This is a genomic window from Mycobacterium sp. ABE4_509, from assembly GCF_056160785.1.
This window is the reverse complement of the sequence record NZ_JBSWXU010000006.1, coordinates 1-57,671: the sequence shown is the minus strand read 5'-3', so window position 1 is coordinate 57,671 and position 57,671 is coordinate 1. Positions and strand designations below refer to the sequence as shown.

The 57,671-nt window shown below is 66.1% G+C and carries 50 protein-coding genes (1 of these 50 running past the window's edge); 35 read left to right on the top strand and 15 right to left on the bottom strand.

The genetic code is table 11. The annotated features are described in order from the left end of the window. Together ACXAID_RS02575 and ACXAID_RS02570 are read left to right on the top strand one after the other, a co-directional pair. Positions 1 to 27: the final stretch of a cupin domain-containing protein gene (locus tag ACXAID_RS02575; RefSeq protein WP_475020610.1), read on the top strand. Its footprint begins 414 nt before the window's first position; the window shows 27 of its 441 coding nt (coding positions 415-441); the start codon falls outside the window, past its left edge; its stop codon occupies positions 25 to 27. Positions 28 to 98: 71 nt separating this feature from the next. Continuing rightward, a complete protein-coding gene (locus tag ACXAID_RS02570; RefSeq protein ID WP_475020609.1) occupies positions 99 to 884 on the top strand; it encodes an enoyl-CoA hydratase/isomerase family protein in 786 nt (261 codons plus the stop codon). On the opposite strand, the gene ACXAID_RS02565 is transcribed toward ACXAID_RS02570, so the two are convergent. Both ACXAID_RS02565 and ACXAID_RS02560 read right to left on the bottom strand, forming a co-directional pair. Beyond that, on the bottom strand, positions 881 to 1,327 hold the full coding sequence (locus ACXAID_RS02565) for a cobalamin B12-binding domain-containing protein (RefSeq protein WP_475020608.1): 447 nt from the start codon (positions 1,325 to 1,327) through the stop codon (positions 881 to 883). The two genes, ACXAID_RS02570 and ACXAID_RS02565, sit on opposite strands and share 4 nt — an antisense overlap. Continuing rightward, positions 1,327 to 2,925: an acyl-CoA mutase large subunit family protein gene (locus tag ACXAID_RS02560; RefSeq protein ID WP_475020607.1), complete on the bottom strand. Its 1,599-nt coding sequence runs from the start codon at positions 2,923 to 2,925 to the stop codon at positions 1,327 to 1,329. The genes ACXAID_RS02565 and ACXAID_RS02560 overlap by 1 nt, the downstream gene beginning before the upstream one ends. A gap of 193 nt (positions 2,926 to 3,118) precedes the next feature. On the opposite strand from ACXAID_RS02560, the gene ACXAID_RS02555 reads away from it, so the two are divergent. Further along, positions 3,119 to 4,921, top strand: coding sequence for a flavin-containing monooxygenase (locus tag ACXAID_RS02555; protein WP_475020606.1), 1,803 nt, complete (start codon positions 3,119 to 3,121; stop codon positions 4,919 to 4,921). Between the two features lie 112 nt (positions 4,922 to 5,033). Here ACXAID_RS02555 and ACXAID_RS02550 read toward each other — a convergent pair whose 3' ends face one another. Continuing rightward, positions 5,034 to 6,629, bottom strand: a complete 1,596-nt coding sequence (locus tag ACXAID_RS02550; RefSeq protein WP_475020605.1) for a GMC family oxidoreductase — start codon at positions 6,627 to 6,629, stop codon at positions 5,034 to 5,036. 397 nt (positions 6,630 to 7,026) lie between these two features. On the opposite strand from ACXAID_RS02550, the gene ACXAID_RS02545 reads away from it, so the two are divergent. From ACXAID_RS02545 to ACXAID_RS02505, 9 genes are all read left to right on the top strand, one after another. Further along, positions 7,027 to 7,797, top strand: a complete 771-nt coding sequence (locus tag ACXAID_RS02545) for a maleate cis-trans isomerase family protein (protein ID WP_475020631.1) — start codon at positions 7,027 to 7,029, stop codon at positions 7,795 to 7,797. Beyond that, positions 7,794 to 8,498 (top strand): SDR family NAD(P)-dependent oxidoreductase, encoded by a 705-nt coding sequence (locus ACXAID_RS02540; RefSeq protein WP_475020604.1) that lies wholly within the window; start codon positions 7,794 to 7,796, stop codon positions 8,496 to 8,498. The genes ACXAID_RS02545 and ACXAID_RS02540 overlap by 4 nt, the downstream gene beginning before the upstream one ends. Positions 8,499 to 8,659: 161 nt before the next feature. Further along, entirely contained in the window at positions 8,660 to 10,129 is a 1,470-nt protein-coding gene (locus ACXAID_RS02535; RefSeq protein ID WP_475020603.1) for an aldehyde dehydrogenase family protein, read from the top strand. A 116-nt stretch (positions 10,130 to 10,245) separates the two neighbouring features. Next, positions 10,246 to 10,989 (top strand): SDR family NAD(P)-dependent oxidoreductase, encoded by a 744-nt coding sequence (locus ACXAID_RS02530; protein WP_475020602.1) that lies wholly within the window; start codon positions 10,246 to 10,248, stop codon positions 10,987 to 10,989. 111 nt (positions 10,990 to 11,100) lie between these two features. Beyond that, complete coding sequence (locus ACXAID_RS02525; RefSeq protein ID WP_475020601.1) at positions 11,101 to 11,436, top strand: 2Fe-2S iron-sulfur cluster-binding protein; 336 nt, start codon at positions 11,101 to 11,103, stop codon at positions 11,434 to 11,436. A gap of 105 nt (positions 11,437 to 11,541) precedes the next feature. Continuing rightward, positions 11,542 to 12,882 carry an aromatic ring-hydroxylating oxygenase subunit alpha gene (locus tag ACXAID_RS02520; RefSeq protein WP_475020600.1) on the top strand — a complete coding sequence of 447 codons (1,341 nt, stop codon included), beginning with the start codon at positions 11,542 to 11,544 and terminating at the stop codon, positions 12,880 to 12,882. Next, positions 12,879 to 13,220: a hypothetical protein gene (locus ACXAID_RS02515; protein ID WP_475020599.1), complete on the top strand. Its 342-nt coding sequence runs from the start codon at positions 12,879 to 12,881 to the stop codon at positions 13,218 to 13,220. The genes ACXAID_RS02520 and ACXAID_RS02515 overlap by 4 nt, the downstream gene beginning before the upstream one ends. Positions 13,221 to 13,266: 46 nt before the next feature. Next, positions 13,267 to 14,544 carry a cytochrome P450 gene (locus tag ACXAID_RS02510; RefSeq protein WP_475020630.1) on the top strand — a complete coding sequence of 426 codons (1,278 nt, stop codon included), beginning with the start codon at positions 13,267 to 13,269 and terminating at the stop codon, positions 14,542 to 14,544. A gap of 33 nt (positions 14,545 to 14,577) precedes the next feature. Continuing rightward, the gene (locus ACXAID_RS02505) at positions 14,578 to 15,441 is read left to right on the top strand and encodes an enoyl-CoA hydratase/isomerase family protein (RefSeq protein WP_475020598.1); all 864 of its coding nucleotides are present in this window, start codon (positions 14,578 to 14,580) and stop codon (positions 15,439 to 15,441) included. Positions 15,442 to 15,569: 128 nt separating this feature from the next. On the opposite strand, the gene ACXAID_RS02500 is transcribed toward ACXAID_RS02505, so the two are convergent. From ACXAID_RS02500 to ACXAID_RS02490, 3 genes are read right to left on the bottom strand one after another with little or no spacing between them, the layout of a single operon-like run. Further along, entirely contained in the window at positions 15,570 to 16,430 is an 861-nt protein-coding gene (locus tag ACXAID_RS02500; RefSeq protein ID WP_475020597.1) for an NAD(P)H-binding protein, read from the bottom strand. Next, positions 16,427 to 16,765 carry a hypothetical protein gene (locus ACXAID_RS02495; RefSeq protein ID WP_475020596.1) on the bottom strand — a complete coding sequence of 113 codons (339 nt, stop codon included), beginning with the start codon at positions 16,763 to 16,765 and terminating at the stop codon, positions 16,427 to 16,429. Before ACXAID_RS02495 ends, ACXAID_RS02500 begins: the two co-directional genes overlap by 4 nt. Further along, on the bottom strand, positions 16,765 to 18,099 hold the full coding sequence (locus tag ACXAID_RS02490) for an aromatic ring-hydroxylating oxygenase subunit alpha (RefSeq protein WP_475020595.1): 1,335 nt from the start codon (positions 18,097 to 18,099) through the stop codon (positions 16,765 to 16,767). The genes ACXAID_RS02495 and ACXAID_RS02490 overlap by 1 nt, the downstream gene beginning before the upstream one ends. A 168-nt stretch (positions 18,100 to 18,267) precedes the next feature. Here ACXAID_RS02490 and ACXAID_RS02485 point away from each other — a divergent pair, with 168 nt between their 5' ends. The 13 genes from ACXAID_RS02485 (at position 18,268) to ACXAID_RS02425 (ending at position 32,956) form a co-directional block, all read left to right on the top strand. Then, complete coding sequence (locus tag ACXAID_RS02485) at positions 18,268 to 18,681, top strand: hypothetical protein (protein WP_475020594.1); 414 nt, start codon at positions 18,268 to 18,270, stop codon at positions 18,679 to 18,681. A gap of 283 nt (positions 18,682 to 18,964) precedes the next feature. Next, positions 18,965 to 20,212, top strand: a complete 1,248-nt coding sequence (locus ACXAID_RS02480; protein WP_475020593.1) for a cytochrome P450 — start codon at positions 18,965 to 18,967, stop codon at positions 20,210 to 20,212. A gap of 176 nt (positions 20,213 to 20,388) precedes the next feature. Then, positions 20,389 to 21,360, top strand: a complete 972-nt coding sequence (locus tag ACXAID_RS02475; protein WP_475020592.1) for a PDR/VanB family oxidoreductase — start codon at positions 20,389 to 20,391, stop codon at positions 21,358 to 21,360. Between the two features lie 313 nt (positions 21,361 to 21,673). Next, positions 21,674 to 22,507 (top strand): iron-containing redox enzyme family protein, encoded by an 834-nt coding sequence (locus ACXAID_RS02470; protein WP_475020591.1) that lies wholly within the window; start codon positions 21,674 to 21,676, stop codon positions 22,505 to 22,507. A gap of 197 nt (positions 22,508 to 22,704) precedes the next feature. Next, positions 22,705 to 23,475, top strand: a complete 771-nt coding sequence (locus ACXAID_RS02465) for an MlaE family ABC transporter permease (protein WP_475020590.1) — start codon at positions 22,705 to 22,707, stop codon at positions 23,473 to 23,475. After that, positions 23,472 to 24,326: an ABC transporter permease gene (locus ACXAID_RS02460; RefSeq protein ID WP_475020589.1), complete on the top strand. Its 855-nt coding sequence runs from the start codon at positions 23,472 to 23,474 to the stop codon at positions 24,324 to 24,326. Before ACXAID_RS02465 ends, ACXAID_RS02460 begins: the two co-directional genes overlap by 4 nt. Positions 24,327 to 24,330: 4 nt before the next feature. Further along, positions 24,331 to 25,734 carry an MCE family protein gene (locus tag ACXAID_RS02455; RefSeq protein WP_475020588.1) on the top strand — a complete coding sequence of 468 codons (1,404 nt, stop codon included), beginning with the start codon at positions 24,331 to 24,333 and terminating at the stop codon, positions 25,732 to 25,734. Then, entirely contained in the window at positions 25,731 to 26,762 is a 1,032-nt protein-coding gene (locus tag ACXAID_RS02450; RefSeq protein ID WP_475020587.1) for an MCE family protein, read from the top strand. The genes ACXAID_RS02455 and ACXAID_RS02450 overlap by 4 nt, the downstream gene beginning before the upstream one ends. Continuing rightward, positions 26,759 to 28,087, top strand: a complete 1,329-nt coding sequence (locus ACXAID_RS02445) for an MCE family protein (RefSeq protein ID WP_475020586.1) — start codon at positions 26,759 to 26,761, stop codon at positions 28,085 to 28,087. The genes ACXAID_RS02450 and ACXAID_RS02445 overlap by 4 nt, the downstream gene beginning before the upstream one ends. 47 nt (positions 28,088 to 28,134) lie before the next feature. After that, on the top strand, positions 28,135 to 29,427 hold the full coding sequence (locus ACXAID_RS02440; RefSeq protein WP_475020585.1) for an MCE family protein: 1,293 nt from the start codon (positions 28,135 to 28,137) through the stop codon (positions 29,425 to 29,427). After that, positions 29,424 to 30,557, top strand: coding sequence for an MCE family protein (locus ACXAID_RS02435; RefSeq protein WP_475020584.1), 1,134 nt, complete (start codon positions 29,424 to 29,426; stop codon positions 30,555 to 30,557). Before ACXAID_RS02440 ends, ACXAID_RS02435 begins: the two co-directional genes overlap by 4 nt. 1 nt (position 30,558) lies before the next feature. Further along, positions 30,559 to 32,025, top strand: a complete 1,467-nt coding sequence (locus tag ACXAID_RS02430; protein ID WP_475020583.1) for an MCE family protein — start codon at positions 30,559 to 30,561, stop codon at positions 32,023 to 32,025. Positions 32,026 to 32,110: 85 nt separating this feature from the next. Next, positions 32,111 to 32,956 carry an SMP-30/gluconolactonase/LRE family protein gene (locus tag ACXAID_RS02425; protein WP_475020582.1) on the top strand — a complete coding sequence of 282 codons (846 nt, stop codon included), beginning with the start codon at positions 32,111 to 32,113 and terminating at the stop codon, positions 32,954 to 32,956. A 49-nt stretch (positions 32,957 to 33,005) separates the two neighbouring features. On the opposite strand, the gene ACXAID_RS02420 is transcribed toward ACXAID_RS02425, so the two are convergent. The 3 genes from ACXAID_RS02420 to ACXAID_RS02410 all read right to left on the bottom strand — a co-directional run bounded on the left by ACXAID_RS02420 (position 33,006) and on the right by ACXAID_RS02410 (position 36,714). Further along, the gene (locus ACXAID_RS02420) at positions 33,006 to 33,509 is read right to left on the bottom strand and encodes a methylated-DNA--[protein]-cysteine S-methyltransferase (RefSeq protein WP_475020581.1); all 504 of its coding nucleotides are present in this window, start codon (positions 33,507 to 33,509) and stop codon (positions 33,006 to 33,008) included. After that, positions 33,506 to 34,996, bottom strand: a complete 1,491-nt coding sequence (locus ACXAID_RS02415; RefSeq protein ID WP_475020580.1) for an AlkA N-terminal domain-containing protein — start codon at positions 34,994 to 34,996, stop codon at positions 33,506 to 33,508. Before ACXAID_RS02415 ends, ACXAID_RS02420 begins: the two co-directional genes overlap by 4 nt. A gap of 92 nt (positions 34,997 to 35,088) precedes the next feature. Next, complete coding sequence (locus ACXAID_RS02410; RefSeq protein ID WP_475020629.1) at positions 35,089 to 36,714, bottom strand: metallophosphoesterase; 1,626 nt, start codon at positions 36,712 to 36,714, stop codon at positions 35,089 to 35,091. 205 nt (positions 36,715 to 36,919) lie between these two features. Between ACXAID_RS02410 and glsA the strand changes: the two genes are divergently transcribed. The 4 genes from glsA to ACXAID_RS02390 all read left to right on the top strand — a co-directional run bounded on the left by glsA (position 36,920) and on the right by ACXAID_RS02390 (position 40,812). After that, positions 36,920 to 38,224, top strand: coding sequence for a glutaminase A (glsA, locus tag ACXAID_RS02405; RefSeq protein WP_475020579.1), 1,305 nt, complete (start codon positions 36,920 to 36,922; stop codon positions 38,222 to 38,224). Positions 38,225 to 38,313: 89 nt separating this feature from the next. After that, complete coding sequence (locus tag ACXAID_RS02400; protein WP_475020578.1) at positions 38,314 to 39,186, top strand: TIGR03619 family F420-dependent LLM class oxidoreductase; 873 nt, start codon at positions 38,314 to 38,316, stop codon at positions 39,184 to 39,186. Continuing rightward, on the top strand, positions 39,179 to 39,799 hold the full coding sequence (locus ACXAID_RS02395) for a TetR/AcrR family transcriptional regulator (protein ID WP_475020577.1): 621 nt from the start codon (positions 39,179 to 39,181) through the stop codon (positions 39,797 to 39,799). The genes ACXAID_RS02400 and ACXAID_RS02395 overlap by 8 nt, the downstream gene beginning before the upstream one ends. Then, positions 39,796 to 40,812 (top strand): carboxymuconolactone decarboxylase family protein, encoded by a 1,017-nt coding sequence (locus tag ACXAID_RS02390; RefSeq protein ID WP_475020576.1) that lies wholly within the window; start codon positions 39,796 to 39,798, stop codon positions 40,810 to 40,812. Before ACXAID_RS02395 ends, ACXAID_RS02390 begins: the two co-directional genes overlap by 4 nt. Here the strand turns inward: ACXAID_RS02390 and ACXAID_RS02385 are convergent. After that, on the bottom strand, positions 40,775 to 42,475 hold the full coding sequence (locus ACXAID_RS02385; RefSeq protein ID WP_475020575.1) for an adenylate/guanylate cyclase domain-containing protein: 1,701 nt from the start codon (positions 42,473 to 42,475) through the stop codon (positions 40,775 to 40,777). The two genes, ACXAID_RS02390 and ACXAID_RS02385, sit on opposite strands and share 38 nt — an antisense overlap. Positions 42,476 to 42,520: 45 nt before the next feature. On the opposite strand from ACXAID_RS02385, the gene nucS reads away from it, so the two are divergent. Both nucS and ACXAID_RS02375 read left to right on the top strand, forming a co-directional pair. Beyond that, on the top strand, positions 42,521 to 43,192 hold the full coding sequence (gene nucS, locus ACXAID_RS02380; protein ID WP_475020574.1) for an endonuclease NucS: 672 nt from the start codon (positions 42,521 to 42,523) through the stop codon (positions 43,190 to 43,192). Continuing rightward, a complete protein-coding gene (locus ACXAID_RS02375; protein ID WP_475020573.1) occupies positions 43,192 to 43,497 on the top strand; it encodes a hypothetical protein in 306 nt (101 codons plus the stop codon). Before nucS ends, ACXAID_RS02375 begins: the two co-directional genes overlap by 1 nt. A gap of 25 nt (positions 43,498 to 43,522) precedes the next feature. Here the strand turns inward: ACXAID_RS02375 and mce are convergent, their stop codons facing one another. Next, positions 43,523 to 43,996: a methylmalonyl-CoA epimerase gene (gene mce, locus ACXAID_RS02370; RefSeq protein ID WP_475020572.1), complete on the bottom strand. Its 474-nt coding sequence runs from the start codon at positions 43,994 to 43,996 to the stop codon at positions 43,523 to 43,525. A gap of 93 nt (positions 43,997 to 44,089) precedes the next feature. Here mce and ACXAID_RS02365 point away from each other — a divergent pair, with 93 nt between their 5' ends. The 3 genes from ACXAID_RS02365 to ACXAID_RS02355 all read left to right on the top strand — a co-directional run bounded on the left by ACXAID_RS02365 (position 44,090) and on the right by ACXAID_RS02355 (position 46,646). Further along, positions 44,090 to 45,283, top strand: coding sequence for an acetyl-CoA C-acetyltransferase (locus tag ACXAID_RS02365; RefSeq protein ID WP_475020571.1), 1,194 nt, complete (start codon positions 44,090 to 44,092; stop codon positions 45,281 to 45,283). A 63-nt stretch (positions 45,284 to 45,346) separates the two neighbouring features. Continuing rightward, positions 45,347 to 45,730 (top strand): DUF3817 domain-containing protein, encoded by a 384-nt coding sequence (locus ACXAID_RS02360; RefSeq protein WP_475020570.1) that lies wholly within the window; start codon positions 45,347 to 45,349, stop codon positions 45,728 to 45,730. A gap of 13 nt (positions 45,731 to 45,743) precedes the next feature. Then, positions 45,744 to 46,646, top strand: coding sequence for a tetratricopeptide repeat protein (locus ACXAID_RS02355; RefSeq protein WP_475020569.1), 903 nt, complete (start codon positions 45,744 to 45,746; stop codon positions 46,644 to 46,646). Positions 46,647 to 46,720: 74 nt separating this feature from the next. Here ACXAID_RS02355 and glgB read toward each other — a convergent pair whose 3' ends face one another. Both glgB and ACXAID_RS02345 read right to left on the bottom strand, forming a co-directional pair. Further along, positions 46,721 to 48,934, bottom strand: a complete 2,214-nt coding sequence (gene glgB, locus ACXAID_RS02350; protein ID WP_475020568.1) for a 1,4-alpha-glucan branching protein GlgB — start codon at positions 48,932 to 48,934, stop codon at positions 46,721 to 46,723. Positions 48,935 to 48,938: 4 nt separating this feature from the next. Next, positions 48,939 to 51,056, bottom strand: a complete 2,118-nt coding sequence (locus tag ACXAID_RS02345) for an alpha-1,4-glucan--maltose-1-phosphate maltosyltransferase (RefSeq protein ID WP_475020567.1) — start codon at positions 51,054 to 51,056, stop codon at positions 48,939 to 48,941. A 220-nt stretch (positions 51,057 to 51,276) separates the two neighbouring features. Here ACXAID_RS02345 and glgP point away from each other — a divergent pair, with 220 nt between their 5' ends. Next, entirely contained in the window at positions 51,277 to 53,928 is a 2,652-nt protein-coding gene (glgP, locus tag ACXAID_RS02340) for an alpha-glucan family phosphorylase (RefSeq protein ID WP_475020566.1), read from the top strand. A 6-nt stretch (positions 53,929 to 53,934) separates the two neighbouring features. On the opposite strand, the gene ACXAID_RS02335 is transcribed toward glgP, so the two are convergent. Continuing rightward, positions 53,935 to 55,389: a neutral zinc metallopeptidase gene (locus ACXAID_RS02335; protein WP_475020565.1), complete on the bottom strand. Its 1,455-nt coding sequence runs from the start codon at positions 55,387 to 55,389 to the stop codon at positions 53,935 to 53,937. Positions 55,390 to 55,501: 112 nt separating this feature from the next. After that, positions 55,502 to 57,493, bottom strand: a complete 1,992-nt coding sequence (locus ACXAID_RS02330) for an ATP-dependent DNA helicase (RefSeq protein ID WP_475020564.1) — start codon at positions 57,491 to 57,493, stop codon at positions 55,502 to 55,504. Positions 57,494 to 57,671 lie beyond the last annotated feature (178 nt).

The window sequence follows — 57,671 nt, the reverse complement described above, 5'->3', positions numbered from 1 at the left end:
ATCCGTGTCGATCGACCTGGCGGGTGAGTCTCGGCAGTAACGCACGGCAGTAAGTAGTCCCGAACCATTCAGGCGATCTGAAGAAGGAAGACTTTGACGTGACCGGCGTCGAGCCTCGAGGAGGCGTGCGACTGGAACTCGAGGGTCGTGTCGCTGTAGTGACGATCGACCGACCTGCGGCGCGGAATGCGATCGGGCAGGAGACGATGCGCGGCTTGGCGGACGCTGTTCGCCAGGTGGGTGAATCAGATGCCCACGTGCTGGTGCTCACCGGTGCGGGCGACCGAGCCTTTGTGTCGGGTGGTGATCTCAAGGAACTGTCGACGATCCGATCATCTGACGACGCCGTGGCGATGGCCATGACCATGCGTTCGGTGCTCGACGACTTGGCGTCGTTGCCGATACCGGTCGTGGCGGCGGTGAACGGCTCGGCCTTCGGTGGTGGCGCCGAGGTGGCGGTGGCCTGCGACATCCGCATTGCTGCCGACGACGTGAAGTGTGCCTTCAACCAGGTGGCACTCGGGATCATGCCGGCCTGGGGCGGCGTCGAGCGTCTATCAGCGCTCGTGGGTGGCGGCCGTTCGCTGCTCATGATGACTACCGGGCAGGCGGTTTCGGCGTCCGAGGCGTGGCAGCTGGGTCTGTTCGACATGGTCGTTCCGCGCTGCGAGTTCCCCGCCGCGTGGCGGCGTCTTGCGACGAGTATCGCGAGCGCGCCGCGTGACGCACTGGTGGGAATCAAGGCAACTCAGCGCGCTGTGACTCCGTCCGCGCGCCCCGATCTCGCCGCAGCTGCCACAGCTTGGTTTGCCACGACCTGGGTTGCCGATGTCCATTGGGAAATGGCGGAGACCGCCCAGCAGGCTCGGCGTAACAAGGGCTAGCCCGCTGGTGTTGTCCGTGTCCTCGCGGCGCCAGCGGTGCCGGGCCCGACCTCGGTCGTGAGCCGTCGGATCTCGTCGACCAGTTCTTCGATCGGTGTCCCGGTGGGGAACACCGCGCACACGCCCGCGTCCAGTAATTCCTGGACGTCGGACTGCGGAATGGTACCCCCTATCACCACCCGGATGTCACCGCCATCGCGCCGGCGGAGCGCCTCGATCATCTTGTGGCCTATGCCGATATGAGCGCCCGAGAGGATCGACAGCCCGACGATGTCGACGTCCTCTTGTACGGCTATTGCCGAGATCATCTCGGGCGTCTGTCGAATGCCGGTATAGATCACCTCGAATCCGGCGTCTCGTAGTGCGCGCGCGACGAGCTTTGCACCGCGGTCGTGGCCATCCAGGCCAGGCTTGGCCACCAGTACTCTTGCGGGCGTGGCCATCAGAACACCGTCGACGGCTGGTACTCGCCCCAGACGTCCTTGAGCTCGCTGGTGATCTCGCCTACGGTGCAGTAGGACTCGACACAGTCGATCAGATGTGGCATCAGGTTCGTGCCTCCTTGTGCAGCCTTGCGAAGTTCGGCCAGGGAGGTCAGCACAGCACGGGTACTGCGTGTCCGCCGGACCTCGGCGAGCCGATCGAGCTGAAGCTTGCGGGCCTCGTCGGACATCAGCGGTGGCTCGACCGACGGAGCGGCTTCTTCGGTCCGATACTTGTTCACGCCAACGATCACGCGTTCGCCACTGTCGATCTGCTGCTGTACGGCGTAGGACTCGTCGGCGATGAGTCGCTGCACGTACCCGTCTTCGATGCACCGAACCATCCCGCCATGTGACTCGAGGTCCGCCATGATCTCGACCAGTCGGTCTTCCATTGTGTCGGTGAGGGATTCGACGAAGTACGAACCACCCAACGGATCAACGGTGCGAGCCACACCAGTCTCATGGGCGAGAATCTGCTGTGTGCGCAACGCGAGTGTGGTGCTCTCCTCCGTTGGCAGGGCGAATGGCTCGTCCCAGGCGGCAGTGAACATCGACTGCGCGCCTCCGAGTACCGACGCCATCGCTTGATAGGCGACGCGGACGATGTTGTTCTGCGGCTGCCGGGCCTGCAAGGTCCAACCGCCGCACACGACACCGACACGAAACATCGATGACGATGGATTCATGGCGCCGTACCGCTCCCGGACTATGTGGGCCCAGCGGCGACGGCCGGCACGGTACTTCGCCACTTCTTCGAAGAAGTCGTTGTGTGTGTAGAAGAAGAACGAGACCTGCGGGGCGAACTGGTCGATCGTCATGGATCCGCGAGCGACGATCTCGTCGCAGTAGGTCACCGCATCCTGCAAGGTGAATGCCATCTCCTGGGCGGCGTTCGCTCCGGCGTCCCGGAAGTGGGCGCCCGCGACGGACACCGCGTTGTATCGCGGGACCTCTGCGGCGCAGAACTCGATGGTGTCACCGATGAGGCGGATCGAAGGAGTCGGTGGCCAGATCCAGGTTCCCCGTGCGACGTACTCCTTGAGGATGTCGTTCTGCATCGTTCCGCGCAGCTTCGCCCGCGGTACGCCCTGCTTTGCCCCGACTGCGACGTAGAACGCCAGCATGATCGCGGCGGTACCGTTGACCGTCCACGATGTCGAGATGCGATCGAGCGGTATGTCACGGAACAGGATCTCGGCATCGGCGAGTGAGTCGAGCGCGACCCCGACGCGGCCGACTTCTTCCTCGACGTCCGGATTGTCGGAGTCGTAGCCGATTTGGGTCGGTAGATCGGCTGCCACCGAGAGGCCGGTGCCACCCTCCTTGAGCAGGAGTTTGTAGCGCTCGTTCGACCACTCAGGGGTGCCGAAACCTGAGTACTGCCGAAAGGTCCACAGGCGGTCTCGATATCCGCCGGGGAAGTTGCCGCGGGTGAAGGGAAACGCCCCTGGTTCGCCGAGGCGCTCGGCATGATCTGAACGCAGTGCTGTTGGCCCGTAGCTCCTGAGTACCTGGAATCCGGCGTCGGTCCGGGGGTTCTCGGCAGCTGTCATCATTAAAATATTATATCCATAAATACACGGATGGCCACAAGGCGCGCCCGTCGCGGATCTACCCAATGATGGCCCAATGCCGCGACCGTGGGCGCCGGTGAGTTCTGGCGGCTCGCGAAAATATAATCTAATATCATCAACGTCGACGTAGAATATTCGTCGTCAATGTTTGAAGACGACCGGTGAGAGGGGCCTGATGTCGGTCTTGAACGCGAAGCAGGACATGGTGGTGACGGACGAGGCGCTGGGTTGGCTCAGCGCTCTGGAACAGGTGCTCGGCGCCGGCGAGCAGGATGCTTTCGATGATCTCCTCCAGGAAGAGTCCTATTGGCGCGACATGGTGGCGCTGACGTGGGATACCCGCCAGTTCTGGGGTAGAGAAGCGGTTCGATCTGCGATGTTCGAGCATGCCCAGCCGGCAGGATTCAGCAACCTGCGTCTCGACGCCGAGCGCTCAGCGCCGCGAACGGCCGAGTTCCTCGGAAGAACGGTTGTCGAGGTATTCTTCGCGTTCGACACGGCCGTCGGCACCGGGAAGGGCTTTGCTCGCCTGCTTCCTGATGTTTCGGCTCCCTTCGGCATGCGCGGCTGGATGATTGCCACCGGCCTGGTAGCGCTGGACTGTGCTCCCGAACCCGTGGGTCGTCATCCGCGCCAGGGATATGACCCGGCCTATCCGGGCCAGACCTGGGGGGAGTGGAGTGCCGCGAAATCGGACTTCTCCACCCGCGACCCCGATGTCCTGATCATCGGTGGCAGCCACTCCGGGCTCTGTGTCGGCGCTCGCTTCGAGCGCAAGGGGGCTTCGTATCTCATCGTCGAGAAGAATGCGAAACCGGGTGACACGTGGCGCAATCGCTATGAGTCGCTGGCCCTGCACACGCCGACATGGATGAACGATCTGCCCTATGTTCCGTTGCCGGCCGACTGGCCGATGTTCCTTCCGAAGGATCGTTGGGCGGACTGGCTCGACTGCTATGCATCGTTGATGAATCTCAATTTCTGGGGTTCGACCGAGGTGCTCAGCGCGTCGTTCGACGAGGCGGTCCGGCGGTGGGAGGTGTCGCTGCGCTTGGCCGACGGGTCGGAGCGGACCATGCACCCCAAGCACGTGGTGCTGGCGGTGGGTGGCGCCGGCGGCACGCCGATGGTTCCGGATCTGCCCGGGCTCGACGAGTTCGACGGCGAAGTGCTGCACTCGTCGGCCTTCCGGAGCGGTGCCGCCTACCGGGGCAAACGGGTGATGGTCGTGGGTGCCTCGACCACCGGTCACGACATCTGTCTCGACCTCTACCACAAGGGTGCGGTGCCGACGATGGCCCAGCGTGGTCCCAGCTGTGTCGTCAACATCGAGGAGGTCGTGAAGTTCAGCGCGGACTACGGCAGGGTGCCGGTGGACGAAGCCGACCAACTGCGCAGTTCGATGAACCTCCCGATGATGATCGCGCGTGCCCGGGCCTACACGTCGGCATCGGAATCGTCACATGCCGAACTGCACTCCGGCCTGAGGAAAGCAGGACAACGGCTCACCATCGGTGACGACGAAACCGGGTGGACGATGAAGTTGTTCCGGGATGTCAAGGGCTACTACCTCAACGTCGGCGCATCGGAAGCGATCGTCGAGGGCAAGATCGGGATGCTCGACTTCCACCGCGTCGAACGCTTTGTGCCGCAGGGTGTCCTGTTGACCGACGGTAGTGTCGAGCCGTTCGATGCTGTCGTGCTGTGTACGGGGTTCCACGATCTGTCCGAGGACATCGCGGCCCTGTTCGGTGCCGACGTCGCCGAGAAGGTCGGCCGCTGCATCGGCGTCGCCGAGAACGGCGAGTACCGCACGATGAGCCGTCCAACCGCACAGCCTCATCTTTGGCTGATCAACGGCGGAATCGTGGACTCGCGAAAATCCAGCGACATCCTCGCATTGCAGATCATCGCGCAGATGGAGGGACTGGTGCCGAGTCTGGTGCGCCAGCCCGACGGCGGGGTGACACCCCTGTAGCGGGCGTCGACCCGGAACCAGGTCGGCGGCGCGCTCGGCCTCGATGGCCGTCGCCTCGCATGGAGGGGTTGTTGCCGCGTCTGGTGCGCCAGCCTGACGGCGCGTGGAACCCCTACAGCGGGGGTTTGCCCAGGATCAGGTCGGCGGCGCGCTCGGCCACCATGATCACCGGCGCGTTCGTGTTCCCACTGGTGATGCGAGGGAACGCCGATGCGTCGACCACTCGCAGGCCCTCGATGCCTCGAACCCGTAGCTCAGGGTCCAGCACCGCGCCGCTGTCCGACCCCATCCGGCAAGTCCCGACCGGGTGGTAGGGGCGGAAGGCATGCTTGCGCAGGAACTGCGCCCATTGCTCATCGGTCTCGACATCGTCACCGGGAAGGTCCTCGGCGACCTTGCTTTCCTTCATCTTCGGCGTCCGGAAGATCTCTCGAGCCTGGCGGCACGCTGCGATCAGGTTGGTCATGTCATCGCCGCTGACCAGCGAGTGATCGATGGCCGGCGGAGCCGTCGGATCGCTCGATGCCAAGCGGACGGTGCCCCGACCGGTTGGGTGCACCACGCTGGGGTAGACCATCACGCGGTTCGAAACGAGCTTCACATCGTGGATGTCGTGGGTGTCCTCCTGCCCTTCGAGCGAACCGAACTGCAGGCCGACCGGCATCAGGATGATCTCGGTTTCGGTAGGCCGCTCGCCCGTGATCGGCGCGAAGACGATCGCCGCGGCGCCAGACATCGTCAGCGCCCCCGCGCCGCGTAGGAGGAAGTCCAGCCCGTGCCGAGCTGCCCGCAGTGGCCTCAACTCGTCACGAAGAGTTCGGGCCGTCGTGTGGTAGCGCATCAAGGCATAGGGGTGCTCCTGCAGGTTGGTTCCGACAGCGGGGTGGTCTACGCGGACGTCGATGCCATGCGTCCGCAGATGGTCGGCAGGGCCGATGCCGGACAGCATGAGCAGCTTGGGAGATGTCAGCGCGCCCGCGCTCACGATCACCTCGGCCGCGGCCCGCGCCTCCCATCGGCGCCCGCGGTGCTCGTACTCCACGCCGGTGGCGCGTTTCCCGTCGATGAGGACACGGGTGACCAGCGCGCCGGTGCGGATGGTCAGATTGGGGCGTCGGCGAATCGGCGCCAGATACGCCCGTGAGGTGTTGCAGCGAAATCCCCGTCGCTGGTTTACCTGCGCCAGCGAAACCCCTTGCTGGCGTTCGCCGTTGTAGTCGGGGTTCAGCCGGTAGCCTGCTTCCTCGGCCGCCTGGAGGAAATCATCGAGGGCTTCGAGCTTCATCTTGACCGGCGTCACATCGACCGGCCCGGCGCTTCCGCGCAGCGGGCTCGGCCCGCCGGCGAACGTCTCGGCGCGCTGGAAGTAGGGCAACACGTCGGCATAGCCCCACCCGGGACAGCCGAGATCGCGCCACTCGTCGAAGTCGGAGCGCTCCCCCCGTACCCAGCACATCATGTTGATCGAACTACCGCCGCCGAGCACCCGCCCCGCCGACCAGTCGTCTGGCAGGCCGTTGCGCGAAGCGTCGGGCTTACCGGGGAATCGCCAGTCGAACTTCTCCGGCATCATCGCCAGTGCTGCCGGGATCCGGATCAGCGGGTGTCCATCCCAACCGCCGGCCTCGACGAGCAGCACGGTTTTCGAGGCATCTTCGGACAACCTGCTGGCGAGCACGCAGCCGGCCGATCCGCCGCCGACGATCACGTAGTCCCATTCGGTGTCCCATTCGGTGTGGTCGCGGTCTCGTGACATCACTGCTCCCGCGCGTCGAGAGAGGTCACCGGAGTAGATAGCCGCAGTCCGTTCGGAAACACCACAAGCCTCCTTGCTCGTTTCTGGCATCGCTCGTTTTTGGCATCGCTGAAGTCAGTCTGACGCATCATGGCGCTACCGGAATAATATAGTATAATTAATAATCCAAGGTTGCCTTGGCGATCCCGTCGCGTGTGGCGAGGCCGGGGGCGACTGCCGAGGAACTTCGTTCGAGCAACCGCGAGGAAGGGCATCGATGACGGGCTATGTTCCCGAGCCGCGGTGCGAGCAGCCACAAACCTAGCTACCGCTCAACGCTCTGCAACCGACTGTGAGGAATTCGATCGACATGGTGCCCACCCGGCTTGGCCTGATAGTACCCAGCTCGAACACGACGATGGAGACCGAAGTCCCCGAGATGTTCGCGCGCCGTGCCGAACTCATCCCCGAGGAACGCTTCACGTTTCACTCCAGCCGGATGCGGATGCAACATGTGACCGCCGATGCGCTACTGCAGATGGATCGCGAGAGCAACCGGTGTGCGGTGGAGCTTGCCGACGCCCAGTGCGACGCCATCGCCTATGCCTGCCTGGTGGCGATCATGTCCCAGGGGCCGGGTGCCCACGAGGCTGCCGAGAAGCGATTGACCGACGTCGCGCGAAGTACGGGGTGCGACGCACCGGTGGTCTCGAGTGCAGGCGCGTTGGTGCGTGGCCTCGCCGCGATGGGCGCACAACGGATCTCGATGATCACCCCGTACATGCCGGAACTCACCCAGAAGGTGCGTGAGTACATCGACGACGCCGGTTTCGAGGTGGTCGACGCTGTCAGCCTCGGCATTGCGGACAATTGCGCCGTCGGGCGGCTCGACCCCGGTGACCTCCCGGCGATCGCCAACGGGCTCGACCGAACGGGCTGCGATGCAATCGTATTGTCGGCCTGCGTGCAAATGCCGTCGCTAGCGGCCGTTCCCGAAACGGAGGCGCGCCTCGGTCTGCCGGTGCTGTCAGCCGCGACGGCGACCACCTACGAGCTGCTCACCGCCCTCGGTCGCGCTCCGCTGGTCCCCAACGCCGGTCATCTCCTCAGCAAGGAATTCGGCGAGCGAGGTCTGCGGTGACAACCGATCGCATCGTTCTGGTCACCGGGGGCGCCGAGGGTATCGGTGCCTCGATCGCGGCACGGTTCGCGTCCAGCGGTGCGCGCGTGGTCGTGGCCGATCGTAAGCCCCCGGTCGACGTCGATCCCCGCGTTCGATACGAGACGGCCGACGTGGCGGTGGCAGACGATGTGGAGTCGTTGTTCGAGCGGGTCGGATCCGAGTTCGGGCGTATCGACGTGCTGGTCAACAACGCGGGCATCTGGTTCCGAAGGCCGTTCCGGGAGATCGCGGTCCACGAGTGGGATCGCGTGATCGCCGTGAACCTGCGGGGTGCGTTCCTCTGCATCCGGGCGGCGCTGCCATGGCTGGAGGCGGCCGGCGGAGGGGCGATCGTGAATATCGGTTCGCAGGCCGGCATCACGGTCACACGGGGGCAGGGCGCGCACTACCATGCGTCCAAGGCCGCGATCTCGCAGTTGACCAAGGTTCTGGCCGTCGAGTTCGGCCCGCTCGGCATCCGGGTCAACTGCGCGGCCCCGGGGGTGACATTGCCGGATCCGTCGATGCTGCCCCAGCAGGTCCTCGACCAGATCCCGTTGGGCCGTGCGGGTGTTCCGGATGACCTCGCTGGGGTGTGTGTCTTCCTTGCCTCACCGGACGCTTCCTACATCACGGGTCAGACGCTGCTCGTCAACGGCGGGGCTGTAGCGCTGATGTAGGCCGTCTCGGTTCCCCGGGTCCGCGTCGGATTGCGGGTTTCCCCCGCCAGAAACTAAATATATTGTATCTTGAAGGTTAGCGGGACGGCGGTTCCCACCGCGCTCCTGTGCGCCGCTGGGGCGGTGAGACAGAGGAAGGCACCGAGATGCCGATAGATGCCATGACGATTCCGAAGCGCTGGCTGCACTACATCGACGGGCGCTGGACCGAGCCGGACACCGGAGAGTTCATCCCCGTTGAAGACCCCTCGACCGGTGAGCATCTCGCCGATGTCGCCCGTGCCGGCCCTGCCGACATCGACGCGGCGGTCGGGGCAGCGCGCCGAGCATTCGAATCCCGTGTGCTCGTCGACATGAAACCCGCGGATCGCGGCGCAATGATGTTCGAAATCGCCCGTCACTTGCGAGAGATGGCCGAGGAGATCGCCGTTGTCGACTGTCTGGAGAACGGCAAGCCGATCCAGTCCGCCCGCAATGAACCGCTGGCCGCCGTACGCTACCTGACCTACTACGGTGGTCTGGCCGACAAGCTCGAGGGCGTGTCGATCCCCCTGGGGCGCGATTTCGTCGACTACACGGTCAGGGCGCCGTTCGGCGTTTCCGCGCAGATCGTGCCGTGGAACTTCCCGCTGCAGCTTGCCGCGCGCGGTATCGCCTGCGCGATAGCAACCGGAAACACGGTGGTGCTCAAGACACCCGAGTTGTCGCCGCTTGCATGTACCTACGTCGCCAAGGCGTGCAGCCTTGCGGGGGTCCCTGATGGCGTCGTGAACATCATCTGCGGCTACGGCGACGAGGCGGGCGCGGCGCTGGTCGCGCACGGCGATATCGACCATATTGTGTTCGTCGGAAGCGTGGCCACCGGCCAGAGCATTCTCCGCGCCGCCGCAGAGCGCGTCATTCCGAGTGTGATGGAACTCGGCGGCAAGTCGGCGGCGGTCGTGTTCGATGACGCTGACATCGCACAGGTCGTGGCGTCGACGGCAGCGGGCATCTTCACCCATGCTGGCCAGGTCTGTTCGGCCGCGTCCCGGCTGGTCGTTCACCGATCGATACAGGATCAGGTGCTGGAGAGGCTCGTTGAACGGGTGAGCCAGTTCGAGATCGGACCTGCGATCGAGGGTCCGGACCTCGGACCGGTCATCTCCGCCCAGCAGCTCGCCAAGATCGAGGGTTTCGTGCAGAGAGCGTCGCAGTCGGGCAGCGCGCTGCTCACCGGCGGTAAGCGGGTCGGCTACCTGTCGGGTCACTTCATGGATCCGACGGTGGTCACCGACGTGGCAGCCGATTCCGAAATCGTGCAGAACGAGGTATTCGGACCTGTACTGGTCGTGCAGCCCTTCGACGAGCCCGAGGAGGCCATCGAACTCGCGAACGGCACGGAATACGGCCTGTGTGCGGGCGTGCACACGAACAATCTGCAGCTCGCGCACTGGTCTGCGGAGCGGCTGGTCGCCGGACAGGTGTTCGTGAACGAGTGGTTCGCCGGTGGTGTCGAGACGCCGTTCGGCGGTACGAAGCGTTCCGGTTTCGGTCGGGAGAAGGGACAGGAAGCGCTGTTGAACTACGTGCAGACCAAGAACGTCGCAATTCGCCTCGGCGGTACAGGTGTGGGGCGACCGGGCGGATAGGCGCCCGTGCGGGGAAAGCATCGGTCTGGCTGCAACCAGGCGGCACTTCGCCGCTGCACATCCGTGTGTGGCTGGCCGGCAACGTGATTGATGAACATTGATGGGAGTGGTGCGTGATGAGCCGCGTTGCGATTGTCACCGGCGGGGCATCCGGGATGGGCCTGGAGATCTGCCGGCGGCTGGCGAGGGCGGGAAACGCCGTCGCCGTGCTCGATCTGCAGGCGGAGTTGGCTGCGAAGACGGCGGCGGAACTGTCGGCAAGCGGCGCTCGGTCTGTCGGCGTGGAGGTCGACGTTGCGGAAAAGGGTTCGGTCGACGCTGCCCTCGACACGGTGCGCCGTGAGCTGGGCACACCCACCGTTCTGGTGGCCAGTGCAGGGATCGCGCCGTACGAGGCCTGCGTCGACATCGATCTGGACGCGTGGCGCAAGGTCATCGACGTCAACTTGACTGGCACGTTTCTCTGTATCCAAGGCGTGATTCCCGGCATGCTCGACGCCGGATGGGGCCGCATCGTCACGGTGTCGTCGGCGGCAGGGCAATGGGGGACCGCCAGAATGGCGCACTATTCGGCGGCGAAGGGCGGGGTCATCGCCTTGACGAAGGCTCTCGCTCGTGAGCTGGGGCCCAGCGGCATTACCGTCAACACCGTCCCACCCGGGGTCATCGACACTCCCATGAGCCGGAGCGCGCAGGCGGACGGAAACATTCCGAGCGACGACGTCGTCGCCATGCGAATCCCGCTCGGCCGTAAGGGATCGGCCGACGAGATTGCCGCAGTGTGCGCCTTCCTGTGCACCGAGGACGCCGCATACATCACCGGCCAGGTCTACGCCGTCAACGGCGGGATGGTGATCTGAGCGGTCCGCACCCTTCGACGATGACATCGTGGCCCTGGGCGTTAGCTTGCCGGATTATAAATATATAGTATATAAAGTGGTTGATCAGTGAGTACTAGCGAGGTCACAACTGTGGATGATCGAGGCAGCGCCGGCGCGATGACGTCGGGCGATCAGGCTTCGGGTGAGCCGACCGAAGAGGTCGTCATCACTATCGGAGGGCGGCGTTACCGTCAGCCTTACACGGCGGGTGAGAGCATTCTCGAGACGGCGCGTCGCGCCGGTCTTGCTCCGCCGTTTTCCTGCGAAGCCGGGGATTGCGGCTCGTGTATGGCCCTCATCGAGGAGGGGGAGGTGCGGATGGCGGCCAACAAGGCGCTGATGCAGGACGAGCTGGACGAGGGCTGGATCCTGACGTGTCAGGGTCGCCCGATCACCAAGCGGGTCGTCGTCGAGTATCCCGACTGAGCAGCGCGGAATCCGCGAATGCCACACTTGATCATTCGATATATTTGATATATTTTACGAAAATCGCGACGTAGCGATGCGACTGTCGAGAGGGAACGATTGACCATGACATCGGCGCAAATCTCGGGTCTGACCGAGACTGAGGCATCCGGCATCGAAAACTTCGAAAAGCCGCCGTCGGGAAGCTGGACCGCAGAGTTCGGCCTCGATACGGGACCGATCGCCTACGAGGACTCGTTCTCGCCGGAATTCTACGAGCTGGAGAAGGAAGCCGTGTTTCGGCGCTCGTGGCTCAACGTCGGGCGGGTCGAGGAGTTGCCCCGGCGTGGTAGCTATTTCACCAAAGAGCTGCGGTTTCTCAACGCTTCACTGTTGATCGTCAGGGGCATGGACAACGAGATCCGAGCCTTCCACAATGTCTGTTCTCATCGTGGTAATCAGCTGGTGTGGGATGAGTACCCCAGCGAGGAAACGAGAGGTACCTGCCGGGCGATCTCCTGCAAGTTCCACGGCTGGCGCTACGGGTTGGACGGATCAATTCAGTACGTCCACAACGCCGCCGAGTTCTTCGAGCTCGACCCCGAACGTCTGGCTCTGCCCAAAGTCAACCTCGAGATCTGGGCGGGCTTCATCTTCATCAACCTCGAGGAGCAGCCGCGCCACACGCTCCGGGAATTTCTGACCCCCGATGTGGTCAAACTCGAGAGTTATCCGTTCGAGAAGATGACACAGACCTATGTGATGGAAGCCGACATCAACGCGAACTGGAAGTTGTTCCTGGACGCCTTCCAGGAGGTCTATCACGTTCCGTACGTCCACGGGAAGCTGAACAATCCCACCGGGCCGGCGACCGGTGTGGACAAGATCCCGTTCATGATCCCGTATTTCGGGAAGTACGGGAAGCACCGGTTGTTCACCTCGGGTGGCCAGCATGCCAACGCCAATGTCAGAAGTGCCCGGCCGCTCGACGAACTGTTCAAGGGCGGCTTCTTCGGGCCTATCCCGGTGCCGGAAATCGGCCCGCTCGGTGACGGCATCAACCCGGCCAGATTGCCGAACTGGGGTCTGGATTCGTGGCAGATCTACCCGAATTTCGTCATCCTGTGCTGGTCGCGCAACTGGTACATCACCTATCACTACTGGCCGACCGACGTGAACAAACACAAGTTCGTGTTCTCCGCGTACTTCGTACCGCCGAGGGACGCAACCGAACGGCTGTCCCAGGAATACACGATCTCGACTATGCGCGAGTTCGCCATTCAGGACGCGAACACGCTGGAGGCGACGCAGCGCATGATCGAGACGAACGCCCGTGGTGACTACTACCTCAACGATCAAGAGGTGCTGATTCGCCACCTCCACCAGGTGGTGACCGACGACGTGGCGGACTACCGAGCGGAACTGGGCTCGGCGGGAAACGGCGACGGCGGGAGCGTAATCCGATGACTGCGAGTGCAACAGCCATCTTTCCGACGGAATTCGCCGATCTGGAACCATTCGCCGACTGGTCGATCGAGAAAGATCACGACCGGTACCAGAAGAGGCTGGCCAGCAACATGGCCGAGATGCAGGCGTTCTACGACGCGCTGGTACCGCGGGCGCCGATCGCGATGGAATACCTCAACCAGTTCGACCTGAAAGACATGCCCGAGAGCGCGCGGCGCCTGCTCTGGCTGCTCTACTCGCTCACCACGATTTCGTTCGCGGTGGACATCTTCAAGCAGCCGAGGATCCCCGATTCCGGCTCTGCCTATGTCCGGTTCGTTCGAGAGCCCAGGCCGTAGGGCGCACCCGAACTCAGGCAGCTTCACCCGTACGGAGGAACAAGGTATGAATCGCGATCTCGACGCGGTCGACTATTTCCGTGACGAAGAACTCGTCAACGACCCTCAGCCGTATTACGACTACATGCGGAACAAGTGTCCGGTTCAGCGCGAACCGCACCATGACGTGTTCATGATCACCGGCTACGACGAGGCATCGACGGGGTTCGCCGATGCTGAGTCCTTCTCGGCGTGCATCGCTCCCAGCGGACCGTTCCCGGGGTTTCCGGTGTCCCTCGACGGAGTCGACGACGCTACGGAATTGATCGCCCAGCATCGAGGCGAGTTGCCCCTGAACAAGACACTCATGACCATGGACCCCCCGGAACACACTCGGCACCGGGGTTTGGTGCGCCAGCACTTCACGCCCAGACGCGTCGCCGAGACCGAAGACGCCATGGCGAGCCTGGCCGACCAGGAGATCGACAAGTTCATCGGCAACGGCGTCGTGGATCTCATGCACGAGTTCAGCGCTCCCTATGCGCTGATGAACATCTGTACGTTGCTCGGTGTTCCAGAAGAGGACTGGCCCGAGTTCCGGTTCGAGATGCTGGGTGAGCATCGAGATCGCGGGCTGGGAACGATCAAGGGCGAGATCCGTAAGGACGCTCACAACTTCGTACATGATCGGTTCACCCGCTACATCGAAGACCGTCGGCGCGAGCCACGCGAAGACGTCCTGACACGGATCGCCACGACGAAGTTCCCCGATGGCTCCACGCCTTCGGTCGATGATGTGATGCACCTTGCGTCGGCACTGTTCATCGGTGGCAGCGGTACGACCGCGCACCTTCTGGGATCCGCCTTCTTGCGGATCGCCGAAGACTCCGAGCTGCAGAAGAGGCTCCGGTCAGAGCGCGACCTCATTCCCAACTTCATCGAGGAGGTGCTGCGACTCGAGGGACCGATCAAGGGAACATTCCGTCTCGCCAAGCACGGCACCGCTGTCGGCGGGGTGGAGATACCGACCGGTTCGACCGTAATGCTGATCGCTGCAGCGGCCAGCCGGGATCCACGACACTTCGACAATCCGCACGAGCTGGATCCGGACCGCGAGAACGCCCGCCAACACCGGTCTTTCGGCTACGGTCCGCATGTCTGCCCCGGCGCGGCCCTGGCACGCGCCGAGGCGCGTTTCGCCATCGAACGCCTTCTCGATCGCCTCGACGAGATCGAGATCGATGAGGCGATTCATGGTCCGGTGGGGGCTCGTCGGTTCGAGTATCTGCCGACATACCAGGTGCGTGGTCTGCAGGAGCTCCATCTGACATTCCACGCTGTCTAACAACAGGATTCAAAACGGCCCAACGAGGGGACGATGGCGAAACGTACACAGTTCGAGGAATACAGCGACCGGTACTCGAATTTCCACTTCGAGCTCAGCGAGGAGGGAATCCTGCTGATGCGGTGTCATACCGACGGCGGCCCTCTCGTCTGGGATGCAGAGTCGCACGACCGGATGGCTGACGCTTTCGCCGATGTTTCCGGTGACCGCGACATCAAGGTCGTCATCCATACCGGAACCGGTGAGAACTACAACGCCGACTGGGGGTTTCTGGCGAAGGGTTCGACCGGCGATGCGGCCAGGCCGAAGGTTGAACCGGGATTCAAGCCGCCGGTGGAGTTCATGGACGAGAGGGGCTGGTATGGGCGGATGCTCATCATGAACCTGCTCGACATCGAGGTGCCGATCATCGCGGCGGTGAACGGTCCGTGCAATATCCATTCCGAGATTCCGTTGATGTGTGACATCGTCCTTGCTTCTGAAGACGCCAGTTTTCAAGATGCACCGCACTACCCGCGTGGCATGGTCCCAGGCGATGGTCAGCACATCGCGTGGCCGCTGGTGGTGGGTCCCAACCGGGCGCGCTACCTCATGCTGACGGGCCACACGCTTTCTGCACAACAGGCGCTGGAGTGGGGCGCGGTGGCCGAGGTATTGCCGAAGGACCGAGTTCTGGATCGCGCCTGGGAGTTGGCCCGCGAGATCGCCAAGCGTCCGCCGATGGCGACCCGCTACACCCGGATGCTGTTCACCCAGAACTTCAAGCGAGCCTGCATCGACGAGTTGAGCCACGGTATCGGCCTCGAGTTGTATGCGCAGCGGCAGTTCTACCCGGTCGGTGGCGGTATGGGTCCCCTCAGACAGGCGTGGGACTCCCCAGCCCCCATGGCAGATTAGGTGCCTCGCCGGGTGCGCCGGCAGTCGAACGTCGCTGCCGGTCGGGATACCTGCTCAGCTGGCTGTTGTGCGATTGGTTCTTGATACCCGCGGCCGCGACCATCGGCGGGGGCGCTCAGCCCGTCGCGTCACGTCGAGAGGGTGCGTGAGATCGCCTCTGGCAGTTCGGTGAGCGGCCGCCCGACGAGTCGACGGAGGTCGCCGGTGCCGACGACGGCTTCGCCTGCAGCGGCAGCGCGATCGTAGTCGGCGAGGTTGGCGGCGAGGCGTGCCGCGATACCCGCGTCGACCAGACGTCGCGAGAACTCTGCGACCTCCAGATCGACGTAGGGGAGATGTTCGCCTGTCTGGTGAGTGAGCTCTTCGGCGAATTCGGCAAGGGTGTAGGGCTGCTCGCTGGCCAACTCGTACACCGCGCCCTCGTGGCCCGCAGTCGTGAGCACCACCGCGGCAGCCTCGGCCAGGTCTTCCCGCGACGCCGAGCTCACCTTGCCCTGTGCTCCCGCACCGATCACTTCGCCGAGCGAGCGCCAGAACGGAATCATCGTGGTCCTTGCCTCGAAGTATCCGGCGCATCGCAGCACCGCGTGTGGTGTGCTGGTTGCGGCGAGCGCCCGCTCGCTCGTCCGATGATCGGCGGCCAGCATCATCGTGCTGGTGGCCGCGTGGGCCCAGCTCGTATAGGCGAGCAACCTGACGTCTGCCGCTTCTGCTGCACGAATAGCGTTGCAGTGCTGCTCTGTTCGGCGTGGTCCGCCGGGGGCGGAGATGAGCAGGACACGATCGCCTAGCTCGAAGGCCGCCGGCAGTGACGAGGGATCGTCGAAGTCGAGACGTGCAGTTCGCACTCCTCGAGCCGACAGGCGGTCGAGCCGTGCGCGGTCCCGGCCCGCTGCAACGATCTCGTGTGGGTCGATGCCACGGCCGAGAAGTGCGCCGACAGTATGAGCGCCGAGGTTTCCGGTCGCCCCGGTGATGACGATCGTCACATCGCCGGCTCGAGAACCCAGTCCAGGGTCGCGGCGTTGGAGTCCGGGATCTGTGGCTGCTTGAACACGTCGACACAGAACGAGATCGTGCTGAACGACGCGAGCAGCCACATCAGGTGGCGAGAATCGTCGGGCATCCCGGGAAGGTCGTCGAACTGTTCGAGATGGGCCAGCGCCTCTTCGCCATGGCGTGCCACCGCGTCGTAGAACGCCTGGATGTCGGCCATGGAGGCGGACAGCCTGGCCTGGTAGCGCTGCGGTCCGGTCGGCAGCGCCCACTGTGCTGCAAAGTGTTGCAGGTCCGCGAATTCGGCCGGCAGTCTCGTCTCGCTCATCAGCGCTTGGCCTCCCGTGCTTCCTTCTCGTGGAGTTCGCGGCGGTACGCTTCGACGTCGTCCTGGATTACCTTGTGGAAGTGGCGGACCGCAACCTCCTGGTCGCCGATGTAGTAGTCGTTTCGAACCCCGGCGGCGACCATCTGCTGCGTGGCCTCGAGGGTGTTCGCGTCCTGGGTCAGGAACTCGCGTGTGGTGATCATGCAATGCTCCTGTGCCAGCCGCTCACGGGCGTTGCGCGGTGGGACGAAGTTGACGCTCCAGACGAAGCGGTTGGTGCTCTCGTCGACGGGCCAGTACTGGTAGGTGATGTACCAGTTGCGGCCCCACGTGATGATGTCGAAGTTGGGATAGATCTTCCAGGAATCCAGTCCCCAGTTCTCGATGCCGCCGGGGTTGAGCGCGTCGCCGAGGGGCCCTACGTCCGGCACGTCGAGTGGTCCGTAGAAGGTGGCGCCGAACAGTGCATCGGCCGGCCGGGCTTTGCGGACCTTCACGTTGGCCAAGGGGCCGCCGGAGGTGAACAGCCGATGCTTCCCGTACGCCGCGAAGTACGGAACCATCGTCGGGATCTTGTCGACGCCGGTCTGTGGCAGGTTCGGGTCGTTGAGCTTTCCGTGCACGAACGGGTTGTGATACACCTCCTGGAACGCGTCCATGAAAAGCTTCCAGTTCGACTTGATCGTCGACTCGAAGACGTAGCGCTGTGTCATCTTGTGGAACGGGTACGTGTCCAGCTTGGCGATCGCCGGGGTGAGGAAGTCGCGGAGACTCTGAGCAGGCTCCTCGGCCAGGTTGACGAAGATGAACCCGGCCCACACTTCGAGATTGACCTTGGGGAGCGAGAGCTTCGCCGGGTCGAGATCGAAGAACTCCCCAGCGTTGTGAACGTGGTTGATCCCGCCATCGAGGCCGTAGCGCCAGCCGTGGTATTTGCAGGACAGGGCCCGGCAGATGGCCTTGGTCTCCTTCCTGGGATGCTCGTCCCAGACCAGCTTGTTACCGCGGTGCGAGCAGATGTTGTGGAAAGCGCGGATCTGGTCATCCATGCCACGCACAACCAGGATGGACCACCCGAGGAACGACAACTCCCGGGTGAAGCAGCTGCCCTTGCCAGACAGCTCCTCCACCCGTCCGACGTGTAGCCAGGAGCGCTTGAACACCGCGTCCTTCTCCAGCCGGTAGAACTCCGGGTCGTAGGAGTCCACGAACGAAACCGCCCCGGTGTCGAGTCCGAAGGATTCGGTCCAGGATCCTTCGGGCGGCTTCTGGAAGCTCTCGGCGCCCTCGGAGTCGGTCGAGGTGAACCTGCTTGCCGTCTGGGCGTCGGTCATCTGGTCACGCTCCTGTCGTTGCGAGCGCACATCGCGGTGGGAGCTCGAGCTGGGTGCGCTGCTGAGAAGTTCCCCCCGGATGCTAACGAAATAAAGTATTTTATTGTTCAGTTGGCACGAAATGGCAGGTGAGGACTGTCGTCACCGGGGCTCGGAAGGGGTGGTGGGGTGGCCCGCGCCGGAGCGTTCGTCGTATTGTCCCGGCCGAAATCGCCGGCCGAGGATGCCGAGTTCAATCGCTGGTACGACGAGCACCACGTTCCGAGCGCGCTCCTGCTTCCCGGCTTCGGTCGGGCTCGGCGTTTTCGTCTCGCCGACGAACAGCTGCTCCCGCAGCGCGCCATCGATCCCACCTTCCGGTATGTGACGATCTTCGAGATCGACGATGTCGACCGTGTCCCCGAGGCCCGGGCCCTGTTGCCCCGACTCATGCGAATGTCGGTCCAGTTCTTCAGCGACGCGCTCGATCGCGACACGATGCGTGCCTTCGTCGTAGAGCAGGTCGCCGATATCAACGAGCCCGCACCCCTGCCTGACGGTGTCACTTCGCTGGCTGAGTTGCCTGAGCCCGGCGTGAGTTGACCACCATGTCGAATCCGGAGTTCGGGTGACTCCGCCCGAGGAGGTGCTCGGCCCGGGCTCGTCGGGACTGGCCGTTGTGCGCATCCGACAGTTCCACCCGTTGAGCACAACTGAATAGATACTATATATTAAGATTCCTGCGTCGCTGCATACAGCAGCCCTGACAGTGAGAAGGCTCGTCGATGAGCGTGGAACACCCGAGGTCGGTCGGTCTGGCCGAATCGGCACACGTGCACGTTGCGCATTCTGCGACTATCCACCGATGCGAAAGGAGTTCGTGACGATGACGACCTCAGATGTGGTTGCCGACATCGACCTCGCCGACGTCGACCTCACCGACTTGTCCTATTGGAAGAACGGTGCACCCTACGAGCTCTTCGCGCGTATGCGCGCCGAGGCAAGCCCGCACTGGAACGCGCTGGAAGGGGGCTACGAGCCCGGCTTCTGGTCGTTCACCCGGTTCGCAGATATTGCGGCCATCAGCCGTGACACAGCCACCTTTTCGTCCGCCCGTGGGGGCGTATTCGCCACGCACGACGGTGGCGCGGTTCCGCTCGAGGCGCTGCGCTCGATCCTGCTCGGCATGGACGATCCACGGCATGCCAAGCAACGCAAGGTGGTGCATGCTGTGTTCACTCCGCGGCTGGTGGCCCGGCGGGAAGCCCACATTCGCAAGACCGTGACGGAACTGCTCGACGACGTGATCGAACACGGCAGCTGCGACTTCGTCGACGACATCGCAGTCGAGCTGCCCCTGCGTGTGATCGCCGACCTTCTGGGCGTCCCTCAGGAGGACCGCCCGAAGCTGTTCGAATGGACCAACACGGTGTCACTTGCGCAGGCGACGTCCGACAAGGAGATGGGACTGGGGGCGGTCTTCGAGATCGGCGGGTATCTGTCTTCGCTGACCGCAGAGCGGAAGGCCCGTCCCACCGACGACTTGGTGTCGCTGCTGCTCGCTGCCGAGATCGACGGTGAGAGCCTGACTCCCGAGGAGGTGACGTTCTTCTTCGCCACGTTGATGTTCGCCGGCAACGACACCACACGCAACACGGCCTCGGGGGCCATGCGTGCGTTGGTCGAGAACGAGGCCCAGCGCCAGAAACTGATCGCCAACCCGGCGGTGGTGCCCAACGGCGTCGAGGAGATGCTGCGGTGGGTCTGCGCGGTGGTGTATTTCGCCCGTGTCGCTCAGCGCGACACTGAAGTTGGCGGACATCCGATTCGTGAGGGTGAGCGGGTGGTCATGTGGTATGCGGCCGGTTCCCGTGACCCGGCGGTCAACCCGGACCCGGAGCGGTTCGACGTGTCTCGCGAGAAGCCTCAGCATCAGGCGTTCGGTGGCGGGGGAGCGCACTTCTGCATCGGCGCGGCGCTGGCGCGACTCGAACTGCGGGTCCTCTTCGAAGAGCTCGTACGGCGGGTGCCCGATATGCAGATCGCGGGGCCGATTACGAGGCTGGAGACCAACTTTCTCAACGCTCTCACATCGATGCCGGTCACATTCACCCCAGGCCCGCGCGAAGGCTGATTCGGACGCCCTCGTTCCAGGGGATCGGCCGGATCCGTATGCCCCGGCTTCGGTTCGACCGTCGTGGGCCGATAGCGGTCGCACGTGGACCGTCCTGGTCACTGCCTGCCCCTCGCTCTTGATCCCGGTATCCGATTCGGCGGATTTCGTAGACGCGCAACTTCGAAGGAACAGAATTGAGCACATCGGCTCCAGCATCCGAGAACGAGATCGTCGTGATCGTCGCGCGTAGAGATGTCATCGCAGACGGGATCGTCAAGCTCACCCTCCGCGAACCCGGGGGCGCCCCACTGCCAGAGTGGATGCCGGGCGCGCACGTCGATCTCGTGTTGAGCGATGACTTGACACGGCAATACTCGCTGTGCGGCGACCCCGGAGCCGTTGCGCAGTTCGAGGTCGCCGTGTTGCGCGAAGCAGCCGGCCGGGGCGGTTCCGAACACGTGCACCGCAACCTCGTTGAAGGCGATGTCGTGCGCATTCGTGGACCACGGAATCACTTTCAGTTGGTCGACGCCGACAGCTACGTGTTCATCGCCGGTGGAATCGGCATCACGCCGATCATCCCGATGGTTCGGGCAGTAGCCTCACGTGGGGCAGCGTGGCAGCTGTTCTACGGGGGTCGCACCAGGCACACGATGGCTTTCCGGGAGCAGCTGCTGGCCGACTATCCGGGCAATGTCCATGTTCGGCCGCAGGACGAGGCCGGGTTGCTCGACGTCGCCGACATCGTCGGCGGGGTCGCCGGAGCGGCGGGCACCGTTGCCTACTGTTGTGGGCCCGAGCCGCTACTCGCGGCTGTGGAAGCGGAATGCGTAGCGCGCGCTGTCACGCTGCACGTCGAGCGATTCTCCCCGAAAGACGGTGTGTTCGATGGCCCCTGGGAAGCGTTCGAGATCGAACTCGCCCGGACCGGCATCACCCTGGTCGTGCCCGAGGGCCTCAGCATCATCGAGGTTCTCGAGGGGGCCGGTATCGAGGTGCCGACGTCATGTGAAGAAGGGATGTGCGGAACGTGCCGAACAACGGTGCTCTCGGGTGTGCCGGAGCACCATGACTCGGTGCTGACCGCTGCAGAACGAGACGCCGGTGACAGCATGACGCTATGCGTGTCACGGTCGCGTTCGTCGCGGCTGGTTCTCGACCTGTAGCCGTCACTCAGGTACCCCGGCGGTAAGCCGGTCCGACGCCGGTCACCCAACGGCGATGTGGTTCACGCGTGGAACAGTTGCCCGGCGTTTTCCGTGTGCGAGTTGGCGCGCGGCCCATCATCACCCATCGGTGATGGGCTGATCCTCCACGATCTTCGCGTGCCGTCGAGAGTGGGCCCAGCGTATTCCAGCGGATTCCGTGTTCTCTTCCGACAGCCTATTGACGTAATTTATAGATTGAATATTATATTTATGGATGCTGATGCAGCCAGCGGCTGGACCGACGAGTAGTCGGCACGAAGAAAGGAATGCCATGACCGGACTGCCCTACGACGGCCGGGGTCGCACCGCCCCCGAATGGGCGAGCGATATCACGCCCGAACAGTTCGAGCACCAGTTGGTCGAGACGATCGTGGTGACCGCGATGGAACACATGAAGCGCCCGTTCGCCATCCCAGAGCACTATGACCAGACCCAGGCACGGCTTTTCCACGCGACGGCGATGCAGGGTTTCTCGTACTTCGCGTGGCGGTTCCCGAGCTGGCTCCTCGAGATCGCGTCGCGCTGCCCCTACCAGGATGTGCGCCGCGAGATCATCCAGGACTGCGTGGATGAGGAGGTCGGCGACGAGGACGCCAACGGGCGCTGCCATGTCGACGTCCTCTACGAGGAGACCGAGGCCTGCGGCATCACCCGCGACCAGATCGCGGCGACCCCGCCGTCGCCGCTGATCCAGACGTGCATACTGGCCCTCGACGATCTCGCCCGGACGCTGCCGTGGGAAGCGGCCTATGCGGCGATCGCCGGCCTGGAGATCTTCAACGCCAAGCCCGCGGTTGAGTTGCGCGCCAAGCTGATGACTCCGGAGCAACTGAAGGCCGCGATGTCCGCGATGTCCGAGTCGTTGCCCGAGCGTCTCGGCCTGCCCAGTGAGGACATGCTGTTCGCCGCGTTGCATGCCTACAAGGACCAGTTCCACGGGGGCGGCAGTCTCGAGTTGCTGCTCAAGTACGGCACCGACCCACGCATTCAGCGTGAGATGCTCTGGGCGGCCAAGACTGGCATCGAGACGTTCGCCATCATGATCAGGGAAGCCGAGCGCCTGGCCCACGAGGCCGTCGAGGGGGCGTCTACCGTCGCCGTGTGACCGCCCGGGCCGGTCGCCTGGAGCCGGCCCGGACATCTCGAAATCCCGGTGGCCCGTTGCTCTCGGAGCACGGGCCACCGCGGGCTTGTGGCGCCGGAGTTAGCGAAGTCTTAAGCGCCCACCGAGATCAGATATATAGTATTGAATAGCTCCGGCGGGTTCGCTGCCGGAAATGGTTCGGGAGCAAAGAGAGGTCGATGTTGATCTCCGCACACCGCGTCGCCAAACCGGTGGGCGCCATCGGTTCGTTCTTCGCGATGGCGCTCGACACCGTCGTCCTGATCCCGCGCCGTCCGTTCGCGTGGCGGGAGTTCCTGAACCAGGCGTGGTTCGTGGCGCGGGTGTCGATCCTGCCCACCTTGATGTTGTCGATCCCCTTCATGGTGTTGATCGTGTTCATGCTGAACATCCTGCTCGTCGAGTTCGGCGCCGCGGACTTGTCCGGTTCCGGTGCGGCGCTGGGCGCGGTCACCCAGATCGGGCCCTTGGTGACAGTGCTCGTGGTGGCAGGGGCCGGTGCCACGGCGATGTGCGCGGACCTCGGCGCCCGAACGATCCGTGACGAACTCGACGCGCTACGGGTGATGGGCATCAACCCGGTCCAGGCGCTCGTGGTGCCCAGAGTGTTGGCCGCGACCGTTGTCGCGCTGGCGCTCTCGTCGACCGTCACCATCGTCGGCTTGCTGGGCAGCTACTTCTTCTCGGTGTTCATCCAGCACGTCACACCGGGCGCTTTCGCGGCCAGCCTGACCCTGCTCGTCGGCCTCCCCGATCTGATCGTTGCGTTGGTCAAGGCTGCGCTGTTCGGTCTAGCCGCGAGCCTGATCGCCTGCTATAAGGGCATGTCAGTGCAACGGGGTCCGGCGGGGGTGGGCAACGCCGTCAACGAGACTGTCGTGTACGCGTTCATGGCGTTGTTCGTGATCAATGTGATCGCGACCGCGGTCGGCGTCAAGGCGACGATGTGATTTCAGCGTCCCCCAGCTCCCTGTATCCGCGCCTTCGTAGGGCGTTGTCTCGATCCGTGTACGGCTGGGAGCGGATCGGCGTGCAGGCGCAGTTCTTCGGCGAGACGATCGGCTCGTCGACAGCCGCGCTGGGGCACTACAGAAAGGAGATGGTGCGCCTCATAGCGCAGATGAGCCTGGGCACCGGAGCTCTCGCGATCATTGGTGGCACCGTGGCGATCGTCGGATTCCTGACATTGGCCGCGGGCTCGATCATCGCGATCCAGGGCTACAACTCGCTGGCCAACATCGGGATCGAGGCGCTGACCGGTTTCATCTCGGCTTACGTGAATGTGCGCCTGATCGCACCGCTGGTGGCCGGAATCGGCTTGTCCGCCACCATCGGCGCCGGCGCCACCGCGCAGCTGGGCGCGATGCGGATCAACGAAGAGATCGACGCGCTCGAGGCGATGGGAATTCGATCGGTGCCCTACCTGGCGTCGACGCGGGTGATCGCCGGGGTGATCGTGGTAATTCCGTTGTATTGCATCGCGGTATTGATGTCGTTCCTCGCGGCGCGGTATGGCACCACGGCAGTCTATGGTCAGTCGGTCGGCGTTTATGACCACTACTTCTACACATTCCTGAACCCGACCGACCTGATCTGGTCGTTCTTCTTGGCGTTGTGCATGGCGACGATCGTCATGCTCGTGCATACCTACTACGGCTTCACCGCCGCGGGCGGGCCGGCAGGGGTGGGCGAGGCGGTGGGCCGGGCTGTCCGCACATCGCTGGTAGCGGCGGTCTTTGTCACTCTTTTCGTCTCCCTTGCGATCTATGGCCAGTCCGGCGGCTTGAATTTCTCCGGGTAGTGCGATGTCAGTCAGCAAGCAACGTCGTCTCGGCCCAGGATGGTGGGCGCTGATCTTCGTTGCCGCCATCGTCGGCTTCGTGGTGGTGTCCTCCGCGTTGTTCGCCGGGTCGTTCAGATCCTTCGTCCCAGTGCTGTTGACCTCCGATCGCGCCGGTCTGGTGATGGAGACCGGTGCCAAGGTCAAGTTGCGAGGCGTCCAGGTCGGTCGGGTCGGGTCGGTCACCGGCGGGAATCAACCGGTGAGCATGCAGCTGCAGATCGATCCCGAACAGATCTCTTTCATTCCCGCCAACGTCGAAGCCGAGATTCGCGCGAGCACCGCGTTCGGCGCGAAATACGTCGACCTGATCCCGCCGGACAATCCCGATCCGCAACGCTTGGCCGCCGGCGCGGTTTTGCAGTCACGCAACGTCAGCACAGAGGTCAACACGGTCTTCGAGAATCTGGTGGGGGTGCTGCGTCAGGTGGAGCCCGCCAAGCTCAACGCGGTGCTGCACGCTTTCGCCGAGGGGGTGCGGGGCGAGGGAGAGCGCATCGGACAAGCCACCTCCGACGCCAACCAGGTACTGCTGGCCATCAACCCCCGGATGGACACCGTGCGCCAGGACATGCGATCGGTCGAACGTTCCAGTCGTGCCTACGACGCGGCTGCGCTCGACATTCTGGACGTGCTGGACGCTGCCAGTGTCACCAGCAACACGATCGCCGGCCAGGGGGCGGAACTGGACGCACTGCTGTTGAGCACTATCGGTCTCGCGCGAGACGGTGTGGATCTTCTCGAGCCCAGCCAGGACAACCTCGTCGGTACGATCAACCAGCTCGAGCCGACGACGAGTCTGCTGCGCAAGTACGAGCCGTCCTTCACCTGCCTGCTGCTCGGCGGAGTGTGGGTCTTGGAGAACGGCGGCTGGGAGTACACCGGAGGCGCCAACGGCTATTCGGTGATCACCGATGCTGGACTGCTGTTCGGTGACGACCCATATCGATATCCGGATCACCTGCCGATCGTTGCGGCCAAGGGAGGCCCGGGTGGGAAGCCTGGTTGTGGCTCGCTGCCGGATGCCAGCAAGAACTTCCCAGTGCGCTATCTGGTCACCAACACCGGCTGGGGTAGGGGTCTCGATGTGCGGCCCAATCCCGGTGTCGGATCGCCCTGTTGGGCCAACTTCTTGCCGGTCACCCGGGCTGTTCCGGAACCACCTAGTATCCGGAGTTGTCTACCGGGTCCGGCCATAGGCCCGACACCCTATCCGGGTGCGCCGCCCTACGGGGCTCCGCTTTTCGGCCCGGATGGGACGCCGTTGTGGGCACCGCCTCCACCTGGGGCGCCGCCTCCGCCGGTTCCAGGCATTCCGAACCCGCCGCCGCCCTATGGCACTGGTGAAGCCTCGGGAGGGCGGCCGTGAAAGACAGTGTGAAAGGTGTCATCTGGCGCCTAGCCATCTTCATGTCAGTGTGTGGGCTCGGGACCCTTTCGCTGATTGTGGTTTTCGGCCAGTTCCGGCTGCAGGAGAGGTCGTCGATGTTTCGGGCCGAGTTCGCCAATGTATCGGGCCTGGAGGAGGGCAACTTCGTCCGAATCGCCGGCGTGGAGGTCGGCAAGGTTAAGAGCATCACGATCACAGAGGACGTCACCGCGGTGGTGAGTTTCTCCGTCGACGAGTCGGTGTTCCTCACAACGGCTTCCAGGGCGGCGATCCGCTACGAGGACTTGATCGGCGGACGTTTTCTTGCGCTGGAGGAAGGTGCAGGCGGCACCAACAAGCTCGCCCCCGGCCAGACCATCCCGCTGTCGCACACCGAACAGGCATTGGATCTCGACGCTGTGATCGGTGGTTTCCGGCCCCTCTTCCGTGCCCTGGACCCGGATCAGGTCAATGCCCTCAGCGGTCAGTTGATCCAGGCTTTCCAGGGGCAGGACTCAACGATCGCCTCGCTGCTCGACCAAGTCGCTGTGCTGACGAACACGTTGGCGGATCGGGACCAGTTGGTCGGTGAGGTCATCGCGAACTTGGACGTTGTGCTGAGTTCTCTTGGTGAGCAGAGCGAAAATTTCAGCCGGGGGGTCACCTCGCTCTCGCGCCTGGTGGAAGGGCTCGCTGCCCGAAAGACTGAGATCAGCGACGGCTTGTCGAACGCGAACGAGGCCGCTGCAACCATTGCCGATCTGCTGGCGCAGGCTCGGACGCCGTTGCAGCCGACCGTGTCCGAGCTCGACCGCGTTGCAGGTATAGCGGTCGCCGACCACGAGTACTTGGATCGTCTGCTCGATGAGCTGCCCTCCAAGTATCGGCTCCTCGCGAGGCAGGGCATCTACGGTGACTTCTTCAACTTCTATCTCTGTGACCTGATTCTGAAGGTGAACGGGAAGGGCGGCCAGCCCGTCTTCGTGAAGGTGGCCGGCCAGCCCTCGGGAAGGTGCACGCCGAAATGAAACCCTTTGCTGAACGCAATCCGGTGATCATCGGCGCGATCGGCGTCGCGTTGACGGTTGGTGTGATGGCCGCGGCGGTGCAGTACGACAATCTGCCGTTCCTGTCTCGAAATACCAGCTACGAAGCCTATTTCACCGAGGCTGGTGGCCTTCGCAGCGGCGATTCGGTACAGGTGGCGGGGTATGAGGTGGGGCGGGTAACCAGCGTCGACCTCGACGGAAAAAGGGTGTTGGTCGAGTTCGACGTAGCCGACGGTATTCGCCTTGGCGACCGTACCGAAGCCGCGATCAAGGCAAAGAGCCTGCTTGGCGCGAAGGTCCTCGAGGTGAGTCCCCGCGGAGAGGGCCGACTCGACGGCCCGATTCCGGTGGATCGCACGACACCGCCATACCAATTGCCGGACGCACTGGGGGATCTGGCCACCACGATCGATGATCTGGACACGACGCAGCTCTCGGAGTCATTGCAGACGTTGGCCCAGACCTTCCGAGACACACCGCCGGAGCTGCGGCTCGCTGTGCAGGGTATCGGGCGATTCTCCGAGACACTCGACAAGCGGGATGCTCAGCTGCGCAATCTTCTCGCCAACGCCAACAAGGTGACCGGAGTGCTGTCCGAGCGAGCGGATCAGGTGGTCGGCCTGATCGCCGACACCAATGCGCTGTTGGCTCGGTTTCAGGCTGAAAGCGCCGCGCTCGATGTGATCTCGGCGAATATCTCTGCTCTGTCGAAGCAGGTTTCGGGGTTCGTTGCCGACAACCGCGCCGCACTACGACCGGCGCTGGACAAGCTGAACGGGGTGTTGACGATTCTCGACAGGCACAAGGCCCAGCTGAAGGAGAGTGTCAAACTGTTCTCGAAATATGCGATGGGCCTGGGCGAAGCAGTGACCTCGGGCCCCTTCTTCAAGGCCTACTTGAGCAATCTGTTGCCTGGCCAGTTCATCCAGCCGTTCGTTGATGCGGCGTTCTCCGACCTCGGTCTGGATCCCGCTGTGCTGCTGCCGTCCGAGCGGGATGACCCTCAGACCGGGCAACCGGGCACTCCGGCGCTTCCCGTTCCATACCCGCGAACGGGACAGGGCGGAGACCCGAGGTTGACTGTGCCCGATGCAATCACGGGGAATCCCGGTGATCCGCGATACCCGTATCGGGAGCCGCTTCCCGCACCGGAACCGGGTGGAGCACCCCCCGGACCTCCCGCGGGCTATACGCCCACCCCGGTACCCACCGCTCCTGTGACGGCCGGCCCGGCAGCGCCCGGCCCCGCCGGGGCGACGGTGGTGCCGGGTCCCATGCCTACGGCTTCGGAGAATGGACAGTGACTCGCACTCGCAACGTCACGGCCGCATTGGCGGTGACACTGAGCGTCTTGCTGGTCGCGGGGCTCTTCGTGGCACTCCGCGGGACGGAAGAGGCAGGCCGGACCACAGTCACTGCCTATTTCGACAACGCCAACGGAATCTATGTCGGCGACGAAGTGCGGATCCTCGGCGTGCCGGTCGGCAAGGTCGACAACATCGAACCGGAACCCGGGCGCGTCAAGGTGGAGTTGTGGTTCGACGAGAAGTACGACGTGCCCGCCGACGCGGGTGCAGTGATCCTGGCGCCGTCGATGGTCACCGCACGTGCCATTCAACTGATACCCGCCTACAGCCAGGGGCCGACGATGCGCAACGGCGCGGTCATCGCCCAGAACCGGACGGCCGTTCCTGTCGAATGGGACGACTTGCGCACGCAGCTGGAGAAACTCACCGAGTCGCTGCAGCCGACCGAGCCGGGCGCGGTGAGCAATCTGGGCGCACTCGTGGACACTGCCGCCGAGAACCTGCGTGGCGAAGGTGCCGATATCCGGGACACCGTCATCAAGTTGTCGCAGGCGTTCTCCCTGTTGGGAGACCATAGCTCGGACATCTTCGGCTCCGTGAAGAGCCTGTCGATACTGGTTTCGGCACTGGAGTCCAGCAGCGACCTGATGAAGCAGTTGAATGCCAATCTTGCCGGCGTCACGGCCATGTTCGCCAACAGCCCGAGCGAGGTTTCGGTAGCCGTCGCCGACCTGAACACGGCGGTGGGCGATGTCCGGAGCTTCGTCGCCGAGAACGGTGAATCGCTGGGGACCACTGCAGACAAACTGGCGTCGGTCTCCGAAGCGGTCGGCGGCAGTCTCGACGACATCGAGCAACTGCTCCACATCGGACCCACCGCGTTTCAGAACTTCGTCAACATCTATCAACCTGCGCACTCGGCATTGACCGGCGCGGCGGCGATTGCGAACTTCGGGGACCCGATCACGTTCCTCTGTGGGGCTGTTCAAGCCGCGTCGCGGCTTGGCGCCGAACAGGCGGCGAAGCTGTGTGTGCAATATCTGGCACCCATCATCAAGAACCGCCAGTACAACTTTCCTCCGATCGGCCTCAATCCTTTCGTAGGTCCGATGGCGCGGCCGAACGAGATCACCTACAGCGAGGACTGGCTTCGACCGGACTATGTCCCGCCGCAACCGTCGGCACCAGGAGTGGACGTGTCCGCGGACGGCCCGGCTGCGGCTGGCGGGCAGGCGCCGCGGCGAGCTGTCCCGCCCGGGCCTGCGCCCGAGTCGGTTGCCACCGATCCTGCCCGGGGACTGCAGGGAATCATGATGCCGGGCAACGGGGAATCATGAGGTGGGTGCGCTGGCGAGGCACCGTTGCCGCAGCGTTGTCAGCTGCTGCGATGGTATCGGGTTGCGGCTGGAAAGGGGTGAACTCGCTGCCGCTTCCCGGGACCGAGGGTGGCGGTCCCGGCTCCTACGAGATCCAGGCGGAGTTGCCAGACGTCACCAACATCAAGGAGAACTCTCTGGTGCGAGTCGGCGACGTGACGGTCGGGAACGTCACCGAGATCCAAAGGCGAGACTGGCATGCCCTATTGACCCTGCGGCTCAACGGCAACGTCGAGTTGCCCGCCAACGCGACCGCCAAGGTGGGACAGACCAGCCTGCTTGGCTCGTTGCATGTCGAGCTGGCGCCGCCGACCGATGTCGCCCCCGAGGGAAAGCTCGTGGACGGTTCGGTCATACCACTGAGTTCCGGCTCTTCCTATCCGACCACCGAGGAAACTTTCGCCGCGCTCTCGGCACTGCTCAACGGCGGCGGACTGGGAGAGGTCCAGGACATCACGGCCGCGTTCGCCACCGCCTTCGCGAACCGAGAGCACGATCTGAGAAGCGTTCTCACGCAACTGGAGCAGTTCGTCGGACGGCTCAACGGCCAGACCGACGACATGATCGATGCGACCGCGAGCCTCAACGATCTCGCCGGCGAGTTCGCGGATCAGAGGCCGGTGGTGGATACAGCGTTGAAGACGATCCCCGAGGCGTTGAGCGTGCTCGAGGAACAGCGGGAGAACCTGGCCGAGGCGATCGACCAGCTTGGCAGGTTCGGCGCCTTCGCCTCGGACTCGGCCAACCAGACCAAGTCGGCGCTGGTCCAAGAATTGGAGGACCTGGCTCCGGTGCTGGAGTCGCTGGCTGACGCCGGGCCGGCGATGACCCGCTCGCTGAGCTTCTTCCTCACCTACCCGTGGCCGAACGAGACGCTCGACAACTGGTTCCGAGGCGACTACGCCAACCTCACCCTCATCCTGGACCTCACTCTGAGTCGCCTCGACTCGGGCTTCTTCACCGGCACGAGATGGGAGGGCAACCTGACCGAGCTCGAGATGCAGTGGGGCCGCACGATCGGGCAGATGCCCAGCCCGTATACCGCAGGCAACCCGCTGATCGCGCCTTACCGATTCGACCAGGGCCCCTGATATGGCGGCGCGAATCAAGCTCCAGCTGGCGATCTTCATCACCGTGTCGCTGGTAGCTGCCGGCTTCATGCTGTTCAGCTACATCAGATTGCCGGCCATGTTGGGCGTCGGCCGCTACACCGTCACGGTCGATCTCGCACAGTCGGGAGGTCTGTACGAGCGGGCCAACGTGACATATCTCGGGGTGGAGATCGGCAGAGTCGAAGCGGTGCGGCTGACGGATAGCGGTGTCCGGGCCGTACTGTCGCTCCGGAGTGACGTGGACGTCCCGTCCGATCTTGGCGCCGAGGTGCACAGCCAGAATGCGATGGGGGAGCAGTACATTGCGCTGTTGCCGCGAAACGGGGCGTCGCCGCCGCTGAAGAACGGCGATGTCATACCGCTCGACCGAACGTCAGTGCCGCCCGACGTCAACGATCTGCTCGATGCGACGAATCGTGGGATTCAGGCCATCCCGCGCGACAACCTCGAGACTGTCGTCGACGAGTCCTACGTGGCGTTCGGTGGGTTGGGTACGGAAATCCGGCGGTTGGTCATCGGCTCCACCACCCTGATCATCGATGCTCGCAAGAACCTGGAGGAACTGACCACGCTGATCGATCGATCCGGGCCGGTACTGGTCTCGCAGGCCGAGACCGCTGGCGACGTCGAGGCCTGGGCGTCGCACCTGGCTGCGATATCCGGGCAACTGCGCGACCAGGACAACGCGGTGAGTGATGTGCTCGCGAACGGATCGACCGCCACCGACGAGGCGCGTCACCTTGTCCAGCGACTCCAGCCGACCCTGCCGGTGATCCTGGCGAACCTGGTCAACGTGGCCGATCTTGCCGTCGTCTACAACAGTGGTATCGAACAGCTGTTGGTGTTGTTTCCGCGCGCGACCGCCATCATGCAGGGCTTCCTGGTGCCTAACCTGAACACCAAGCAGGACTTCGGCGGCGCCTACCTCGACTTCAATCTCAACCTCAACCTGCCACCGGCGTGCGTCACCGGTTTCTTGCCCGCAACGCAGATGAGGTCACCGACCGAGGTGGATGCACCGGAGCGGCCCGAAGGGGACTTGTACTGCCGGATACCGCAGGACTCGCCGTTCAACGTACGTGGCGTGCGCAACACGCCCTGCTTGGCGAGACCCGGCAAGCGCGCTCCCACCGCGAAACTTTGTAAGAGCGATGAGGAGTACGTTCCCCTCAACGATGGGTTGAACTGGAAGGGTGACCCCAACGCGACCCTGTCGGGGCAGGACATCCCCCAGCTGCCTCCGGAATCCGCGCTGCCGACCACTGGTCCGCCCGGCGCGTCCCCGGGGGTGTCGACGCCGCCGCCCGTGGCGATCGCACCGTACGACCCGGCCACGGGCACGTATGTCGGACCCGATGGAAAGGTGTACAGGCAATCCGATCTCGCAGAAGGCGCGTCGCAGGACAAGCAGTGGCAGGACATGCTGGTGCCCCCGCCGCACCGGTGAGCCGGTACTGAGCCGGCCAGCCGACGAGGGTTGGCGGAATTCCGAAAGGACCAACCCGTCTCCTCATTAGGATACTATATATAGTATGAAACTCATGGAGTCGCCCATAGCGGTGCCCCTCATGCCGTTGGCCGACGGATTCTCCTCGGGTGCGGCGCCACGCTGGTTCGAGGGCCTCTTGTGGTTCTCGGACACGGGGGCCGGAGAAGTGCACACCGTCAACCTGGCCAGCAAGATGAGCACGTTAGCCCTTCCCGGTCATCGGCCGGCAGGCTTGGGCTTCCGGCACGGGTCCCTGCTCATCGCGTCTGCAACCGCGCGGGTGGTGTTGCGCTATGACGGTGAAACGACCGAACTCGAGGCTGATCTCTCCGGTGTCGTCTCGGCAGATCTCGGGGACTTGGTGGTCGACGATCTCGGCCGTGCCTATGTCGGCTCCCAGGGTTTCGAAGACGGGCTCGTCGTCAAGATCGAGCCGGACGGCTCTATCGATATCGTCGCTCACGGACTGGGCCATCCCACTGGCATGGTCACCACCGCCGATGGTCGAACCCTCCTCGTGGCCGAGTCGACCAGCCGTCGTTTGACGGCTTTCAGTATTCGCCCCGACGGCTCGTTGTCTGAGCGGCGGACTGTCGCGGCCCGACTCGACGGTTCACCCGGGGGGATGGCCCTCGATGAGGATGGCGGATTGTGGATGGCAATGACATCACTGCATCAGTTCCAGCGGATCAGTGAAGGTGGCGTAACGACTGACCGGATCCATATCGGTGACAGGTCAGCCCTCGCGTGCACGCTCGGTGGGCCTGACCGGCGGTTGCTCTTCCTGCTCTCCGGCGCTGACATCTCCCGGCATGGCGTGGCCGGCGGTTCGCGGACGTGCCGTGTCGAGATGACTCCGGTGCTCAGCCCCGGCATAGGCCTGCCTTGACGGGGAATCCGGCCGCAACGCCAGCCTGGTCGACTGGCTGGGGGCCTGCTCAGTCGAACAGCGTCGGCGCCAACGACGAATGAGCTCTCTCCAGGCCCAGCAACGTTCTCTTGCGGTCCATTCCGCCGCCGTAGCCGGTGAGACTGCCATTGGCCCCGATCACCCGATGGCACGGCACGATGATGCCGATCGGATTGCGACCGTTGGCCAGCCCCACCGCGCGAAATGCACCGGGTGCACCGATCTGGTCGGCGATCTCACCGTATGAGCGGGTCTCGCCATAGGGGATGGTCAACAGCGCCTCCCAGACCCGGCGCTGGAACGGGGTGCCAGGCAGGTCCAGGTCGAGGTCGAACTCCTGGCGTGTGCCCTTGAAATACTCGTCGAGTTGGACAGCGGCCTCGTCGAAGGCGGCGTCGTCGCGTTGCCATCCGCTTCGGTCGGGTTCGTGGCTCTGGTCGACCATCCGCAGGTGGCGCAGACGGTTGTCGGTGCCGGCGAGGGTGAGTACGCCGACCGGGCTCTCCATGGTCCGGTAAGTGAGCACCTTCATCGTTCCTCCTTCGGTGGCCATTCGTTGACGGCATGGTCGAGTGCGGTCCAAAGATGTTGTGTCGCATAGGAACGCCACGGTCGCCAGCTCTGGCTGTACTCCGTCAGGGCGCGAGCCTCCGACGGCAGCCCGAGTTGGCGGGCGGCGAGGCCGACACCGAGGTCGGTGGCAGGGAATGCATCCGGATCCCCGAGCCCGCGCATGGCGATCATCTCGGCGGTCCACGCTCCGATGCCAGCCAGGCCGAGTAGTTGGGCACGCGCGTCGTCCCAATCGCATCCGGAGTCCAGGACCACTTCGCCGGTGTTGAATGCGCCGACCAGGCTGCAGACGGTGCGTTGGCGGGTCCGTGGGAACGCCAGGTGCCTCGGATCGATCTCAGAAAGCTCGGCTGCCGAGGGGAACAGATGGGTCAGGCCGCCGGTGCCGTCGGTCACCGGGGTGCCGTAGGCGGCGACCAGGCGGCCCGCGTGAGTGCGGGCCGCCGCGGTGGACACCTGCTGGCCGAGCACAACCCGCAGCGCCAGTTCGTGCTCGTCGACGGTGCGGGGGATCCGCTGTCCGGGGGCCTTTGCGACCACGGATGCCAGCTGCTGGTCGCCGGAGAGTGCCTCGACGACGGCCTCGGGGTCTGCGTCGAGATCCAGCAGCCGCCGGCACCGCGCGATCGCCGCCGACACATCGCGGAAGTCGTCGACGGACAGCCGGCACCGCACATGGTCCGCGTGGGGCGTCAGGTCGACGATCCCGGTCCCGTGGGGCAGCCGCAACGTCCGCCGGTACGTGCCGTCCCGCACTTCCTCGACACCGGGTACCGCGGTGGCGGCCAGATGGCCGAACAGTCCCTCGTAGGCGAACGGGGTCCGCACCGCCAGACGCAGTGACAACACCCCCGTTCCGCTGCTGTCCTCGGGCCGCAGCCGGGCGCGGGCGCGTTGTCGCAGCGCCGTCGGGGTCAGGTCGCAGACGGCCCGCACAGTGTCGTTGAACTGCCGGATGCTGGCGAACCCCGCGGCGAAAGCGACATCGCTGAAGGGCATTTCGGTGGTCTCGATCAGCACCCGCGCTATCTGGGTGCGCTGGGCGCGGGCCAGGGACAGCGGTGTCGCCCCCACCTCGGCATGGGTGAGGCGCTCGAGTTGGCGGACGGTGTAACCCAACCGGGCCGCCAGCCCGCTGACCCCGTCACGGTCGACGACGCCGTCGGCGATCAGGCGCATGGTCCGCGCCACGACGTCGGAGCGCACATTCCACTCCGGTGATCCGGGGGAGGCGTCGGGCCGGCACCGCTTGCAGGCGCGGAACCCGGCACGCTGCGCGGCCGCGGCCGTCGGGTAGAACTGCACGTTGCGGGCATACGGCGGGCGCACCGGGCAGCTGGGGCGGCAATAGATCTTGGTGGTGCGTACAGCGATGACGAACCAACCGTCGAACCGGGCGTCCTTGGCCTGCACGGCCCGGTAGCAGCGGTCGAAGTCGGTGTACATGACTCAACGATTACACGACACCGCCGACATCACTAGCGGAAAAACGACATGGTGGTGGCTGGTTGAGGACCGGGCCGCCCGGCACCGGTCGCTCAGGCGTGCACCCGGCGGCGGAGGGTGAGCTGGTCGAACTCGCGGCCGTACTCGTCGACCGCGACGACGTCCATCTCGCTGACGAGGGTTCCGGGGCGTACGTCGACCCGGATGAACGCGTAGTTCAGGAATCGCACCCGCGACCAGCTCACTGCTTCTTCTCGCTTGTCCCCGTCGGCGGTCCAGACATAGCTGTTCGGGACGAACGTGTCGGGGATCTGGTGTCCGCGGTAGGTCTGGAGTTCGCCGGGCTGGAACGTGTAGCGGGGCCGCCCGCCGGAGCCGACGGTGTAGTAGACGGTGCCGTCGGTCTCCGGGTCGATCGTGGCGAAGTCCCCGGCCACCACCGTCGAACGGCCGGCGCGGATGGGGTCGGAGCGCTCGAACGCGTGGTTGTGGCCCTGCAACACCAGATCGACCTGATAGCGGTCGAACAGATCGCACCAGGCCGCCCGCACCCCGCCGTCGCTGGCGTGGGCTTCGACCGTGGAGTACGCGCAGTGGTGGAAGAAGCAGACGATGAAGTCGATGTCGGGGTCGTGCCGGTAGGCGGCCAACGTGCGCTCCACCCAGGTGTTCTGCGCGCCGTGCGAATAACCGGTGTTGGCGGTGATCTCGTAGCTGACGTCGTTGGCGTCCAGCGACAGCACCGCGACATTGCCGTAGACGAACGAGTACACCGACGGACAGCCCGCCGGCCCGTTGCCGGGGAAGTCGAGCCGGGCCAGGTGACCGCCATAACCGTGCACGGGGTAGGCGGCTTCCATGTCGTGGTTGCCGGTGGCGAACATCCACGGCGACGTCGAAGCGCTGGCTTCGATCGAGGCCAGGTAGACGTCCCACACGTAGGGGTTGAACTTGTCGAAGCCCGAGGGGAGCCTCCCGCCGGACGGCACGAAGGTGGGGGGCCGGCCTTCCCCGGAGGGGTCGGCATAGGCGATGTCACCGGCCAGCACGTGGAAGTCGGGCCGGGCGGCGACGATCTGGTTCAGCACGTTGGCGGCGTGTGCGACACCCGGGTCGTTGTCGGGCTTGTAGTAGTTGTCGTCGTAGTCGCCGCGCGCCAGCCCCGGCGGCAGCAGCGGGGTGTCATCGGTGCCCTGGTCGCCCATCATGGTGAATCGGAACGGGGCCTGCGCGTGGCGGGCACTGGGCATCGCGGTGGCCGCCGACCGGGTATCGCCGAGGAACCCGTCGTCGGTGCGCCACCGGTAGTAGTGCGGAGCGCGGCCGGGCAGGCCGTCGATGGGGGCGTGGACGTAGAACTGTTCGGCGGCCAGCACGCCGCCGCTGCTGTCGGGGATCTGGGTCACGAGGTTGCGCACCTCGGCCTGGACGGTGGCACCCAGCGCCGACGTCGGGCCGTAGTCCAGGAACACCTTCTGAGAACCCGGATTCCGGGACAGCTGGGCGGCCAACCGCAACTGGCTGGCCGCATCCGGGCCGTACCCCACCCGGCGGTTGGCGATGCTCAACGGTGCGTCCTGGGCATAGGCACGGGCGCCGAACGGTGATGTGCCCGCACCCGCGACGGCGGCCAGGGCCGCCGAGCCGCGCAGGAAGTTGCGTCGCGACACGCGGTGGCGACGCAGATACGACCGGTGCCATTCGTACTGTTCGGCCATGCTCAGCCCGGTCAACGGAGCGGGCACGCCGGTGTCCGGGATCTGTGCGGCGGAGGTCGGGTCCTTCGGCACCATTGGATCCTCGCTCAGCTGCGGCGACGGTGCCGTCCACGACGGTCAACGTGGCGGGGAAGTCCTGGTGAACAACCGGTGAAAACGCGCAGGTCGATCGTCGTCCCGCTGCGCTGCCCTAGACTGCGTGCCTGTGGCCGAATTGGTGCAGCGTTACCTCGACCGCATCCTCGCCGAGCACGCCGATGTCACCGCGGGGCAGTTGGCCGACTACATTCCCGAACTCGCGGCCGCCGACCCCGACGGTTTCGCCCTCTCGCTGTCGTCGTCTGACGGCTTCATCTATCAATCCGGCGATGCTGCTGCGGAATTCACGATCCAGTCGATCTCCAAACCGTTCACCTACGCGCTGGCGCTCGAGGCGATCGGAGCCGACGCCGTGGACGCGCGGATCGGTGTGGAGCCCTCCGGGGAGGCCTTCAACGAGATCAGTGTCGACAGCGCCACCAAGATCCCGAAGAACCCGATGATCAACGCGGGTGCCATCGCGGCCGTGTCGCTGATACCGGCGTCGTCGCCGGCAGAGCGCTTCACGGCCATCCAGGACTTCTACTCGGCGTACGCCGGACGCCGGCTCGAGCTCGACGAGCAGGTGTACGCCTCGGAGAAGGCGACCGGAAGCCGCAACCGGGCCATCGGATACATGCTGGCCAGCTTCGGGGTGCTCGACGACGACCCCGACGAGGTGCTCGACGTGTACTACCGGCAGTGCTCGCTGCGGGTCACCGCGACCGACCTTGCCAAGATGGGTGCGACCCTGGCTCGTGGCGGCGTCAACCCGCAGACCGGCCGCCGGGTCAGTGGTGCGGCGGTGGTGAAACGCACGTTGTCGGTGATGGTGACCTGTGGCATGTACGACGCGGCCGGGGACTGGGTCAGTGCCGTGGGTATGCCCGCCAAGAGCGGGGTCGGCGGCGGGATCGTGGCGGTGCTGCCCGGTCAGCTCGGCATCGGGGTGTACTCACCACGGTTGGACGCCAAGGGCAATAGCGTGCGCGGAGTCCGGGTGTGCCGCAGCCTATCCGAGCAGCTGGGCCTGCACTTCCTGACCGTGGCGCGGGAGTCCCGGTCGACCCTGCGGGCCAGTTACGAACCGCATCCGGGCGTCCGCGTCTACGAGACTCACGGGGACCTGCTGTTCAGCGGTGCCGAACAGGTGCTGCGTATCGCCGATCGGGACCGCGACAGCTTCGAGGTCGTGATCCTCGACGTCTCCCGGGTCGACGACATCGATGACGCCGCGCGCGGGTTGCTGTCCGGTATGGCATCCGAGTTGCGCGCCGAGGGTAGGGCGGGCTTTCTTGTCGACCCGGACGGGATGGTCACCGCCGATGCGCGGGAGCTGGAGGTGGCTCGGTTCCACACCGTCGAGGGCGCCGTCGAGGCGGCGAAGGAGTTCCTGCGCACCACTCGGCCGTCTGGGGCTCAGCACTCGTAGCGGCCACCGCGGGCGCTTGACTTTCCGTTGCGGACCGCCTTAACTTCACTATTAAGCACGAACGATCGTGCCTAATAGAGGGAGCGGCAATGCGACTGTCCGTCATGCAGTTCGTCACCGACCGGACCCCGCCACCGCAGGACGTCGGAGTGTGGGCCGAGGAGCGTGGGTTCGACGCCCTCTATGTCCCCGAGAAGACGCACGTGCCTACCGCGCGGCAAACGGCGTGGCCCGGTGGCGACCTGCCGGAGTGGTACTACCGCTGCTACGACCCGTTCGTCGCACTCGCCGCTGTGGCTGCAGTGACCACTCGACTGCGGGTGGGCACCGGCGCGTGCCTGGTCGCCGTCCACGATCCGATACTGCTTGCCAAACAGATCGCCTCGATCGACCACATGTCACACGGCCGATTGGTGCTCGGAGTCGGATTTGGTTGGAATGTAGAAGAACTCGCCGATCACGGGGTGCTGTTCAGCGATCGCGTCGCCATCACGATCGACAAGTTGTCAGCAATGCGCACCTTGTGGGCCTCCGAGCCGGCCGGCTACGTCGGTAGTCATGTGTCGTTCCCGCCCTCCTGGGCCTGGCCCAAGCCGGCCGCGGCGCCGCCTGTGCTGTTCGGTTGCCGCGCCGGGGCGAGGCTCTTCGCCACGATCGCCAGGCACGGGGACGGCTGGCAGCCGATCGAAGGCTACGGAGATGTCCTCTCGGCGCTTCCCGCATTGCGGGGCGCCTTCGAAGCGGTCGACCGAGACCCGGCCCAGGCGCACGTCTGCGTCCATTCCTCGGCGGGCGACCCTGCTGCGTTGGACGCCTACCGCGCTGCCGGGGTGAACGAGGTGGCGCTCGCATTGCCTTCCGCCGGCCGTGACGACGTCGTCGCTGCACTGGATCGCTTCCAGCCACTCGTCGCCGAATTCGGCGAACCCGCAACCACAGTCGAGCGAGGCTCGGTTGCCTAGCGCGGAGTCCGGCCGTGCGACCAGGGAGCGGGTCCTGGCCGCAGCGATGAACACCGCCTCGGTCAATGGTCTGTCCGGGCTCTCGATCGGAGACCTGGCCGCCCAGCTGGATATGAGCAAGTCCGGTTTGTTCCGTCACTTCGGGGCAAAGGAGCAGTTGCAGATGGCAACTGTCGATGCTGCCCTCGAGGTGTTCGCCCGCGAGGTGATCGCGCCCGCGATGATGGCCGAGGCGGGTTTGGCCAGGCTGCGCGAACTGATGCGGAATTGGATCGGCTATCTCGAGAGCAATGTTTTTCCGGGTGGTTGCTTCTTCATCGCGGCGTCGGCCGATGTCGACTCCCGCCCCGGCCCGGTGCGGGACCGGATCGCCGAGATCGGCCGCTCGGCGATCAATGCCATCGCCTCCGAGGTCGAGCAGGCGATCGACCTCGGTGAGCTGCGCGCAGATACCGACGCCCACCAACTCGCCTTCGAACTGCACGCCTACGCCCTGGAAACGAACTGGGCCCGTCAGCTTCTCGATGATGACGCGGCCGGAGACCTGGCACGGCGCGCGATCGACAGCGCGCTCGCGCGGGCTGGAACTACCGAGAAGGGGGACACCCCGTGAAGTTCGTGAACTACCTCGAGCCCGTCGCTCCGCGGCGCGCCGACGGTGACGTCGCCGAAATCTATTCCGAGGCCCGACGTGACTTTGGCCGCGTTCCCGAGCCAGTACTGATGTTCTCGCCCAATCCCGAACTGCTCGCGGCAAGCTGGGCTAGCCTGCGCGAAACGCTACTCGCCGGACGAGCGGCCCGCGCTCCCAAGGAAGCTATCGCGGCTGCTGTCGCGACTTCCCTGCGGTGTCCGTGGTGCGTCGACGCGCATACCACGATGCTCTACGCGGCGGGTGACGGTGCGACGGCCAAGGGACTTCTGGCCCATGGGCGACCGGCAGGACCGCATGCCGACCTGGTCGCGTGGGCGCGAGGGACCGCCGCGTGGGGTGGGCCGCCCGCGCCGTTCGGGCCCGAACTCCTTCCCGACTACATTGGCACCGCAGTGGAGTTCCACTTCCTGGCCCGAGTGGTACTCGTCGTGCTCGACGAGACGTTCCTTCCCGGCGGGAGGCGGATGAAGGCGCTGCTGAGGAGGGCGGGGGCGGTGGTTCTCTCGGGCAATGCCCGCCGCGAACGGGTCGGCGGGCTCTCTACCGGCCGGCTCCCGACTCGACCGCTGCCCCCAGATCTTCTTTGGGCGTCCGCCTCGGAGCCGGTGGCTCGGGCCTTCGCCGCACTGACCGACTGCCTCGAGGTCACCCCTCACCTCCCGGAGCCCGGCCGGGCCGTCGTTCGCGCCGCAGTGGCGGATTGGCAGGGTGAACCGCAGTCCGTCAGTAGTTCCTGGACTCTCGAACACACCCAGGAACTACCTGCGGAACTCCGGCCGAGCACACGCCTAGGACTCCTCACCGCACTTGCTCCACAACAGGTTTCGGGCGAGGACATCTCCGCAGCCCGCGATGTTCTCCGAGATGACAGCGCGTTGGTCTCGGCGCTGGCGTGGGCGGCGTGGACAGCGGCGCGCCGTACCGGCGAGTGGATCAGTCGCCCGGCCCGGTCTGCTCCGGAGGGCGACTGACGCTGCCGGAGTCCGGTCGATCGCGACTGGCTCCGGCCGCGGGTGCCACGTGGGAAGCCCACTCGGGTACGGCCAGCCGGGTCGGTTCGGCATAGCCGCGCAGCGTCACCGTCTCACCCAACGACCATCGCGCGCTTTCGTTCTCGGTGGCGCGGTGCACCGTCCCCGCAGTCGCGACCACCCGTTGGGCGACATCCTTGGCCAGCTCGCACAGCCGCGCCGCCTCGTTGACCGGCTCACCGATCACGGTGTACTCGAAGCGTTCCCGGGCACCGACGTTGCCGGCCACCACGGTTCCGGAAGCCACCCCGATGCCGGCTTCGCACTCGGGGACCTCGGTGCGCAGCCGTCGGCCGATCGCGCGGGCGGCCGCCAGGGATTCGTCCTCGGGATGCTCCAGCGACACCGGTGCGCCGAACACCGCGAGCACCGCGTCGCCCTCGAACTTGTTCACCAGGCCGTGATGACGGTCGACCTCCTCGACGATGACCGCGAAGAACCTGTTGAGCAGTTCGACCACATCGGCCGCGGGCAGGCTGGTCACCAGCTTCGTCGACCCGATGATGTCGACGAATACGACTGCGGCGTGGCGTTCCTCGCCGCCGAGTTTCGGGCGTTCCTGTTCCGCCAGTGCGGCGACCTCACGGCCGACGTGGCGGCCGAACAGGTCGCGGACCCGCTCCCGTTCCCGCAGGCCGGCGGCCATCGCGTTGAAGCCGCGCTGCAGCTGTCCGAGTTCGGTGCCGTCGAAGACCACCACGTTGGTGTCCAGGTCACCGCGCTCGACCCGGTTCATCCCCGAGCGGACGACCCGCACCGGGGTGACCGTGAGCCACGACAGGATCCACATCAGGATGGCGCCGAAGACGAGGGCGAAGGCCGCCAGAATCATCACCGCGACGGTGAACTGGGTGGGTGTCAGGTTACGCTGGATCAGCGTGATCGCCGCGGCCAGGAAGATTCCGAGCACCGGCACGCCCGAGCCCAGCGCCCAGACCAGCATCGTGCGGCCCATCAGGCCCTCGGCGAAGCGCCGTGGCGGCCTTCCTGCCTCCAGTGCCTGGGCGGCCACCGGGCGCAGGGCGAACTCGGTGAACAGGTAGCAGCTGGCCGATACTACGATGCCCGGAAAGCTGACGCCGAGCAGCCACTTGGGGATGTACTCGCTGTCCTGCAGGCCGTATATCGTCGTGAAGATGACCGCGCCAAGTCCCCACAGCACCAACAGGACTCGGGTCAGCCGCCACGGTGCGAGGAAGGTGTTGTACTGATCCTCGGTGGTGGGGGCGCGCTCCTCGATGGCCCACCGGACGTTGTTCATCACCCGCTGGGTCGCCCAGAACACGCCGACCACCAGTGCGGCCACCAGATACACCGGCACCGCGATGAAGGAGATCCACGCGACTTCGGGAGCGAACACGCTGGGGATCGGAAACGCGACGGTGACGACCAGGGTGGCCACGCCGATGCCGATCAGGTTGGCGACGATGACGAAGGTGGTCAGGATGATCTGGATCCGCACCCGGCGCCGGCGCTGGCTCTCCGAGACACGCCCCAGAATCCACGACCCGTACTCGGGGACCGAGGCCATCCGCGGGCTCTGGTTGGTCACGCGTTCCAACAGGCGGCCGAGTCGTTGTGCCGCCGTCTTGTCGCCCGTCATGGTGGCGCCAGCCTAACCACCGCCTGTGGCGGTTAGGGTGGATCGGTGCGTCTTGTGATCGCCCAGTGCACTGTGGACTACGTCGGTCGGCTCACCGCGCACCTGCCCTCAGCGCGACGGCTGTTGCTGTTCAAGGCTGATGGCTCGGTGAGCGTGCACGCCGACGACCGTGCCTACAAACCGTTGAACTGGATGAGCCCACCCTGCTGGGTGGTCGAGGATCCCGACGGCGACACCCCGGTGTGGGTGGTCGAGAACAAGGCCGGCGAACAGCTGCGGATCACCGTCGAGGACGTCGAGCACGACTCCAGCCACGAGCTCGGTGTGGATCCCGGCTTGGTGAAGGACGGTGTCGAGGCACACCTGCAGGCGCTGCTGGCCGAACACGTCGAGTTGCTCGGCGCCGGCTACACCCTGGTGCGGCGGGAGTACATGACCCCGATCGGCCCAGTCGATCTGCTGTGCCGCGACGACCAGGGCCGGTCGGTGGCGGTCGAGATCAAGCGGCGCGGCGAGATTGACGGTGTCGAACAACTGACCCGCTATCTCGAGTTGCTCAACCGGGACTCGGTGCTGGCGCCCGTCGCCGGGGTGTTCGCGGCCCAGCAGATCAAGCCGCAGGCGCGCACGCTGGCGACCGACCGCGGCATCAGGTGCCTGACGCTGGACTACGACAAGATGCGCGGCATGGACAGCGACGAGTACCGGTTGTTCTGATGGCCCGGCGGCGACCGGCGGGCCGCAAAGGGCGGCCGCGCAATCCCGAACGCGGCCTGTTCGCGCCGTCGCGGCGGATCGAGCCGGGTCCGGACGGCCATGACTACGAGGTGCGGCTCGTCGCGGCGGGCCGCGCGACCAAGTTCTACCGGTGTCCCGGCTGCGACCACGAGATCAGGCCCGGCATCGCCCACGTGGTCGCGTGGCCGGCCGACAGTGCCGAAGGCCTCGAAGATCGCCGGCACTGGCACACGCCGTGCTGGGCGAACAGAGCGAACCGGGGTCCGACCCGGCGCTGGTCCTGAGCGGTGGGCGGAGGGTCGGTGACCGTCAGTGCTTGTCGGGGGCGGGCTCGACGATTTCGATCAGCACGCCGCCGGCGTCCTTGGGATGGATGAAGTTGATCCGGGAGTCGGCGGTGCCGCGCCGTGGGGCGTCGTAGAGCAGCCGCACGCCCTGCTCGCGCAACCGCTCGGTCAGCGCATCGATGTCGCTGACCCGGTAGGCCAGCTGCTGCAGGCCGGGGCCGCGCTTGTCGATGAACTTGGCGATGGTGCTGGTCTCGTCGATCGGCGACATCAACTGCAGCTGCACGCTGCCGACCGGGGCGCCGCGCACCGACAGCATCGCCTCGCGGACGCCCTGCTCCTCGTTGATCTCCTCGTGCAGCACGATCATGCCGAGATGGTCGTGGTACCACTTGATGGCCGCGTCCAGGTCGGGCACCGCGATGCCCACATGGTCGATGGCGGTGACCAGCGCGGTGGCCAGTACCGGACGGGCGTCAGTCTGCTCGGCGGTCATAACGCAAAGGTAACCTAAACAGATCGGATTCGAACAGCTCGGGTCTGCTGTATAGCCTTTGTGCGGCCCCGGGAAACGCAGTTGGAGGAATTGATGACGACGTCGGTAATTGTTGCTGGAGCTCGCACGCCGGTGGGTAGGTTGATGGGTTCGCTCAAGGACTTCTCCGGCAGCGATCTGGGTGCAGTCGCCATTGCCGGCGCGCTGGAGAAGTCGCGGGTTCCCGCCTCAGCCGTCGAGTACGTGATCATGGGCCAGGTGCTCACCGCCGGTGCAGGTCAGATGCCTGCGCGCCAGGCCGCGGTGGCGGCCGGCATCGGCTGGGACGTGGCCTCGCTGACGATCAACAAGATGTGTCTGTCGGGCATTGACGCCATCGCCCTGGCCGATCAGTTGATCCGGGCCGGGGAGTTCGACGTGGTGGTCGCCGGAGGCCAGGAGTCGATGAGCCAGGCCCCGCACCTGTTGATGAACAGTCGCTCGGGCTACAAGTACGGCGATGTGACCGCGCTCGACCACATGGCCTACGACGGTCTGCACGACGTGTTCACCGACCAGCCGATGGGCGCGCTGACCGAGCAGCGCAACGACGCCGATCAGTTCACCCGCGCCCAGCAGGACGAGTTTGCCGCGACCTCGCATCAGAAGGCCGCCCGTGCCTGGAAGGACGGGGTGTTCGCCGACGAGGTGGTGCCGGTCGAGATCCCGCAGCGCAAGGGCGATCCCGTCGAGTTCACCGAGGACGAGGGCATTCGCGCCGACACCTCGGCCGAGTCGCTGGCCGGACTGCGCCCGGCGTTCCGCAAGGACGGCACGATCACCGCGGGTTCGGCGTCGCAGATCTCCGACGGGGCCTGCGCGGTCGTGGTGATGAGCAAGGCGAAGGCCGAAGAAATGGGCCTGGAGTGGCTGTGCGAGATCGGCGCCCACGGCGTGGTCGCCGGCCCGGACTCCACGCTGCAGAGCCAGCCGGCCAACGCGATCAAGAAGGCCCTGGCCAAGGAGGGCATCTCGATCGCCGACGTGGATGTGATCGAGATCAACGAGGCCTTCGCCGCGGTGGCGCTGGCCTCGACCAAGGAGCTGGGCCTCGACGAGGCCACCACGTCGGCCAAGGTCAACACCAACGGCGGGGCGATCGCCATCGGGCATCCGATCGGCATGTCGGGTGCACGGATCACGCTGCATGCGGCACTGGAGCTGGCCCGGAAGGGGTCCGGCTACGCCGTCGCCGCACTGTGCGGCGCCGGTGGCCAGGGTGACGCCCTGATCCTGCGGCGTCCCTGAGTGGCGCACCTGGTCAACGACGCAATGTAGTAGCCGGCGCCGCGGTCCGGCACAATGGCGGTCATGGCTAGCCAGGCAAGTGCATACGACCTCCGCAGCGCGGCGGGATGGTTCCGGTTGATCGCGTTGGCGGAGGCCGTCAGCTGGGTCGGTCTGCTGATCGGCATGTACTTCAAGTATCTCGGCGCACCGCAGACCGAGATCGGGGTGAAGGTCTTCGGGCCCGTGCACGGCGGCATCTTCATCGCCTTCGTGGTTGCGGCACTGGCGGTCGGCGTGGCGCACCGCTGGAACATCACGACGTGGTTGCTGGCGTTGCTGGCCGGCATCGTGCCACTGGGCAGTGTGATCTTCCTCATATGGGCTGATCGGACGGGTCGGATCGGTTCGGGACCGGTGGCGGCGGGCGTGGGCCGACCGGGTCCGACGGTGCCTGAAACGACGTGACACACTTGATGCTGTGACTCGTCCTGGACCCCGAATCTCGCCGGCGATGGCGGGCGCTGTCGACCTGTCGGCCCTCAAGCAGCGGGCGACCCCTAGCGAGGGTGGTTCGGCCGCTCCGGCCGGGGCCCCGGGCGGCGTCGAGGTCAGCGAGGCCAACCTCGAAGCCGAGGTGCTGGTCCGCTCCAACGAGGTGCCCGTCGTGGTGCTGTTGTGGTCGCCGCGCAGCGACTCCAGCGTCCAGCTCGGCGAGGTGCTCGCCGGCCTGGCCGCCCAGGACGGCCCGAAGTGGTCGCTGGCGACCGTCAACGTCGACACCGTGCCGCGGGTGGCGCAGATGTTCGGCGTGGAGGGCGTGCCGACGGTGGTGGCGCTGGCCGCCGGCCAGCCGCTGTCGAGCTTTCAGGGCATGCAGCCGCCCGAGCAGCTGCGCCGCTGGGTGAATTCGCTGCTCGAGGCGACCGCCGGCAAGCTCAGCGGGACCGGCGAGGCCGAAGCGCCCGAACAGGTGGACCCCCAGGTCGAACAGGCCCGGGCATTCCTCGACGACGGCGACTTCGATGCGGCGCGCAGCGCCTACCAGGCGATCCTGGACGCCGACCCGAACCACCCGGAGGCCAAGGGGGCGGTTCGTCAGATCGCTTTCCTGCAGCGCGCCACCGCCGCGCCGCGCGACGCGGTGGCCGTCGCCGATGCCGCACCCGGCGACATCGAGGCGGCGTTCGCCGCGGCCGACGTCGAGATTCTCGAGCAGAACATCGAGGCCGCCTTCGCGCGGTTGACCGGTCTGGTCAAGCGCACCGCCGGCGACGAGCGCACCGCGGTGCGCACCCGGCTGATCGAGTTGTTCGAGCTGTTCGACCCCGCGGATCCCGTGGTGATCGCCGGGCGCCGCGACCTCGCCAGCGCCCTGTACTGACGCTCGGCTCCGCCGAAACGGCATTCCAGCAGGGGATCACTCGCACTTTCGCTGCCGGAATGCCGTTTCGGCGCTCACGCGGGTTCGAACCACAGCGCCGACATCGGCGGCAGCACCATCACCGCCGAGGCCGGCCGGCCGTGCCACGGATCCTCGGTCGCCTCGACCGCACCGTAGTTGCCGATGCCCGAACCGTTGTAGGTGTCGGAGTCGGTGTTGAGCACCTCGCGCCAGGTGCCCGCGTGCGGCAGCCCCAGGCGGTAGCGGCTGTGCTCGCTGCCCGAGAAGTTGAACACACAGGCCATCATCGAGCCGTCGTCGCCGAACCGCATGAAGCTCAGCACGTTGTTGGCCGAGTCGTTGGCGTCGATCCACGAATAGCCGTCGGGCTGGGTGTCGCGCGACCACAGCGCCCGGCGGGTCCGATAGACCTCGTTGGCGTCGGTCATCATCTTCAGGATGCCGTTGGAGAAGCCCTGCTCGTCGAGCTGGAACCAGTCCACCCCGCGCTCTTCGGACCACTCCGCGCGCTGGCCGAACTCCTGGCCCATGAACAGCAGCTGCTTGCCCGGATGTGCCCACTGGTAGGCCAGCAACTCGCGGATCCCGGCGGCCTTGGTGTGGTCGTTGCCCGGCATCCGGCCCCACAGTGTGCCCTTGCCGTGGACCACCTCGTCGTGGCTGATCGGCAGCACGTAGTTCTCGCTGAACGCATACAGCATCGAGAACGTCATCTCGTGGTGGTGGTAGGTGCGGTAGATCGGATCACGCTTGACGAACTCCAGCGTGTCGTTCATCCAGCCCATGTTCCACTTCATCGAGAAGCCCAGGCCGCCGAGGTTGGTGGGGCGGGTGACGCCCGGCCACGAGGTCGATTCCTCGGCGATGGTGACGATGCCGGGGTTGATCTTGTGCACGGTGGCGTTCATCTCCTGCAGGAACTGCACCGCCTCCAGGTTCTCCCGGCCCCCGTAGATGTTGGGGGTCCAGCCGCCCTCGGGGCGGGAGTAGTCCAGATAGAGCATCGATGCGACCGCGTCGACGCGCAGCCCGTCGATGTGGAACTCCTGCAGCCAGTACAGCGCGTTGGCCACCAGGAAGTTGCGCACCTCGGTGCGGCCGAAGTCGAAAACGTAGGTGCCCCAGTCGAGTTGCTCGCCGCGGCGCGGGTCGGCATGTTCGTAGAGCGGGGTGCCGTCGAAGCGGCCCAGCGCCCAGGCATCCTTGGGGAAATGCGCGGGGACCCAGTCCACGAGCACGCCGATGCCGGCCTGGTGCAGCATGTCGACGAGGTAGCGGAATTCGTCGGGGGTGCCGAACCGCGACGACGGCGCATAGTAGGACGTGACCTGATAGCCCCACGACCCGCCGAACGGGTGCTCGGCCACGGGCAGCATCTCGACGTGGGTGAAGCCGTGCTGAAGAACGTATTCGGTGAGTTGGTCGGCCAGTTCGGTGTAGCTCAGCCCCGGCCGCCACGAGCCCAGGTGCACCTCATAGGTGCTCATCGGTTCGAACACCGGGTTGCGCAGGGCGCGCTGCGACATCCACTCCTCGTCGGCCCAGGTGTAGTGGCTCTCGAAGACCCTTGAGGCGGTCTGCGGCGGCACCTCGGTGGCGAAGGCCATCGGGTCGGCGCGCTCGGTGACCGCACCGTCGGCGCCGTGCACCCGCAGCTTGTAGAGGCCGTCCTCGGGGAAGCCCGGCCAGAACAGCTCCCAGACCCCCGTCGACCCCAGCGCGCGCATCTGCGCCTCGTTGCCCCAGTGGTTGAAATCGCCGATCACCCCGACGCCCTTGGCGTTCGGCGCCCACACCGCAAAGGAGACGCCGTCGACGACACCGTCGGCGGTGGTGAAACTGCGCGGGTGGGCGCCCAGCACCTCCCAGAGGCGTTCATGGCGGCCCTCGCCGAACAGGTGCAGGTCCATCTCACCCAGGGTGGGCAGGAACCGGTACGCGTCGGCGACGGTGTGCACGAAGGCCGACTCGTCCTCTGAGTAGGCGATCTCGAGCCGATAGTCGACGAGATCGGTGTAGGGCACCGCGACGGCGAACAACCCTGACTCGATGTGCTGCAGGGGCAACCGGGCACCGCCGATCAGCGCGTTGATCCGCACCGCGTGGGGCCGGTAGACCCGGATCACCGTGTGGTCACCGTATTCGTGGGCGCCCAGCACCGAGTGCGGATCGTGGTGCTCGCCGGCCAGCAACCGGTTCAGGTCGGCGGTGTGCGGCCGAAGGTTCGGGCTGTCGATCTGATCGGTCAGGTTTGACGCGTTGGTCATGTCGTCACTCCCTACGCAGCAGGTTCATTCGTTGGTCAGCGGGAACTTGGGGCATGTTGAGCACGTGAGCGACGGCGTGGGCCGGCTCGAGTCGCACGTAGTTGCTCTGGCCCCATTGGTATTCCTCTCCGGTGATCTCGTCGCGTACCCAGAACCGGTCCTGCTGTTCCATTCCCAACGCGCCCATGTCGAGCCACAGCGTGCCCTCCTCCGGGCCGAACGCGTTGAGGCTCACCACCACGAGCACCTGATCGCCGGAGGCCGGATCGAATTTGCTGTAGGCCAGAATCGCGTCGTTGTCGATGTGGTGGAAGGTGATGGTGCGCAACTGCTGCAGCGCCGGATGGACCCGGCGGATCTCGTTGAGCCGGGTGATGAACGGCTCGAGGGATTCGCCGTCGGCGAGGGCGGCGTCGAAGTCACGGGGCCGCAGCTCGTACTTCTCGGAGTTCAGATACTCCTCGCTGCCCTCCCGCAGCGCTCGGTGCTCGAAGAGTTCGTAGCCCGAATACATGCCCCAGGTCGGGCTCATCGTCGCGGCCATCACCGCGCGGATGGCGAACATTCCCGGGCCGCCGTGTTGCAGGCTCTCATGCAGGATGTCGGGGGTGTTCGTCCACAGGCTCTGCCTGGCGTAGTCGGCGTGCTCGGCGATCGATTCGGCGAACTCGGTCAGTTCCCACTTGGCGGTGCGCCAGGTGAAATAGGTGTAGGACTGGGTGTAACCGAGCTTGGCCAGCCCGAACAACCGGGCCGGGCGGGTGAACGCTTCGGCCAGAAACAGCACGTCGGGGTCGATGTTCTTGATCTCGCCGATCAGCCACGCCCAGAAGTTGGGCGGCTTGGTGTGCGGGTTGTCGACGCGGAAGACCTTGACCCCGTGGGAGATCCAGTACTTGACCACCCGCAGGACCTCTTCGTACAGACCGGTCGGTTCGTTGTCGAAGTTCAGCGGATAGATGTCCTGGTATTTCTTGGGCGGGTTCTCCGCATAGGCGATGGTGCCGTCGGGGAGCACGGTGAACCACTCCGGGTGCTCGCGCGCCCACGGATGGTCGGGGGCGCACTGCAGTGCCAGGTCCAGGGCCACCTCGAGCCCCTCGGCCCGAGCGGCGCCGACGAACTCGTCGAAATCCTCGATGGTTCCCAGATCCGGATGCACGGCGTCGTGGCCGCCCTCGTCGCTGCCGATCGCCCACGGCGAGCCGACGTCGTCGGGGCCGGCGGTGACACTGTTGTTGCGGCCCTTGCGGTGCACCTTGCCGATCGGGTGGATGGGTGGCAGGTAGACGATGTCGAATCCCATCCGGGCCACCCGGGGCAGTGCCTTGGCCGAGGTGGCGAAGGTGCCGTGCACGGGGTTGCCGGCGCTGTCCCATCCACCCGTCGACCGGGGGAACAACTCGTACCAGGAGCTGAACCGGGCCAGCGGCCGGTCCACCCACACCCCGTGCTGTTCACCGCGGGTGACCAATTCGCGCAGCGGATACTGGTCGACCAGTTCGGTGACCTCCGGGGCCAGCGCCGGGCCGGCACGCCAGAACGGGTCGCCGGGCTCGCGCAGCCGCTCCACGGCCTGGATCAGCGGGTACCGGTCCTGCCGGGGAACGCCGGTGGCGGCCCGCTCCAGCAGTCGGGCACCGACCAGCAGGTCGTTGGACAGCTCACCTTCGCTCTGGCCGGCGTCCAGTTTGGCGATCACATGCTTGCGCCAGGTCGCGATGGGGTCGCCCCACCCGTCGACCCGGTACGTCCACAGCCCGACGGCGTCCGGCACGAACTGGCCGTGGAACACGTCCGGGGTGCGCCCCAACGCCATCGGGTACGTGGCGGGACGTACCCGGGGGGCAGGGCTGACGACCTCGTCGATCGGGATGGCCTCGGCCTGGTTCGTCCGGCCCGGCGGTTCCTCGGCCAGGGCCGGATAGGACGTGCCGTGATAGCGCACGACCAGCGTGGCCGCGACGGCGTCATGGCCTTCACGCCACACCGTGGCCGTGACCGGCACGACTTCCCCGACGACCGCTTTGGCGGGAAATCGTCCGCTGGACACCACAGGGGCAACATCGTCGATCTCGATACGGCCGGCGGTCACTTGCCCGTTTCCTCCCACTCCTGCCATCCGCGCATCGTGCGCGGCCTGCCACATCCGAAACATCCGCGCGGCGTGGGTCGCGCACACCGTCATAGTCCGGTGTCGGTCCCGGCTCCGTGTGCAAGCCTTGTCGCGCCTATACCCACCGTAGTGCGCAGCTCAATCACGCGGAGGGCGAAGAGTGATCGTGCGGCGGCTCGTCCGATGGCCCCGAAGGGTTTGCCAGACGCCAGTAAGGTGATCGTGTGTGAAGGCTCTTCGTCGGTTCACCGTCCGTGCCCACCTGCCCGACCGGCTCGCCCCGCTCGAGCGGTTGTCGAAGAACCTGCGATGGTCGTGGGACAAGCCCACCCAGGACCTGTTCGAATCGATCGACACCGAGCTGTGGCAGTTCACCGGAGGAGACCCGGTGGCGATGCTCGGCCACGTCGGGCCCGAGCGGCTCGAGGAGCTGGCCGCCGACGCCTCGTTCGTCGGGCGGGTGGAAGCGCTGGCCGCCGATCTGGACAACTACCTCACCAGGCCGCTGTGGTATCAGCAGCTGGGTGCTGAAATGGCAGCCGACGACGCCGAAGATGCAGGTGAGGCGGGCGCGCTGCCACACGGCATCGCGTACTTCTCGATGGAGTTCGGGGTTGCCGAGGTGCTGCCGAACTACTCCGGCGGTCTGGGCATCCTCGCCGGCGACCATCTCAAGTCGGCGTCGGACCTCGGGCTCCCGCTGATCGCGGTGGGGTTGCACTACCGCTCCGGGTACTTCCGGCAGTCGCTGACCGCCGACGGCTGGCAGCACGAGAGCTACCCCGCGGTGGATCCGCAGGGTCTGCCGCTGCGGCTGCTCACCGACGCCGCCGGCGACACGGTGCTCATCGAGCTCGCGCTGCCCGACGGGGTGGCGCTGGCGGCGCGGATCTGGATCGCGCAGGTGGGCCGCATACCGTTGCTGCTGCTCGATTCGGACATCCCGGAAAACGATCACAGCGTGCGGACCGTCACCGACCGGCTCTACGGCGGCGATCAGGAGCATCGGATCCGGCAGGAGATCCTCGCCGGCATCGGCGGTGTGCGCGCCATCCGCGCCTACACCGAGCTACGGGGCCTGCCCGCACCCGAGGTGTTCCACATGAACGAGGGGCACGCCGGCTTCCTCGGTGTCGAGCGCATCCGCGAGCTGATCGGCGCGGGCCTGGACTTCGACACCGCGCTGACGGTGGTCCGCTCGTCGACGGTGTTCACCACCCACACGCCGGTGGCCGCGGGCATCGACCGGTTCCCGATCGATCTGGTGGAGCGCTACTTCGGACCCGGGCCCGACAACCGGGGATCACGGCTGCTGCCCGGAGTTCCGGTCGATCGCATCCTGGCCTTCGGGGCCGAAGAGGACGCATCGAAGTTCAACATGGCCCACATGGGGCTGCGGCTGGCTCAGCGCGCCAACGGTGTCTCGCTGCTGCACGGACGCGTCAGCCGCGAGATGTTCAACGACCTGTGGCCGGGATTCGACGCCGCCGAGGTGCCGATCGGCTCGATCACCAACGGCGTGCACGGGCCCACGTGGGCCGCGCCGCAGTGGCTGGAGCTGGGCCGCGAACTGTTGGGCAGCCACGATCTGGGCCAGCTCAGCGAGCCGCACGTCTGGGAGCGGTTGCAGCAGGTCGACCCGGGGCACATGTGGTGGATCCGCGGTCAGCTGCGGGCGGCGCTGGTCACCGACGTCCGCGACCGGTTGCGTCGTTCGTGGCTGCAACGCGGTGCGGCCGAGGCCGAGCTCGCTTGGATATCAACGGCTTTCGATCCCGATGTGCTCACGATCGGGTTCGCCCGCCGGGTGCCCACCTACAAGCGGTTGACGCTGATGCTGCGCGACCCCGAACGTCTGGCGCGGCTGCTGCTCGACGAACAGCGGCCCCTGCAGCTGATCGTCGCAGGCAAGGCGCATCCGGCCGACGAGGGCGGCAAGGCGCTCATCCAGCAGATCGTCCGCTTCGCCGACCGCCACGACGTCCGGCACCGGTTCGCCTTCCTGCCCGACTACGACATGTCGATGGCCCGCACCCTCTATCACGGCTGCGACGTCTGGCTGAACAACCCGTTGCGCCCGCTCGAGGCCTGCGGCACCTCGGGGATGAAGAGCGCGCTCAACGGGGGACTCAACCTGTCGATCCGCGACGGCTGGTGGGACGAGTGGTTCGACGGGGAGAACGGGTGGGAGATCCCCACCGCCGACGGCCTGTCCGACCAGAGCCGCCGCGACGACCTGGAAGCCGCCGCGCTCTACGACCTGCTCGAGCAGGCGGTCGTCCCGAAGTTCTACGACCGCGACCAGCGGGGCACCCCCACCCGGTGGGTCGAGATGGTGCGCCACACCCTGCAGGTGCTCGGGCCCAAGGTGCTGGCCTCCCGGATGGTGCGCGACTACACCGAGAAGTACTACCTTCCGGCCGCGCGGTCGCTGCGCCAGACCATCGAGCCCGCCGGCTCCGGCCGGGGAGACCTCGCCCAGCCGTTCGGAGCGGCTCGCGAGCTGGCCGCCTACCGGCGCCGCGTCGAGCGGTCCTGGCCGCGGATCTCGGTCGACGACGTGGACAGCTCGGGGCTGCCCGACACCCCGCTGCTGGGCTCCGAGCTGACGCTGACGGCGCTGGTGCAGCTCGACGGGCTGCACCCCGGTGACGTGGTGGTGCAGGCGGTGATCGGCCGGGTCGACGGCAGCGCGACGCTGCTCGACCCAGTCACGGTGCCGATGAGCCACACCGTCAGGACCGACCACGGAGCACACGCATTCGCCGCGACGATGTCGCTGCCGGTCACCGGTCCGGTCGGCTACACGGTGCGGGTGTTGCCCCACCACCGGCTGCTGGCCGGGGACAGCGAACTGGGGCTCGTCACTCTGGCCTGATCCGGGTCACGGGAACCGAGCGAAGCAGCGCTCGGTGTCGCTGAGCACGCCGAGCCGGAACGCGTCGATGCGGGAGAACCCAGACGGGACCGTCTCACCGTTGACGTCGCCGGCGGCCAGACCGTTGGTGAGGATGCCCGACACCGCTTCGTCGACGTCGCCGGCGGTCAGCGCGATGGTGTTGCCGTCGGGGGTGGTCACTTCCGACGACATCTCGACCGTCGCGACGCCGGTCAGGCAGGCCGTCCGCAGCGCCGCGTTGGCGCTGTCGAGCGTGACGCCGCCGTGTTCGTGCTGCAGGGCCACCATGTAGCGGGACACCAGCACCGAATAGGCGGTGTTGTCGCCGCTGGCCAGCGCCGCCCCGTCGTCGGGGTCGGGCGGAGCGCCGAGGTCCTGCAGGGCGGGCATGTCCACCACGATGGTGTTGGTCGCCGGGCAGTAAGACGCCGGGGGGCTGGGCCGGGCATCGGTGCAGGTGTCGGCCCTCTCGGCGGCGAAGCTCAGCGCCGGGGGATCGTCCGGGGTGAACAGGATCTCCATCGCGTCGACGATGGAGCGCACCGATTCCTCGGTGACCGGCAGCTCGCCGGTCTGATCCTCGGGCAACAGCACCGGCAGATCCCCGCGGCGCTGACCGATCTCGCGCAGGTCGATCGCGGCGCATGCGGCGGGGCCGTCGGTGAACCCGAACTGGAAGGCCGACAACCGCTCGAACGCCGAGCCGTGCTCGTCGTAGCCGGCGTCGGGGTCGCCTTCGGTGAGCACCGGGTCGCGGAACGAGATCACGCCGGCCAGCACGGTATTGAGGCCCTCACCGGTGTTCAGCGTGAACCGGGGCGAACTGTCCTCGGCGACCCAGCGCAGATATGCCCCGGCGAAACAATCGGCCTGCTGCTCGGACACCAGGGTCTCGGTCTCCTCGTCGGTCAGCCGAGCCTGCCGGGACACCGCGTGGCCGTACTCGTGGGCCATCACCATCGCCACACCCAGGTCGCCGTGCGCGCGACGCAGCGAGGGCAGCATCTCGCCGCGGTCCCAGCCGATCGTGCGCTCCGGATAGCAGAACCCGGCGTTGACCAGCCCATAGGTGTCTTCGTCGCAGAAGATCCCGTCGAAGCCGTTAGCATCCCAGGAAACCAGGGCGCGGACGGGGGTGAACTCGTCGCCGAACGTCTCGGGGTAGGCGGTCTGCCAGTACTGCTCGATGTCGCTGATCGCACTGCCGGCCAGTTCGTCGATGCGGCCGCCGTCGGTGCCGTCGATGTCGCGGGTCGGAGCTGCGGCGTTGGGCCGCAACCCGGTCACGTGGTCGGTGGCCGGCATCCCGGCGACGTTGAACGGGTTGTCGAACACCGAGACGGCCTCACCGGCCACCATCGTCGAGCAGGCGGTCGCGACGACCACCGAGCAGGCGGCGAACAACCCTTTCACCGCGACCCCGACGCGTCCTCGACCCATGTCTCCCCTTCCGTCCGGAGCCCGAGCGCCCGCGGAAAGCTGTTTCCCAGGATAGTGCGGGCGAAGCCGTGGATGGCCCCAGGCCGCGGCCGTGGTGGGCGCCCGGACCGGATCAGCCGGCGCCGCGCAGGCGTTGCAGCGCGGCGCGAACCGCCGCGCCGTCGGTGGTCGGCCAGAACGGAGGTAGCGAGGACTTCAGGAAGCCGCTGTAGCGGGCGGTGGCCATCCGCGAATCCAGGATCGCGACGACCCCGCGGTCGTCGACGCGGCGCAGCAGCCGGCCCGCGCCCTGGGCGAGCAGCAGCGCGGCGTGGCTGGCGGCGACCGCCATGAACCCGTTGCCACCCCGGGCCGCTATCGCCCGCTGGCGGGCGGTGAGCAGCGGATCGTCGGGGCGGGGAAACGGGATGCGGTCGATCAGCACCAGTGACAGCGCGGGCCCGGGAACGTCGACGCCCTGCCACAGCGACAGGGTGCCGAACAACGAGGTCGGTTCGTCGTCGGAGAATTGCCGCACCAGTGCCGAGGTGCTGTCGTCGCCCTGACACAGCACCGGGGTGTCGAGGCGTTCACGCATGATCGCGGCGGCGGCCCTGGCCGCCCGCATCGACGAGAACAACCCCAGCGTGCGGCCGCCGGCGGCAGTGATCAGCGCGGTGATCTCGTCGACCTGTTCAGCCGAGCCGGTGCCGTCGCGGCCCGGTGGGGGCAGGTGCGCGGCGACGTAGAGGATCCCCGAGCGGGCGTGGTCGAACGGTGAGCCCACATCCAGGCCCCGCCAGGCCGGTACCCCGGAATCGGTGGTCCCGCCGGACTTCTCGGCGGCGCCGGAGTCGTCGGAGCGTCGGGTGTCGCCCTTGTCGCCGGTGTCGCGCGCGGTTGCCGAGGCGGCGGTCAGGCCCCAGTCCCGGGCCATCGCGTCGAAGCCGCCGCCGATGGTCAGAGTGGCCGACGTCAGCACCGCGGTGGAGTGGTCGAACAGCCTGCTGCGCAGCAGCCCCGCCACCGACAGCGGTGCGACGCGCAACAGCACCCGGGCGCCGGACCGGGCGTCCTCGATGCGCTCCACCCACACCACGTCGGTGCGGTCGGGAATCGCGGGTACGAAGGAGTCCAGGATGCGGGCGGCGGTGTCGCTGACGTCGATGAGCGCGGTCGCCGCTTCGGCGCGTGCCGACGCGGACTTCGGATCCGACCGTGTGGTGTCGATGTCGCTGCGCGCGGCGGTCGCGGCGTCGCGCAGGGCCGTCAGATGGGTGGCCAATTCCGTGTCGAGCACGTCGATCCGCCCCGGCGCGGCCTCGAAGACGGCGGCGGACAACGTGGCGGTGGCGGCGTCGAGGCGCTGCGCCAGTTCGGGCGTGACGACCCGCGCGGCCCGCCGTTGCGCCACCCCGAGGCTGGTGGCCGACAGCTCGGCGGTGGCCACCCCGGTCACCCGGTCGGCCAGCTCGTGGGCCTCGTCGATGACGAGCAGATCGTGTTCGGGCAGCACGTTCGCATCGCCCATCGCGTCGATCGCCAGCAGCGCGTGGTTGGTGACCACCACGTCGGCCCGGCCGGCGCGCTCACGGGCACGCTCGGCGAAGCAGTCGGTGCCGAACGGGCAGCGCGACACCCCGATGCATTCCCGCGCCGAGACGCTGACCTGCGACCAGGACCGGTCGGCCACCCCGGGTGCCAGTTCGTCGCGGTCCCCGGTCGGCGTCGTCTCGGACCACTCGGTCAGCCTGGCCACATCGCGGCCCAGTGCGCTGACCGCTTTCGGTGAGAACAGCTCTTCCTGGGGCCGGTCGTCCGGTTCGGCCTGCGCTCCGTTGTGGATCTTGTTGAGACACAGATAGTTCCCGCGGCCTTTGAGCAACGCGAAATCCGGGCGGCGGGGCAACGCGCCGGTCAGCGAGTCGGCCAGCCGGGGTAGATCGCGCTCGACCAGCTGACGCTGCAGCGCGATGGTGGCCGTCGACACCACCACGGGGCGGTTGTCGGCCAGCGCCCGCGCGATCGCCGGTACCAGGTAGGCCAGTGACTTGCCGGTGCCGGTACCGGCCTGCACCGCCAGGTGCTCGCCGGTGGCGAAGGCGTGCGCGACCGCCTCGGCCATCGCGATCTGGCCTGTCTCTTCTCCACATCTGACGCTGCCGACGATGGCTGTCGTGTGTAGATCTCGGTGGTCGCCGTATCATTAAAAAGGGGGGGGGGGGGGGGGGGGGGGGGGGGGGGGGGGGGGGGGGGGGGGGGGGGGGGGGGGGGGGGGGGGGGGGGGGGGGGGGGGGGGGGGG

Excerpts from the sequence above, each read along its gene's own strand:
- ACXAID_RS02415 (WP_475020580.1), bottom strand. The coding sequence starts at position 34,996 with ATGTACACCGACTTCGACCGCTGCTACCGGGCCGTGCAGGCCAAGGAC.
- ACXAID_RS02455 (WP_475020588.1), top strand. The coding sequence starts at position 24,331 with ATGTCAGTCAGCAAGCAACGTCGTCTCGGCCCAGGATGGTGGGCGCTG.
- ACXAID_RS02515 (WP_475020599.1), top strand. The coding sequence starts at position 12,879 with ATGACTGCGAGTGCAACAGCCATCTTTCCGACGGAATTCGCCGATCTG.
- ACXAID_RS02480 (WP_475020593.1), top strand. The coding sequence starts at position 18,965 with ATGACGACCTCAGATGTGGTTGCCGACATCGACCTCGCCGACGTCGAC.
- ACXAID_RS02505 (WP_475020598.1), top strand. The coding sequence starts at position 14,578 with ATGGCGAAACGTACACAGTTCGAGGAATACAGCGACCGGTACTCGAAT.
- ACXAID_RS02400 (WP_475020578.1), top strand. The coding sequence starts at position 38,314 with ATGCGACTGTCCGTCATGCAGTTCGTCACCGACCGGACCCCGCCACCG.
- ACXAID_RS02470 (WP_475020591.1), top strand. The coding sequence starts at position 21,674 with ATGACCGGACTGCCCTACGACGGCCGGGGTCGCACCGCCCCCGAATGG.
- ACXAID_RS02465 (WP_475020590.1), top strand. The coding sequence starts at position 22,705 with ATGTTGATCTCCGCACACCGCGTCGCCAAACCGGTGGGCGCCATCGGT.
- ACXAID_RS02360 (WP_475020570.1), top strand. The coding sequence starts at position 45,347 with ATGGCTAGCCAGGCAAGTGCATACGACCTCCGCAGCGCGGCGGGATGG.
- ACXAID_RS02410 (WP_475020629.1), bottom strand. The coding sequence starts at position 36,714 with ATGGCCGAACAGTACGAATGGCACCGGTCGTATCTGCGTCGCCACCGC.
- ACXAID_RS02520 (WP_475020600.1), top strand. The coding sequence starts at position 11,542 with ATGACATCGGCGCAAATCTCGGGTCTGACCGAGACTGAGGCATCCGGC.
- glgB (WP_475020568.1), bottom strand. The coding sequence starts at position 48,934 with ATGACCAACGCGTCAAACCTGACCGATCAGATCGACAGCCCGAACCTT.
- ACXAID_RS02560 (WP_475020607.1), bottom strand. The coding sequence starts at position 2,925 with ATGATGACAGCTGCCGAGAACCCCCGGACCGACGCCGGATTCCAGGTA.
- ACXAID_RS02365 (WP_475020571.1), top strand. The coding sequence starts at position 44,090 with ATGACGACGTCGGTAATTGTTGCTGGAGCTCGCACGCCGGTGGGTAGG.
- ACXAID_RS02535 (WP_475020603.1), top strand. The coding sequence starts at position 8,660 with ATGACGATTCCGAAGCGCTGGCTGCACTACATCGACGGGCGCTGGACC.
- ACXAID_RS02345 (WP_475020567.1), bottom strand. The coding sequence starts at position 51,056 with ATGGCAGGAGTGGGAGGAAACGGGCAAGTGACCGCCGGCCGTATCGAG.
- ACXAID_RS02490 (WP_475020595.1), bottom strand. The coding sequence starts at position 18,099 with ATGACCGACGCCCAGACGGCAAGCAGGTTCACCTCGACCGACTCCGAG.
- ACXAID_RS02495 (WP_475020596.1), bottom strand. The coding sequence starts at position 16,765 with ATGAGCGAGACGAGACTGCCGGCCGAATTCGCGGACCTGCAACACTTT.
- ACXAID_RS02375 (WP_475020573.1), top strand. The coding sequence starts at position 43,192 with ATGGCCCGGCGGCGACCGGCGGGCCGCAAAGGGCGGCCGCGCAATCCC.
- ACXAID_RS02530 (WP_475020602.1), top strand. The coding sequence starts at position 10,246 with ATGAGCCGCGTTGCGATTGTCACCGGCGGGGCATCCGGGATGGGCCTG.
- ACXAID_RS02445 (WP_475020586.1), top strand. The coding sequence starts at position 26,759 with ATGAAACCCTTTGCTGAACGCAATCCGGTGATCATCGGCGCGATCGGC.
- ACXAID_RS02335 (WP_475020565.1), bottom strand. The coding sequence starts at position 55,389 with ATGGGTCGAGGACGCGTCGGGGTCGCGGTGAAAGGGTTGTTCGCCGCC.
- ACXAID_RS02420 (WP_475020581.1), bottom strand. The coding sequence starts at position 33,509 with ATGAAGGTGCTCACTTACCGGACCATGGAGAGCCCGGTCGGCGTACTC.
- ACXAID_RS02435 (WP_475020584.1), top strand. The coding sequence starts at position 29,424 with ATGAGGTGGGTGCGCTGGCGAGGCACCGTTGCCGCAGCGTTGTCAGCT.
- ACXAID_RS02510 (WP_475020630.1), top strand. The coding sequence starts at position 13,267 with ATGAATCGCGATCTCGACGCGGTCGACTATTTCCGTGACGAAGAACTC.
- ACXAID_RS02555 (WP_475020606.1), top strand. The coding sequence starts at position 3,119 with ATGTCGGTCTTGAACGCGAAGCAGGACATGGTGGTGACGGACGAGGCG.
- ACXAID_RS02330 (WP_475020564.1), bottom strand. The coding sequence starts at position 57,493 with ATGGCCGAGGCGGTCGCGCACGCCTTCGCCACCGGCGAGCACCTGGCG.
- ACXAID_RS02545 (WP_475020631.1), top strand. The coding sequence starts at position 7,027 with ATGGTGCCCACCCGGCTTGGCCTGATAGTACCCAGCTCGAACACGACG.
- ACXAID_RS02565 (WP_475020608.1), bottom strand. The coding sequence starts at position 1,327 with ATGGCCACGCCCGCAAGAGTACTGGTGGCCAAGCCTGGCCTGGATGGC.
- ACXAID_RS02425 (WP_475020582.1), top strand. The coding sequence starts at position 32,111 with ATGAAACTCATGGAGTCGCCCATAGCGGTGCCCCTCATGCCGTTGGCC.
- mce (WP_475020572.1), bottom strand. The coding sequence starts at position 43,996 with ATGACCGCCGAGCAGACTGACGCCCGTCCGGTACTGGCCACCGCGCTG.
- ACXAID_RS02385 (WP_475020575.1), bottom strand. The coding sequence starts at position 42,475 with ATGACGGGCGACAAGACGGCGGCACAACGACTCGGCCGCCTGTTGGAA.
- ACXAID_RS02430 (WP_475020583.1), top strand. The coding sequence starts at position 30,559 with ATGGCGGCGCGAATCAAGCTCCAGCTGGCGATCTTCATCACCGTGTCG.